Origin of the sequence: Paenibacillus radicibacter, from assembly GCF_024721995.1 — a bacterium.
Lineage (GTDB): Bacteria > Bacillota > Bacilli > Paenibacillales > NBRC-103111 > Paenibacillus_AM > Paenibacillus_AM radicibacter.
In genome coordinates this window covers 173,014-230,684 of sequence record NZ_JANQBC010000007.1, presented here as the reverse complement: position 1 = coordinate 230,684, position 57,671 = coordinate 173,014, and the positions used below count along the sequence as shown (strand labels likewise).

At 42.7% G+C, this 57,671-nt stretch carries 60 protein-coding genes, 1 tRNA gene and 1 riboswitch (2 of these 62 only partly in view); of the genes, 29 read left to right on the top strand and 32 right to left on the bottom strand.

The features are described 5' to 3' along the window. The 3 genes in view from NV379_RS14565 to NV379_RS14555 are tightly spaced (at most 17 nt apart) and all read left to right on the top strand, a layout consistent with a single transcriptional unit that may run on beyond the window. A protein-coding gene (locus NV379_RS14565) for a cation:proton antiporter regulatory subunit (protein ID WP_258208043.1) crosses the window boundary here: on the top strand, positions 1-202 show its 3' end. Its footprint begins 293 nt before the window's first position; only the last 202 of its 495 coding nucleotides appear in the window; its start codon lies off the left edge, out of view; its stop codon occupies positions 200-202. A 3-nt stretch (positions 203-205) separates the two neighbouring features. Continuing rightward, on the top strand, positions 206-1,447 hold the full coding sequence (locus tag NV379_RS14560; protein WP_258208042.1) for a cation:proton antiporter: 1,242 nt from the start codon (positions 206-208) through the stop codon (positions 1,445-1,447). A 17-nt stretch (positions 1,448-1,464) separates the two neighbouring features. Beyond that, complete coding sequence (locus tag NV379_RS14555) at positions 1,465-2,274, top strand: YitT family protein (RefSeq protein ID WP_258208041.1); 810 nt, start codon at positions 1,465-1,467, stop codon at positions 2,272-2,274. A 52-nt stretch (positions 2,275-2,326) separates the two neighbouring features. On the opposite strand, the gene NV379_RS14550 is transcribed toward NV379_RS14555, so the two are convergent. The 3 genes from NV379_RS14550 to NV379_RS14540 are packed head-to-tail and all read right to left on the bottom strand — an operon-like array spanning position 2,327 to position 5,028. Next, complete coding sequence (locus tag NV379_RS14550; RefSeq protein WP_258208040.1) at positions 2,327-3,157, bottom strand: DUF92 domain-containing protein; 831 nt, start codon at positions 3,155-3,157, stop codon at positions 2,327-2,329. Between the two features lie 33 nt (positions 3,158-3,190). Continuing rightward, positions 3,191-4,375, bottom strand: a complete 1,185-nt coding sequence (locus NV379_RS14545) for a CapA family protein (protein ID WP_258208039.1) — start codon at positions 4,373-4,375, stop codon at positions 3,191-3,193. 23 nt (positions 4,376-4,398) lie between these two features. Further along, the gene (locus NV379_RS14540; RefSeq protein WP_258208038.1) at positions 4,399-5,028 is read right to left on the bottom strand and encodes a fumarylacetoacetate hydrolase family protein; all 630 of its coding nucleotides are present in this window, start codon (positions 5,026-5,028) and stop codon (positions 4,399-4,401) included. 214 nt (positions 5,029-5,242) lie between these two features. On the opposite strand from NV379_RS14540, the gene NV379_RS14535 reads away from it, so the two are divergent. Continuing rightward, positions 5,243-6,454 carry an MFS transporter gene (locus tag NV379_RS14535; RefSeq protein ID WP_258208037.1) on the top strand — a complete coding sequence of 404 codons (1,212 nt, stop codon included), beginning with the start codon at positions 5,243-5,245 and terminating at the stop codon, positions 6,452-6,454. Here the strand turns inward: NV379_RS14535 and NV379_RS14530 are convergent. After that, complete coding sequence (locus tag NV379_RS14530; RefSeq protein ID WP_258208036.1) at positions 6,435-7,088, bottom strand: O-methyltransferase; 654 nt, start codon at positions 7,086-7,088, stop codon at positions 6,435-6,437. The two genes, NV379_RS14535 and NV379_RS14530, sit on opposite strands and share 20 nt — an antisense overlap. 162 nt (positions 7,089-7,250) lie before the next feature. Here NV379_RS14530 and NV379_RS14525 point away from each other — a divergent pair, with 162 nt between their 5' ends. Further along, positions 7,251-8,393 carry a THUMP domain-containing class I SAM-dependent RNA methyltransferase gene (locus NV379_RS14525; protein ID WP_258208035.1) on the top strand — a complete coding sequence of 381 codons (1,143 nt, stop codon included), beginning with the start codon at positions 7,251-7,253 and terminating at the stop codon, positions 8,391-8,393. A gap of 222 nt (positions 8,394-8,615) precedes the next feature. Next, positions 8,616-11,324, top strand: a complete 2,709-nt coding sequence (locus tag NV379_RS14520) for an Ig-like domain repeat protein (RefSeq protein WP_258208034.1) — start codon at positions 8,616-8,618, stop codon at positions 11,322-11,324. Positions 11,325-11,415: 91 nt separating this feature from the next. Here NV379_RS14520 and NV379_RS14515 read toward each other — a convergent pair whose 3' ends face one another. From NV379_RS14515 to NV379_RS14505, 3 genes are all read right to left on the bottom strand, one after another. After that, positions 11,416-12,852 carry an NAD(P)/FAD-dependent oxidoreductase gene (locus NV379_RS14515; RefSeq protein ID WP_258208033.1) on the bottom strand — a complete coding sequence of 479 codons (1,437 nt, stop codon included), beginning with the start codon at positions 12,850-12,852 and terminating at the stop codon, positions 11,416-11,418. Positions 12,853-12,938: 86 nt separating this feature from the next. Next, positions 12,939-13,037, bottom strand: a riboswitch (purine riboswitch). A 225-nt stretch (positions 13,038-13,262) separates the two neighbouring features. Further along, positions 13,263-14,507 carry an MDR family MFS transporter gene (locus tag NV379_RS14510; protein ID WP_258208032.1) on the bottom strand — a complete coding sequence of 415 codons (1,245 nt, stop codon included), beginning with the start codon at positions 14,505-14,507 and terminating at the stop codon, positions 13,263-13,265. A gap of 94 nt (positions 14,508-14,601) precedes the next feature. Then, positions 14,602-15,720 (bottom strand): UCP032817 domain-containing protein, encoded by a 1,119-nt coding sequence (locus NV379_RS14505; RefSeq protein WP_258208031.1) that lies wholly within the window; start codon positions 15,718-15,720, stop codon positions 14,602-14,604. 86 nt (positions 15,721-15,806) lie between these two features. Between NV379_RS14505 and NV379_RS14500 the strand changes: the two genes are divergently transcribed. Both NV379_RS14500 and NV379_RS14495 read left to right on the top strand, forming a co-directional pair. After that, positions 15,807-16,715: a TIGR01777 family oxidoreductase gene (locus tag NV379_RS14500; RefSeq protein ID WP_258208030.1), complete on the top strand. Its 909-nt coding sequence runs from the start codon at positions 15,807-15,809 to the stop codon at positions 16,713-16,715. A gap of 6 nt (positions 16,716-16,721) precedes the next feature. Then, positions 16,722-17,177, top strand: a complete 456-nt coding sequence (locus NV379_RS14495; protein ID WP_258208029.1) for a GNAT family N-acetyltransferase — start codon at positions 16,722-16,724, stop codon at positions 17,175-17,177. A gap of 79 nt (positions 17,178-17,256) precedes the next feature. On the opposite strand, the gene NV379_RS14490 is transcribed toward NV379_RS14495, so the two are convergent. The 4 genes from NV379_RS14490 to NV379_RS14475 form a co-directional block, all read right to left on the bottom strand. Next, a complete protein-coding gene (locus tag NV379_RS14490; protein WP_258208028.1) occupies positions 17,257-17,694 on the bottom strand; it encodes a DUF6773 family protein in 438 nt (145 codons plus the stop codon). Between the two features lie 2 nt (positions 17,695-17,696). Beyond that, positions 17,697-17,900, bottom strand: a complete 204-nt coding sequence (locus tag NV379_RS14485; RefSeq protein ID WP_258208027.1) for a helix-turn-helix transcriptional regulator — start codon at positions 17,898-17,900, stop codon at positions 17,697-17,699. Positions 17,901-18,018: 118 nt separating this feature from the next. Further along, positions 18,019-18,243, bottom strand: coding sequence for a YuzB family protein (locus NV379_RS14480; RefSeq protein ID WP_258208026.1), 225 nt, complete (start codon positions 18,241-18,243; stop codon positions 18,019-18,021). Continuing rightward, entirely contained in the window at positions 18,243-18,545 is a 303-nt protein-coding gene (locus tag NV379_RS14475) for an iron-sulfur cluster assembly accessory protein (RefSeq protein WP_258208025.1), read from the bottom strand. Before NV379_RS14475 ends, NV379_RS14480 begins: the two co-directional genes overlap by 1 nt. Positions 18,546-18,780: 235 nt before the next feature. On the opposite strand from NV379_RS14475, the gene map reads away from it, so the two are divergent. From map to NV379_RS14460, 3 genes are all read left to right on the top strand, one after another. Further along, the gene (map, locus tag NV379_RS14470; protein ID WP_258208024.1) at positions 18,781-19,527 is read left to right on the top strand and encodes a type I methionyl aminopeptidase; all 747 of its coding nucleotides are present in this window, start codon (positions 18,781-18,783) and stop codon (positions 19,525-19,527) included. Between the two features lie 16 nt (positions 19,528-19,543). Then, positions 19,544-20,689 (top strand): sporulation integral membrane protein YtvI, encoded by a 1,146-nt coding sequence (gene ytvI / locus NV379_RS14465; protein ID WP_258208023.1) that lies wholly within the window; start codon positions 19,544-19,546, stop codon positions 20,687-20,689. A 106-nt stretch (positions 20,690-20,795) separates the two neighbouring features. Then, the gene (locus NV379_RS14460) at positions 20,796-20,972 is read left to right on the top strand and encodes a hypothetical protein (protein ID WP_258208022.1); all 177 of its coding nucleotides are present in this window, start codon (positions 20,796-20,798) and stop codon (positions 20,970-20,972) included. 49 nt (positions 20,973-21,021) lie between these two features. On the opposite strand, the gene NV379_RS14455 is transcribed toward NV379_RS14460, so the two are convergent. The 7 genes from NV379_RS14455 to NV379_RS14425 all read right to left on the bottom strand — a co-directional run bounded on the left by NV379_RS14455 (position 21,022) and on the right by NV379_RS14425 (position 28,300). After that, complete coding sequence (locus tag NV379_RS14455) at positions 21,022-21,303, bottom strand: hypothetical protein (RefSeq protein WP_373426116.1); 282 nt, start codon at positions 21,301-21,303, stop codon at positions 21,022-21,024. A gap of 34 nt (positions 21,304-21,337) precedes the next feature. Continuing rightward, on the bottom strand, positions 21,338-22,228 hold the full coding sequence (locus NV379_RS14450) for a M14 family metallopeptidase (protein WP_258208021.1): 891 nt from the start codon (positions 22,226-22,228) through the stop codon (positions 21,338-21,340). 110 nt (positions 22,229-22,338) lie between these two features. Beyond that, positions 22,339-23,043: an MgtC/SapB family protein gene (locus tag NV379_RS14445; protein WP_258208020.1), complete on the bottom strand. Its 705-nt coding sequence runs from the start codon at positions 23,041-23,043 to the stop codon at positions 22,339-22,341. A gap of 28 nt (positions 23,044-23,071) precedes the next feature. Further along, the gene (locus NV379_RS14440; RefSeq protein ID WP_258208019.1) at positions 23,072-23,683 is read right to left on the bottom strand and encodes a glycerol-3-phosphate responsive antiterminator; all 612 of its coding nucleotides are present in this window, start codon (positions 23,681-23,683) and stop codon (positions 23,072-23,074) included. A 40-nt stretch (positions 23,684-23,723) separates the two neighbouring features. Next, the gene (locus tag NV379_RS14435; protein ID WP_258208018.1) at positions 23,724-24,524 is read right to left on the bottom strand and encodes an HAD-IIA family hydrolase; all 801 of its coding nucleotides are present in this window, start codon (positions 24,522-24,524) and stop codon (positions 23,724-23,726) included. A 12-nt stretch (positions 24,525-24,536) separates the two neighbouring features. Continuing rightward, positions 24,537-26,195, bottom strand: coding sequence for a glycerol-3-phosphate dehydrogenase/oxidase (locus NV379_RS14430; RefSeq protein ID WP_258208017.1), 1,659 nt, complete (start codon positions 26,193-26,195; stop codon positions 24,537-24,539). 203 nt (positions 26,196-26,398) lie between these two features. Beyond that, positions 26,399-28,300 (bottom strand): lamin tail domain-containing protein, encoded by a 1,902-nt coding sequence (locus tag NV379_RS14425; RefSeq protein ID WP_258208016.1) that lies wholly within the window; start codon positions 28,298-28,300, stop codon positions 26,399-26,401. Between the two features lie 598 nt (positions 28,301-28,898). Between NV379_RS14425 and NV379_RS14420 the strand changes: the two genes are divergently transcribed. From NV379_RS14420 to NV379_RS14400, 5 genes are all read left to right on the top strand, one after another. Beyond that, complete coding sequence (locus NV379_RS14420; RefSeq protein ID WP_258208015.1) at positions 28,899-30,200, top strand: ABC transporter substrate-binding protein; 1,302 nt, start codon at positions 28,899-28,901, stop codon at positions 30,198-30,200. A 77-nt stretch (positions 30,201-30,277) separates the two neighbouring features. Then, a complete protein-coding gene (locus NV379_RS14415) occupies positions 30,278-31,213 on the top strand; it encodes a carbohydrate ABC transporter permease (RefSeq protein ID WP_258208014.1) in 936 nt (311 codons plus the stop codon). Between the two features lie 9 nt (positions 31,214-31,222). Then, positions 31,223-32,053: a carbohydrate ABC transporter permease gene (locus NV379_RS14410; RefSeq protein ID WP_258208013.1), complete on the top strand. Its 831-nt coding sequence runs from the start codon at positions 31,223-31,225 to the stop codon at positions 32,051-32,053. A gap of 16 nt (positions 32,054-32,069) precedes the next feature. Further along, positions 32,070-32,804 (top strand): glycerophosphodiester phosphodiesterase, encoded by a 735-nt coding sequence (locus NV379_RS14405; RefSeq protein ID WP_258208012.1) that lies wholly within the window; start codon positions 32,070-32,072, stop codon positions 32,802-32,804. Between the two features lie 29 nt (positions 32,805-32,833). Further along, on the top strand, positions 32,834-33,961 hold the full coding sequence (locus tag NV379_RS14400; RefSeq protein ID WP_258208011.1) for a hypothetical protein: 1,128 nt from the start codon (positions 32,834-32,836) through the stop codon (positions 33,959-33,961). A 44-nt stretch (positions 33,962-34,005) separates the two neighbouring features. Here the strand turns inward: NV379_RS14400 and racE are convergent, their stop codons facing one another. Further along, entirely contained in the window at positions 34,006-34,815 is an 810-nt protein-coding gene (racE, locus tag NV379_RS14395; protein ID WP_308860292.1) for a glutamate racemase, read from the bottom strand. A gap of 104 nt (positions 34,816-34,919) precedes the next feature. Further along, complete coding sequence (locus tag NV379_RS14390; protein WP_258208009.1) at positions 34,920-35,360, bottom strand: disulfide oxidoreductase; 441 nt, start codon at positions 35,358-35,360, stop codon at positions 34,920-34,922. A 154-nt stretch (positions 35,361-35,514) separates the two neighbouring features. Between NV379_RS14390 and NV379_RS14385 the strand changes: the two genes are divergently transcribed. Continuing rightward, on the top strand, positions 35,515-36,654 hold the full coding sequence (locus NV379_RS14385) for a phosphodiester glycosidase family protein (RefSeq protein WP_258208008.1): 1,140 nt from the start codon (positions 35,515-35,517) through the stop codon (positions 36,652-36,654). Between the two features lie 61 nt (positions 36,655-36,715). On the opposite strand, the gene NV379_RS14380 is transcribed toward NV379_RS14385, so the two are convergent. The 5 genes from NV379_RS14380 to selD all read right to left on the bottom strand — a co-directional run bounded on the left by NV379_RS14380 (position 36,716) and on the right by selD (position 40,803). Continuing rightward, on the bottom strand, positions 36,716-37,105 hold the full coding sequence (locus NV379_RS14380; protein WP_258208007.1) for a YtxH domain-containing protein: 390 nt from the start codon (positions 37,103-37,105) through the stop codon (positions 36,716-36,718). A gap of 5 nt (positions 37,106-37,110) precedes the next feature. Then, complete coding sequence (locus NV379_RS14375) at positions 37,111-37,593, bottom strand: DUF948 domain-containing protein (protein WP_258208006.1); 483 nt, start codon at positions 37,591-37,593, stop codon at positions 37,111-37,113. 160 nt (positions 37,594-37,753) lie between these two features. Continuing rightward, positions 37,754-38,575: a sugar nucleotide-binding protein gene (locus NV379_RS14370; RefSeq protein WP_258208005.1), complete on the bottom strand. Its 822-nt coding sequence runs from the start codon at positions 38,573-38,575 to the stop codon at positions 37,754-37,756. A gap of 100 nt (positions 38,576-38,675) precedes the next feature. Further along, a complete protein-coding gene (gene mnmH / locus NV379_RS14365) occupies positions 38,676-39,704 on the bottom strand; it encodes a tRNA 2-selenouridine(34) synthase MnmH (protein ID WP_258208004.1) in 1,029 nt (342 codons plus the stop codon). Positions 39,705-39,723: 19 nt separating this feature from the next. Continuing rightward, positions 39,724-40,803 (bottom strand): selenide, water dikinase SelD, encoded by a 1,080-nt coding sequence (selD, locus tag NV379_RS14360; RefSeq protein ID WP_258208003.1) that lies wholly within the window; start codon positions 40,801-40,803, stop codon positions 39,724-39,726. A gap of 99 nt (positions 40,804-40,902) precedes the next feature. On the opposite strand from selD, the gene NV379_RS14355 reads away from it, so the two are divergent. Next, positions 40,903-41,547, top strand: a complete 645-nt coding sequence (locus NV379_RS14355; RefSeq protein WP_258208002.1) for a bifunctional 4-hydroxy-2-oxoglutarate aldolase/2-dehydro-3-deoxy-phosphogluconate aldolase — start codon at positions 40,903-40,905, stop codon at positions 41,545-41,547. Positions 41,548-41,610: 63 nt separating this feature from the next. On the opposite strand, the gene NV379_RS14350 is transcribed toward NV379_RS14355, so the two are convergent. The 3 genes from NV379_RS14350 to NV379_RS14340 form a co-directional block, all read right to left on the bottom strand. Beyond that, positions 41,611-42,033 carry a DUF86 domain-containing protein gene (locus tag NV379_RS14350; protein WP_258208001.1) on the bottom strand — a complete coding sequence of 141 codons (423 nt, stop codon included), beginning with the start codon at positions 42,031-42,033 and terminating at the stop codon, positions 41,611-41,613. A gap of 2 nt (positions 42,034-42,035) precedes the next feature. Next, positions 42,036-42,164 carry a hypothetical protein gene (locus NV379_RS14345; RefSeq protein WP_258208000.1) on the bottom strand — a complete coding sequence of 43 codons (129 nt, stop codon included), beginning with the start codon at positions 42,162-42,164 and terminating at the stop codon, positions 42,036-42,038. A 118-nt stretch (positions 42,165-42,282) separates the two neighbouring features. Further along, positions 42,283-42,948, bottom strand: coding sequence for a tetratricopeptide repeat protein (locus tag NV379_RS14340; protein ID WP_258207999.1), 666 nt, complete (start codon positions 42,946-42,948; stop codon positions 42,283-42,285). Positions 42,949-43,104: 156 nt separating this feature from the next. Here NV379_RS14340 and NV379_RS14335 point away from each other — a divergent pair, with 156 nt between their 5' ends. Continuing rightward, positions 43,105-43,371 carry a hypothetical protein gene (locus NV379_RS14335; RefSeq protein WP_258207998.1) on the top strand — a complete coding sequence of 89 codons (267 nt, stop codon included), beginning with the start codon at positions 43,105-43,107 and terminating at the stop codon, positions 43,369-43,371. 35 nt (positions 43,372-43,406) lie between these two features. Here NV379_RS14335 and NV379_RS14330 read toward each other — a convergent pair whose 3' ends face one another. Continuing rightward, positions 43,407-43,922 (bottom strand): VanZ family protein, encoded by a 516-nt coding sequence (locus tag NV379_RS14330; RefSeq protein WP_258207997.1) that lies wholly within the window; start codon positions 43,920-43,922, stop codon positions 43,407-43,409. Between the two features lie 5 nt (positions 43,923-43,927). Then, positions 43,928-44,290 carry a hypothetical protein gene (locus tag NV379_RS14325; protein WP_258207996.1) on the bottom strand — a complete coding sequence of 121 codons (363 nt, stop codon included), beginning with the start codon at positions 44,288-44,290 and terminating at the stop codon, positions 43,928-43,930. Positions 44,291-44,399: 109 nt separating this feature from the next. Here NV379_RS14325 and NV379_RS14320 point away from each other — a divergent pair. Then, positions 44,400-44,470: transfer RNA gene (locus tag NV379_RS14320), tRNA-Ala, on the top strand. A 102-nt stretch (positions 44,471-44,572) separates the two neighbouring features. Beyond that, positions 44,573-45,604 carry a leucine-rich repeat domain-containing protein gene (locus tag NV379_RS14315; RefSeq protein ID WP_258207995.1) on the top strand — a complete coding sequence of 344 codons (1,032 nt, stop codon included), beginning with the start codon at positions 44,573-44,575 and terminating at the stop codon, positions 45,602-45,604. 127 nt (positions 45,605-45,731) lie between these two features. Here NV379_RS14315 and NV379_RS14310 read toward each other — a convergent pair whose 3' ends face one another. After that, a complete protein-coding gene (locus NV379_RS14310; RefSeq protein WP_258207994.1) occupies positions 45,732-47,192 on the bottom strand; it encodes a DHA2 family efflux MFS transporter permease subunit in 1,461 nt (486 codons plus the stop codon). Between the two features lie 159 nt (positions 47,193-47,351). On the opposite strand from NV379_RS14310, the gene NV379_RS14305 reads away from it, so the two are divergent. Next, complete coding sequence (locus tag NV379_RS14305; RefSeq protein WP_258207993.1) at positions 47,352-48,065, top strand: TetR/AcrR family transcriptional regulator; 714 nt, start codon at positions 47,352-47,354, stop codon at positions 48,063-48,065. Positions 48,066-48,246: 181 nt separating this feature from the next. Here the strand turns inward: NV379_RS14305 and NV379_RS14300 are convergent, their stop codons facing one another. Beyond that, the gene (locus tag NV379_RS14300; RefSeq protein WP_258207992.1) at positions 48,247-49,197 is read right to left on the bottom strand and encodes a toxin Cry1Ac domain D-VI-related protein; all 951 of its coding nucleotides are present in this window, start codon (positions 49,195-49,197) and stop codon (positions 48,247-48,249) included. Between the two features lie 319 nt (positions 49,198-49,516). On the opposite strand from NV379_RS14300, the gene NV379_RS14295 reads away from it, so the two are divergent. From NV379_RS14295 to NV379_RS14265, 7 genes are all read left to right on the top strand, one after another. Beyond that, complete coding sequence (locus NV379_RS14295) at positions 49,517-50,659, top strand: sensor histidine kinase (protein WP_258207991.1); 1,143 nt, start codon at positions 49,517-49,519, stop codon at positions 50,657-50,659. Then, complete coding sequence (locus tag NV379_RS14290; RefSeq protein WP_258207990.1) at positions 50,656-51,288, top strand: response regulator; 633 nt, start codon at positions 50,656-50,658, stop codon at positions 51,286-51,288. The genes NV379_RS14295 and NV379_RS14290 overlap by 4 nt, the downstream gene beginning before the upstream one ends. A gap of 138 nt (positions 51,289-51,426) precedes the next feature. Further along, a complete protein-coding gene (locus NV379_RS14285) occupies positions 51,427-52,359 on the top strand; it encodes an ABC transporter ATP-binding protein (protein ID WP_258207989.1) in 933 nt (310 codons plus the stop codon). Between the two features lie 12 nt (positions 52,360-52,371). Beyond that, a complete protein-coding gene (locus NV379_RS14280; RefSeq protein ID WP_258207988.1) occupies positions 52,372-53,646 on the top strand; it encodes an ABC transporter permease in 1,275 nt (424 codons plus the stop codon). Then, a complete protein-coding gene (locus NV379_RS14275) occupies positions 53,647-54,750 on the top strand; it encodes an ABC transporter permease (protein ID WP_258207987.1) in 1,104 nt (367 codons plus the stop codon). 155 nt (positions 54,751-54,905) lie between these two features. Continuing rightward, on the top strand, positions 54,906-56,522 hold the full coding sequence (locus NV379_RS14270) for a DUF5050 domain-containing protein (RefSeq protein WP_258207986.1): 1,617 nt from the start codon (positions 54,906-54,908) through the stop codon (positions 56,520-56,522). 310 nt (positions 56,523-56,832) lie between these two features. Continuing rightward, positions 56,833-57,671, top strand: partial view of an ATP-binding cassette domain-containing protein gene (locus NV379_RS14265; RefSeq protein WP_258207985.1) — the 5' portion only. 169 nt of this gene lie beyond the right edge of the window; only the first 839 of its 1,008 coding nucleotides appear in the window; it begins with the start codon at positions 56,833-56,835; its stop codon lies beyond the right edge, outside the window.

Sequence of the window (57,671 nt, the reverse complement as noted above, 5' to 3'; positions counted from 1 at the left end):
GTGTATCGGCAAGTCTATTGGTCAGCTTGATGTTCGTCAGACGACTGGGGGAACGATTATAGCTGTCATTGAGAAGAACAGCGATAAACAGATTAGTCCTGGTCCGGATAGTATCCTCCATGCTGAGTCCACTGTTATTGTTCTTGGCGAGAGACAGCACCATAAGATGATTAAACAGATTTTATTGAATGGAAGTGGTTAATAGATGAATGAATTGATCTTTGAAGTTGGTCTTGCCATCGCATTAATTGCAATTGCAGGTCTCATATCACAAAAATTACGTTTTTCCGTTATCCCTTTTTATATCATTGTCGGTATGGCTGTTGGACCCCATGCACTGGACTTTGGGTTCTTTGATTTGAAGTTTATCCACAGCACTCCCTTTATTGAGTTCATGGGTCGAATCGGAATCATATTCCTTCTGTTCTACCTTGGACTTGAGTTCTCAGTAGGAAGACTGATGAAATCAGGTCGTTCCATCGTTATTGGTGGTACCATTTATATCATGATCAACTTTACAATGGGCTTCCTGTTCGGTTGGTTGTCTGGCTTTCCGCTCGCTGAAACATTAATTATTGCAGGTGTAACCACAAGTTCATCGACTGCAATTGTAGCGAAGGTTCTGGTTGACCTTAAACGAACAGCGAATCGTGAAACTGAGATGATCCTTGGAATCATTATGTTTGAGGATGTATTCCTTGCTGTTTACATCTCAATTCTATCCGGTCTTGTACTAAGTGGATCAACGAGCTTTGGTGGAATTGCATTATCGGCATTAACCGCATTTGCATTCATGATTATCATGTTAATAATAGGACGAAAAGCAGCTCCCCTACTCAATAAATTGTTCAATATTCGCTCCACCGAGTTGTTTATTCTGGTTGTGTTCGGATTTCTATTCCTTGTTGCAGGATTCTCAGAAACCATTCATGTCGCTGAAGCGATCGGTGCTCTACTTGCCGGACTTGTACTTGCTGAGACTTCTCATATGAAAAGAATCGAACAGCTCATTCTGCCATTCCGAGATTTCTTCGGCGCAATATTCTTCTTCAGCTTCGGTCTTACGATTAATCCACTAGAGCTTGGAGGAGCAGTCTGGTTATCACTGATCGCAGTAGTTATCACGCTAATTGGCAATTTTACCGCTGGCATGTTAGCCGGTAAAGTGGTCGGATTAACACCTAAAGCTTCTTCCAACATCGGGCTTACGATTATGGCTAGAGGAGAGTTCTCCATTATTATTGCGAACATTGCCAAAGCTGGAGCACTCATGGCTATTATTCAGCCATTCTCAGCTCTATATGTACTGATATTAGCCATATTAGGTCCTTTGTTAACAAAGGAATCCAAGTATGTTTATATGATGCTAGATAAAGTTTTTAAATTTGAACAACGAAAGCGAGTTAAGGAACAGAAGCTGATCGTACAAGAAAACAGCGAAGTCTAGAGGAAGGGGGATTGTACTTGACACCTTTCAAAAATCTATCTATCGTGAGACTCCTACTTATCATCTTAGGTGCTGTACTCGCTGCTATTGGTCTTGAATTATTCCTCATCCCGCATGCCATTATTGTTGGCGGTGCAACAGGACTCTCAGCCTTACTAGCCTACTGGACTGATATGAGAATTGGCTTTGTTCTGTTTATGATCAATTTGCCGTTTATCCTATTATCCTACCGAAAAATAAGCAGACCGTTCGTAAGCATTACGATAATTAGTTTATTTGTTTTTGCGCTAAGTGCAATTGTTCTTCACCCCTATCCGTCTTTGATCGAAGACGCTGCCATCGCCGCTATTTGCGGCGGAATTTCCCTTGGCGCTGGAATTGGTCTTGTCGTTCGATTCGGTGGATCTTTGGATGCCACGGAGAATACGATACGTTCAACATCTCCCGCCATGCTTGCTTCTGGACCAAGAATTAAGTTTATGAACACGATCATTCTGCTAAGTGCTGGCTTCCTATTTGGCTGGACACAAGCATTATATTCAACAGTTGCTTATTTACTTGCTGTTGAGATGGTTAGTTTCGTACTCAATAAGCTCAGTCTCCAACGAACGATATGGATTCAAAGCAGATATACTGAAGATATTTGTAAAGCACTACAATCGCGACTTAATATGAAGCTAAGTTATATGCCCGACATGCCTTCTAATCCGTATAGTAATGAGAAGCTTTTATCCGCCACGATTCATGTATTCGAGGTCTCAAGAATGAAAGCCATCGTCATGGGACTAGATCCAGATGCATCGTTTCATACGAAATTGATCAAATAACAAATACGGCCAAAGTTCAATCTCTACTGAACTTTGGCCGTATTTTATCTAATTAAAGAAAGTGTAGGAACATGACTATTGCGGTGGCGAAGAGGCCACCGATGATGGAAGCAAGCAGGTTGACCCAATCGTTGTTCATCCACTTTATACCGCGGATGGGATATGTGGAGGCACCACAATGGGTGCGCTTCTCGACTTCTTTGCCACACACTTGGCAGCGATACATAACTTGGAGTAAGGCTCCAATGGTAGAATCAGCAAGCGAACCTAGCAAACCTGCGAGGGCACCTATTGCTGTTATCCCAATGAGCGACACATCCAGCTGTTGCAAATCGGATGTAGGTTGGTATGAGAATAGACCCGCTACTAATCCAACGAACAGACCACCTAACAGCGATGCAGCAAGACCAAGTAATGTAACCCCACCCGATGTGCCGGTTGGTACGACTTTCCAAGTAAGAATCGATCTCGGTTTCTTGCTGCTCATACCCCCGATCTCGGTTGCCCATGTATCTGCTGTCACAGCTGCCATGACACCCACATATGCGATCCACCATAGTGGATTTGGGCTAAGCACATTGAATAAGCACAATATCAAGCCAAGTCCACCATTTGCAGCAACCTGCCATACATCTCGGTTCCCCGACTTCTCATAGCCGCTTTCAGCTTCTTCCTTACGGCGATGCTTCACTTTAGACAATGCACTTGATGAAATGAAGAAAGCAATTAACGTTCCATACCACGCTAATGAACCTAGTGCAAACAGGCAGGTACCCAATACAATCGCAGCAATAGTACCACTTGTTGTTAACGAGCGCTTCCTATAGGCGGACCAAGCGATCAATAGGCTGCCTGCAAAACCTAGACACCAAGATAATAACATCAACAAACACCCCTATTTTACCCACACATACATCTATTTCGCGGTTACTTTGTAACCATCCATACGAACTCCGTAAGAGATCGATTCTAAGTAATTAAGCTGTTTGCGCTCATAATCGTCATCTCTCTTAATAATTTGATTCGCTTGAATGAAATACGGTTTAAATTCCATGGCAACTTTACCATCTTGCAAGTTCAGATGCAAGATACCCGTATCTGCATTATCCCCTTTTACATAGTCAGGGAATAGGAAGTTACCGATCGAATAGGCAATTGGTTTCCCTTTATAAAATTCGAATCCTTGAAGCACGTGCACATGGCTGCTTACAATCGCATCAGCACCAGCATCTAGGATTTTGTGCGCATATGTACGCTGCCAAGCTTCCGGTTTATTCGTTTTCTCTACACCCCAATGCATGTAAACGAGAAGATAATCTGCCCCTTTGCGCTCACGTTCAATAACAGGAAGGACACTTTTCTCATTATACGCTTCTGCAATACCTGGACGATTCTTCTGAGCAAACCAATAGGTTTGTGGAATAAAGCGAGAGAAAGCTAGAAACTTGATCTTCTTCCCTTTGATCTCAACGGTCTGTGCTTTGTACGCCTCTTCCGCGTTACGACCGCCACCTACATATTTAAGACCAGCATCGGTCAAATGCTTCAGTGTATCAAGAAATCCGGGTTCCTTAAAATCCAGTACATGATTATTTGCGATTGACACTATGTCAAAGCCCGCATTTTTCAAACCTTGCAAAGCGATCGGATCGGACTTGAAATTGTAGATTTGATTCGTATCTTTTTCATTATGATTCGTGATTGCCGTCTCTAAATTGACGAAAGCATAGTCGGCAGCTGAAACTTCCTTTTTAACAAATTGAAATGGAAAATCAGGTCCATTCTTCTTAATTGCTTCCTTAACCGACCAATCCATCAAGGCATCACCAGCAAATACGATATGAATCGGATCCGATTGACCTGTTGTTGTCGATGGTGTTTGAGTTGGGGTTGGACTTGGAGTAACCTTGGGACTCGCAGTAGGCGAAGGCGTGATCGTTACGACAATAGGCGAGGGCGATCCCGCATTATACGGTTCAACTGACTTCTCTCTCTCTCCGAGTTGTCCCCACACAAACACACCTGCCCCAACAAGTAAAAATACAAACGTCGCTAGTATCCAGCCCTTAGCTGTATTTTTCTTTCTACGAGTGGATCTCAAAATTCCAACACCCCTTTATTTAATTAATTCATAGTAATGGTTGAACTCGCTAGCTCATCTGATCCCCAGTTAAGCGCAAGTTTATCTCCATCTTGTACAGGACCAACACCTGCAGGTGTACCTGTGTAAATAATATCGCCTTCAGCTAGTCCATAGTATTGGCCAAGGTAATCAATGATAGTTTGCAAGTTGAATAACATTTCACTGGCGGTACCTTCTTGCTTCACAATCCCATTTTGTACCAAGGAGAACGAAATTTCAGTGATTTTCTCGACACCTGGGAACGCTTGGAATGGTGCAACTAAACCTGAATTACGGAAGCCTTTAGCCTTCAGCCACGGCTGACCCTTCTTCTTCAAATCGCTTTGCACATCACGCAGTGTAAAATCGATCCCTAAAGTAAATGCATCTACAATGCCATCCACTTGCATACCGGGTTTGTATTCTTTTCCAATATGTAATACAAGCTCTCCTTCATAATGTACCTCGCCAAGTGTACCCGGCAATTGCACAGTCTCCCCTGTCATATACGTAATGGCATGAGTTGGTTTGGAGAAAATAAGCGGCTCATCTGGAATAGGATTCCCCAATTCTGCTGCATGCATGACATAATTTCTTCCTACACAAAATACATTTCGAATGTTCTTGATCATGTTGATCCACCCTTTTTCCTATAAATTGATAATAATAGTAAAATCTATTACAGTCGTTACAAAACAATTAACAAGAAAATTATAATAAATGAGACTACTGTTTACAATTATCGATTCAAAATCGTTTAGAGCTAAAAAATTATGGTATAATCATAAAGTTCATTAATTGTACACTATCATTTATTGCAAACAGCAGGAAAAGAGGCGGTAACATATGGTACGTTGGAAAGTTAATCTAACCGTGCTATGGTTCGGACAATTTATGGTAATGAGCGGAATGACTATGATTATCCCTTTCCTGCCTTTATATTTGCAAAAAGATCTTGGCATGACGGACTTACATCAAGTCGCAACTTGGTCAGGCATAATTTTTGCAGGAAACTTCGTCACCTCTTTCATCTTCCAACCCATCTGGGGTGGGCTTGCCGATCGGTACGGCAGAAAAGTAATGCTCATTCGATCAGGTCTTGGGATGGCAATCGTCATCACTTTAATGGGCTTTGCTCATTCGGCATGGATGCTGTTACTCTTGCGGATGGCAAATGGCGTTATATCCGGATATGCACCTGCCGCGGTATCACTCATGTCTGCGAATACGCCTCGTGAACGCATCGGTGTCGCAATGGGATTCTTACAATCGGGTGCAGTTGCAGGCTCGATTCTCGGTCCATTTATCGGTGGACTACTCGCTGATTGGCTCGGCAGCTTCCGAATGATTTTCTACATAACTGGAACACTCTTATCACTCGCAACGTTACTCACATGGCTATTTGTTAAAGAATCATTCAATGCCAAAGAAGCCGCAGCTAAACCCAAAATTTCAATTCGAGAAGGTTGGTCAAAGCTCCAGCATGTTCAGCAGCTACCTGCCCTTTATACGGTGACTTTCATTATTCAATTCGCGATGCTTAGCTCGCAGCCACTAATGGCACTGTTCGTTGGTGAATTGCATGGTCAGGGAGAGAATCTCGCTTTCTATGCAGGACTAGTTACCTCAATTACTGGATTTTCGAACATGTTCTCTGCACCATTACTTGGTAAGCTATCCGATCGAATCGGTTCAGAAAAAATCTTATTTTTCTGCCTAATAGGCGCTGGCATTATGTTTATCCCGCAAGCTCTTGTACAGAATGTGTGGCAGCTGTTCACAGCAAGGTTCTTCTTAGGAATTTTTATAGGTGGTTTATTGCCAACGGTGAATGCACTCATTCGTAAACATACACCTACAGGCATGGAAAGCCGATCCTATTCCTTTAATACGAGCGCACTCGCACTTGGTAACATGATCGGCCCTGTTGTTGGGGGAGCGTTATCCGGTCTGATAAATATTCAAGGAATTTTCATCATGACTTCTGTCTTGCTTCTGATTAATGCAGGTTGGGTGTGGAAATCACTATTTCAAGGATCTAAAGCACGCGCGCAATAGCAAGTCCATCAAAAGCAGGTAATGTCGTACTTTCTAGACGTGGATCCGTAGCAATTTGTCGGTTGAAGGCGCGCATTGCCTCAACCGATTTTTTTGTAATCGAAGAGTCATTCGTTCTTCCATGCATCAAGATGTTATCTCCGACAATAATGGCACCTGGATTCGCAAGTTCAATCGCATGCTCCAAGTAGTTCGGGTAGTTCACTTTATCCGCATCAATGAAGAAGAAATCGAATGTTCTTCCCTCTTCTTTAAGCTTCGCAAGGCTGTCTAGTGCTTCACCAATGCGATATTCCACGTGCTGTCCAAACCCTAACTTCTGCAAATTGCTATGTGCAAGTTCAGCGAATTCAGGGCGAATTTCTAGCGAAACAAGTCGTCCATCTTCTGGTAATCCACGACATAAGCACGCACCGCTATATCCACCAAGTGCACCGATTTCTAGTACGTCCTTGGCTTGGATCATTTTGATGAACATCGTTAATAATCTGCCATAGGCAGGAGCTACTGAGATTGAGGGCATATTGTTTGCTACAATATTAGCTTGAATCATTAGTAAGTCTTGATCCGGTGCATAAAGCTCGCTCAAATACGCTTCCGGGGATTGGATGGATTGTTCATTTAGCTCTGACATGTATAATGTCCTCCTTCAATTGCGTGGGGATTTGTAACCTATCGTACTTTCCCCTATACTTGTTAATTGTATGGTTTTTGTGAGGTCTGCACAACTCATGCCGAAATGATGACATAATAGCATTTAAGAATCAGTTCATATAAGGAAGGAACGATTTAACAGATGGCACAGCTAGAATTAATAGCAACCACCGCAATGGGGCTTGAAGCGCTCGTTGCAAGAGAGGTACGAGATCTCGGTTACAATGATGTTACCGTAGAAAATGGACGTGTGACGTTCATCGGTGACGAAATGGCAATTTGCCGCGCTAACCTATGGCTGCGTACAGCTGACCGTATTTTGGTCAAGATGGGATCATTCCCGGCAACGACTTTTGATGAGTTGTTTGAAGGTACGAAGGCACTTGATTGGCCGTCTTGGATTCCTGAAGATGCTGAGTTCCCTGTTCAAGGTCGCTCCCATAAATCTCAACTTTCTTCTGTACCTGCTTGTCAGGGTATCGCGAAGAAGGCGATTGTTGAAAAGTTAAAGCTCAGCTATGGCAATGAGTGGTTCGATGAGACAGGACCTCGCTTCGTAATTGAGGTTGCTCTATTGAACGACATTGCAACACTTACCATTGATACAACAGGGCCAAGCTTGCATAAGCGCGGCTATAGAAAGCTCGTTACTGAGGCTCCAATTAAGGAAACGATGGCAGCGGCGATGGTTATTCTATCACGCTGGCGTGCTGATCGTCCGCTATACGATCCGTTCTGCGGAAGCGGAACGATTGCAATTGAAGCGGCGATGATTGCATGGAACATCGCACCTGGCCTGCGCCGCAGATTCTCTGCGGAAGAATGGGACGAGATTACACCTCCGTCCATGTGGGATGAAGCGCGCGACGAAGCCTACGACGCGCTGCGTGACGATGTGCCACTGAACATCGTCGCATCTGACATCGATCCGGATGCGATCGATGTGGCACTTGCTGCCGCTAAGGCAGCTGGACTCGCGAAAGAGCTCCAATTTCGCGTGGAGTCTGTCAATAAAGCACGTCCGCGTGGCGACTATGGTTGCTTGATCACCAATCCGCCGTACGGCGAGCGGCTTGGTGATACAGGAGATGCCGAGCGTGCGCAGAAGCAGCTCGGTCAGTTGATGCAGTCGATGCCGACGTGGAGCTCGTTCGTGATTAGCCCGACTCCACGATTTGAGACGCTTGTTGACCGTAAAGCGGATAAGAAGCGTAAGCTGTTCAACGGACGGATTGAGTGTCAGTTGTATCAATATTTAGGTCCATTGCCACCGCGTAAGAAATAAGTTGTATATAGATAAACCCGAGGATAAATGTCCTCGGGTTTTTGCTTGTTACTTAACGATATAAAGTATAGATTTTATTGGAGATATAACCCAGCGTATATGGTACAATATAGGTAAATATTGACTTGATACGCAGTGAAAGGAGGGAATTTTCACACGACGAATTTCCGCTTCACATTGATAAGCAGCAGGAATTAATTTATTGAGGAAAGGACTTGCTTAATGAAACCAATTAAATATGTATTTGTCATTTTAACATCATTAACGCTAGTGTTTAGTAGTTTGTTCGGGGTTAGTGGGGTGGCGATGGCGGCTGGGGATACCACGCCAACACCAACGGTAATGAAAGATAGTACTATTAAAATCAATCTTACATCTATAACCACTCCGTCTATTGAACTCAAAGCAAGTGTTTCTGGAGCTGATAATGGTAAACCAACCGGTTCAGTCACACTGTATATCGACGATAAAGAACGCCTTACTAAAACATTAGGAACAGGTGAAACTGAAGTAACTTTCCTAGTTGAGAGCTTAACACCCAAAAACAATAAATTAAGTCTATCTTATAATGGTGATGTCAACTACATTCGAAGCGTTGCTGATGTTCCAATTACAATTAAATCAAGCTCATCAACAACAGTAAAGAGTAGCCTTTCAAACGCACCATTTGGACAATGGGTTAAATTTACTGCAACGGTTGATGTAACAGATGGGGTAAAACCTACTGGTACAGTACAATTTTTAAATAATGGAAAAGATATTGGAACTGCAACACTCTCAAATAGTGGTGAAGCAGAGCTTGAAATCAGCTCACTCCCAGCAGGAACTCATTTAATAAGTGCCAGATATAGTGGAGATGGAAAAGTTAGTTCAAGTACTTCGCCAGCAATAACACAATCAATTGGTCAAGGAAATATTAGCGTTGTACTTTCTAGCTCCAATTCAAACTCCATTTACAGTAATGAAATTATTTTCACAGCTACAGTTACAGGTGCAGGTACTAATCCAAAAGGCACTGTTACATTTCGCAATGGATCTGCAACACTCGGTACTAGTGCAAGCACAGTAGGTACAGGTGGAATCGCTACCCTTCGAATTAGCACTTTACCAATAGGCTCTCATAACATTACAGCTACATATTCAGATGGATCAGCAAATATCATAGTACCTTCTAATACAATCGTACAGAACGTTAGCTCAACAAACACAAGCTCTACAACACTTTCTAGCTCTAACACGAATTCGAGTGTCGGTCAAAACGTAACTTTCACTGCTTACGTATCTGGTTCTGGCGGTGGTACACCAACAGGATCGGTTACATTCAAGGATGGCAGTACCACACTCGGAACCAGTAACTTAAGTTCAAGTGGATATGCAACACTTTCTACAAGTAACTTAAGTAGTGGCACACATTACATTACCGCTACATATAACGGCAACAGCTATTATCGTACCAGTACTTCAAGCAGCTTAACGCAGTATGTAGGGGGCACCAACTCGAATAGCTGGGTTTCTTTATCTAGTTCCAAATCTTCCGCATCTTATGGGGAGTGGGTTACATTTACTGCAAAAGTAAGTGGATACGGTAATGGTACACCATCCGGTCGTGTTACATTCATGGAAGGCAGCACGACACTAGGTTATGAAAATCTCAATAGTTACGGGGAATCAACATTCAATACAAGCAGCTTAAGCTATGGCACACACTACATTAAAGCTGTGTACCAAGGCAATGGCTACTACAGCTCAAGCACATCAAGTGAGATTACCCAAACAATCGGCACGAATCGTGAAACATCCGTTTCCTTAACTAGTTCTTCGCAAAACGCTAATCCAGGGCAATGGGTAACTTTCACTGCTACGGTTAGTGGTTACGGCAATGGAACACCAACTGGAAGCGTTACGTTAAAAGACGGAAACACACATCTAAGCACAACGAATCTAGATTCCAGTGGTCGAGCAACTTATACGACAAGCAGTCTTAGCAATGGAAGTCATTCGATTACAGCTGTCTACAACGGAAACAGTTATTACAGCACAAGTTCATCAAGCACCCTGACACAGCTCGTAGGCAACTACCAAAGCACGTATACATCACTCACGCAGTCGATGCCGTCCTCTAATTCAGAACAATTGGTGACGTTTACTGCTACAGTTAGCCGTTCCGGCGGATTGGTAACATCGGGTACGGTTACGTTTAAAGACGGTTCCACTACGCTCGGTTCGGTTAGTGTAGATGGTTATGGTAAAGCTACTTACAATACAGGCAGCTTATCTGTCGGCTCTCACTCCATCACAGCCGTATATACGGGTAATAGCGACTATAGCAGTTCAACTTCTAGCGCGGCTACTCATACGGTGTATCAAGGCACTGGTGGGAATACTAGCTCCTGTCAGTTCAATGATATTAATGCACATTGGGCTTCAAGTCAGATTTGTAGTGCAGCTTCATCTGGTTTAGTAAAAGGAGTCTCGAACTACCAGTTCAATCCAGATGAGCCCATCACTCGCGCAGAATTTATTACGATGTTAGGCAGAGTAATGAAGGCTTCGAACAATGAATCAACATCAATTCGGGTAAAAGACAGTGATGATATCCCATCTTGGGCGAAGTCATCCATTAATTACGCACTCAATAAAGGCATTATCAAAGGTTCAACAGACGGAAATGTGTATCCGAACGAGAACATCACACGTGGTGAGATGGCTGTAGTTGTCGCCAAAGCAATGAAATGGGGAATCGATTATACGGTACTCACATCATTCGCTGACGATTACTACATCCCAAACTGGGCTAAACCTTTCATCGCTGCTAGTGTCAAGAACAATGTCCTACGAGGACGCGAAAACAACATGTTTATGTCAAATGCAGATATGACACGTGCAGAGGCTACTGTCGTCATTCTTCAATTGAATCGCTTACTGAACTAATTCATATCTTACTTTATGAAAAAAGATCGCCAGTAGCTGCTTGTATAGCAGACGCTTGGCGATCTTCTCTTTTATATAAATGATCTAACAATTATTTAGCTTGCTTATTAAGAATACTTCTAGCAACCCAGACACCAGCTGCACCCGCTTGTGCAAGACCACGAGTAATACCCGCGCCATCTCCACCACAGAACAAACCTTTAATTTCCGTCTCAAATTCTTCAGTAAGCTTCGGTCTTGCGGAGTAGAACTTCGCTTCTACACCATAGAACAATGTGTGCTCGGACGCGATACCTGGTGTTACTTTATCTAAAGCTTCGATCATCTCGATCAAGCTCTTCATTGTGATATAAGGAAGTACAAGACCTAAGTCACCTGGAACAGCTTCTTTAAGTGTTGGCTCTAGGAAACCTTCCTTGATTCGATTTGCTGTAGAGCGTCTGCCACGAAGGATATCGCCATACTTCTGAACGATAACACCACCAGAGGATAGATCGTTCGCACGTTGACAAATCTCTCTTGCATACTCATTCGGCTTATCGAATGGCTCTGTAAATTTATGAGAAACAAGTAGTGCAAAGTTCGTGTTCTTAGAACCAAGCGCTGGATCTTTATAGGAGTGACCATTGGCAGCCATTACGCCACTGTGGTTTTCAACGACAACGTGACCAGATGGATTGCTGCAGAACGTACGAACTCGCGTACCAACGGACGTATTGTAAATAAATTTACCCTCGTAAAGATGCTTATTAATTTCTTGCATCACCACATCAGAAGTTTCCACACGTACACCAACGTCAACTTGGTTGTTGTACATCTTGAGTCTTCTCTTCTTCAATATCTCAGTAAACCAAGCAGAGCCGTCACGACCAGGAGCAACGACAACGTGCGGCGCACGATACTCATCGCCATTCTTCATCACAATCCCTTGAACGGTGTGTACACCCTCTTCTTTTACTGTGATGATATCTTGCACTTCTGCTTTATACATCATGTCGATGCGTGTTTTCAAATATTCATAGATAGATTTGAGAATTTCAATATTCTGCTCCGTACCTAAGTGTCTCACCTGTGCACGAAGCAGCTTAAGTCCAGCTGCAAACCCACGATGCTCAATATCCTTAATTATATCCGTTGTCGGATCCGTAATCGACGTTGTTGCACCATGTTGAAGATTAATATCATCGACATATTGAATCAGATCCATGACTTGCGAAGGTTGTAGGTAATCCGTCATCCAACCGCCGAATTCTGTTGTAATGTTAAACTTGCCATCACTATACGCACCCGCACCGCCAAATCCAGCTGTAATGGAACAAGCAGGTAAGCAACCCGCAAATTCTTTCTTCGCAGTTGCAGGCGGACATAGTGTAATTTTATTTTCTAAGATTGGACAGCGTCTGTGGTAGATGTCGTGCCCTTTGTCCACGAGCAATACTTTAAGGTGTGGTGCTTTCAAAGTCATCTCATAGCAAGTAAAAATCCCGGCAGGTCCCGCTCCAACAACAATCACATCATACTGATTCATTATGTCCTCCTTGAGTGACAACGTTATTTTTAGAATTTTTCATAACATATAATCTCAAAATAAAAATTCCTGACGTCAAAATGGGTATGCATTAGCATCCCATTCGTAGCCAGGAATTAATCGGTTCCTTGTAGAGACCCTCAACCCTATATTGAGGATATACGAATAGTAAATTGATCTTATTTGGTTGACTTAACAATACGTATATTAACGATAATTTACGAACATGTCAATGGTTATTACCCCTATAATTCGTGTTTTCGTTATTTTCGAGCAGAAATAAGAGTCTATTAACATATTTTTATACTAAAAAGACGAATATATAATTTCACTAACTCTTAAGTTCCATCGCATCCTTAAACACAAAAAAGCCCACTACACAAAGCGTAGTGGACATACATTTCTTCTATTTACAAATTCCCGCTCACACCATCATTCGATTGCACATTTACTTGTTTTTTCGTATCAAAAATTCGCTGTGCTGTTGAATAAAACACGCTTGCTGATAGCGCAATCGCAGCCATAATCGTGAATAAAGTTCCTCCGCCAGTATATGTGAGTATCAATCCACCTAGCCACGGTCCTATGAAATGACCCAATGATCCGAACGATTGTGCTCCAAAATATGTACCTCGTAAATGTTCGGGTGCAAGTCGATCCATCAGCATACTGCCAGAAGGATAATTCAGGATTTCTCCAATTGTAAAAATAATCATCGAGATAATCCACCCTGTCCATGAATCTGACATTGCAAATCCAACAAAGCCTAAAGCAAAGAATACGTTCCCCAAATGAATACCGAGTGTAGGAGAGCGTCCTTCCATCAATCTAGAACATAACATCTGAAGCGCAATAACGGTTATCGCGTTCGAAGTCATTAGTACCGCAAACAGCTGAACACCATCTACAAAATTATCTTTTAAATACTGTGAAAGTGTAACCGTATGCTGGGAATATCCAATTGCTACAACCATCGCGCCTAGCAGCACATATCGCAGTGCTACGTCCTGACGAACGACTTTCCAAGCTGCTGCAATCGTCGTTCGAGAATCTTTCTTCGCATCTTCAATGTCTTTGATGCCAAAATGATTCAGCAGTACGACCAACACAATCGCGTAAACTAGATAGATACCCCCTGTGATCAAGAATACGGATGAACCGCCGCTTAATCCAAAGAATGCTCCGATCATCGGTCCAATTGCAACCCCTACATTCGCTGCAAAATACCGCATGGAGAACACTTTATACCGCCGCTCTGGTTCTGTTAAATCCGCCATTAAAGCTTGGGATACCGGCTCGAAAAATGATCGGCAAAGCCCATTTAACATATTAAGAACCATGAACAATATCGGATGTTCTGCGACGGCAAAGAGCACAAATACTGCGCTCCATGTAAACAAAGAGATAAACATAATAATTCTTCGTCCGAAACGATCTGATAAATTTCCCCCAATAAAGCCGCCTACCGTGGACGCGAGTGACCCCATTCCGATCACGAGTCCAATCATCATAGCCGACATTCCCGTGGTACTCCCTAAATAAATCGCAAGAAAAGGCATACTCATGGATGTCGCGATGCGGGCTAGTGCTACACCGAAAACGAGCGTATACACGATCGGATGGAATGCTGTAAAATAATTGTTAAACCTTCGCATGTATGCATTGCCCCCCATTCGCTTAAATATTCGATAAATTATACACCATATCTATCGAATGAGGATACAGAAAATTTGAACTACTCGAAGCTTACTAGCTGCCGCTGCTGCAAGACGAGCCTGATGAACAACTTGAACTGCTGCTACATGATGAACTGGAAGAGCAACTGGAGTTGCTACTGCACGAAGACCCCGAATCCGAAGAACAGCTTGATTGATTATTATCCGAATCATCATTGGATGATGAACATGAACTGCAACTGGTCGTTGACGAATAGCTGGAATCCACTTGATTATTCACTTTCTCTTTCAACTCTTCGGGTACAGCTTGATCCATGCTTGTTGTAAAATGATCCGTATCCATTAGCGAATAGAACATCATCGCTCCTGCGACCATCATTCCAGTCTGCATAGCGCCACTCGCTGCCCAACTCGTATCTTGATAGCGGGAATGACTTGATGCATGATCAATCTGAAATTTGGCCGTATGAATCAAGTTCACTATCACTTCGCGAATTTCTGGATAACGTCTAGCTGCTTCTTGGTTGAACCATCTAAACGAAAGTTCATCTTGATTGAAGTCTGAAATCGTAGCCAATCGCTCTCTATCCAGTGGCGTACGGAAGAAATCACGCCAGATTACTGCTGAGAAAGGTGTAAATTCAAATAGATGCGCATACACCCAATCAAACCATGCTCGTTCATCTGGAATTTGTACTTTACCACCGCCACTATGTGGAGCATGATGAATCATATCCCCAGCAAATGACTGACAGAACGTCGAATAGTCTTTGGTAAACATCAACATTTCGTGCCATATATCATCGACATCATCTGAGAACATCGGCGTGTTCTTCATAATGAGTGACATTAGAAAATAACGTTTTAACTCAAAAAAAGTACATTCGTACTTGGCCTTACTCCAATCGGGCTTAAGCCTCATCACACGAGCGCGTAGCTGATCTTGAAAGTCTGGAGTTAAAGCTTCTTCCAAGCGTCTAACCGCGCTCTCTAAACCTAGCCCAGGCAGCATCCCTAACTGAGACGGAATATCACTTTCACTATATACATAAGACTTAGGTACTGTCCGTAAACTTGAGACCCTCATAGGTCTAGATGTTGATTGGGTTCTAGAACGCGCTGAGCTGCGTCCAAACATTTTGGCAAAAACAACAATGATAATAATAATTAGCGCAAAAAGAAATAAGTTCATGCTTCTTCCTCCAGTTCAATTTACCGTCTGCCGTTCTATTCTATTATCAATATATCATGAGAACCTTTACGAAGGAGATGATTTTGTTGAAAATTGCTATAACAGGTGCCACTGGGTTTATTGGAACACATTTAACGCAACATTTGATCATGCAAGGTCATGATGTCATATGGATCTCACGTCATCATCCGAAGTCAGACCTTAGCATTCCAACCTATACATGGACGCAATTACGCGATTCTCCAGAGCTATTAGAAGGAACAGAAGCAATCGTAAATTTAGCCGGTGAGTCTATTAATCAACGTTGGAATGATGCTGCTAAGAAACGAATCGTCCAATCTCGTCTCGCAGCTGCTGAGGCCCTCTCAGAGGTCATTAATCGATTATCCACCCCGCCTCGTGTAGTCATTCAAGCATCCGGAATGTCAATCTACGGGATTTCAGAAACCGAGACATTCGACGAACGTTCTCCTGCTACTATATGTGATTTCCTCTCCAGTGTTGTGGAGAAGTGGGAGCAAGGGGCAGATTTGTTCACGAATACTCGAGTAGTTAAAGTTCGGGTCGGTATTGTTCTGGGAATGGATGGCGGCGCTTTTCCGAAGATGCTTATGCCTTATCGACTGTTTGTAGGGGGTAAAATCGGCACTGGTAGACAGTGGCTGTCATGGATTCACATCGAAGATATGGTGCGACTCATTGAACACTGTATGCTTGACGAACGTATTCAAGGTCCTGTAAACGCAACAGCACCGAATCCGATGACCAATCAAGATTTTGGCAAGTGTATTGCCAAAGTGCTACATCGACCGAATCTATTCCCTGTGCCTTCGATTATGTTCAAACTTATGTTTGGCGAATTATCAACGTTGTTACTTGATGGTCAGCGTGTGTTGCCTTATCAACTAGAGCAGCATGGCTTTATTTTTAAATATCCAGAATTGGAGCAAGCTCTTCAAGATCTGCTAGCTCCCGCTACTCGAAAGGAAGCTTAATCGACAATGATCAGACTTATTGATGTAACCAACATTCAAGATGCAAGTGAAATCATACGTGTACAAGTTCCTGCGTACAAGATTGAAGCAGCTATTATCGGATTCTCAGACATTCCACCACTCAAAGAAACGTTGGACGAGATCATCCAGTGTAAGGAACAATTTTATGGCTACTATGTTGATGATGAACTAGCGGGCGCGATCTCCTATCAACTGGAGGGTAACACGCTCGATATTTGCCGCCTAGTCGTTCACCCGGATCATTTTCGCAAAGGAATCGCGTCTGAACTACTAGACTTCTTACTAGCACTTGAGCTACCTTATAAACGGGTAATCGTCTCAACAGGAACACTGAACACGCCAGCAATTTCACTGTACAAGCGATTCGGCTTCCAAGAAGCCGGTCAGATCCAGATCAATGAGCAACTATCTTTAATCAATCTTGAGAAGAATAAATCATGACTTCATCCTCATGTAAAAAGAGAGCGATCACACCCAACCATTCGCGGGCGATTCACTCTCTTCTTTTTCCAAACATATATTAATCATCTAAATCTTGATCTTGCATACGCTTCTTCTTCCGATAGGCAATTGTGAATGGGATTAAGAAGCATACGGAGAATATCGTACTAGATAGCACCACTTCCCATAGGATGGGTTCAGTTGTTAAGATCCAATTCAATACTCCGAATACAATAGCAAGTATGACACACATCCCTATAAGGTTAGGATAGGAGTCAAGGAATGACTTCTTCTTATTCGTGGATTCATAATCAATGGAAACACCTATATTCTTAAACGTAAATACAGCATTAGATATAATCATAACGAAGAATAGCGGACTTGTGAATACATCCGTACCTACTTCCGTAAATTGCTTCACAAGTATAAGAAGGACACCGAGCATCAAAACGATATAAGCAACTCGAATGTTCTTCAGTGTTTGTAATTCCAGACGTTCATCTTTCATTCTCTTCATCATCAACCATCCTTCCTCTCTTCCCAAAAGACTGCATCTAGCGTCTTATTCACAGCATGGCAAATATCCAAACATAGCCTTAAGGTCGGGTTATAATTCCCTTTTTCAATCAAACTGATCGTCTGGCGGGTCACCCCTACTAAGTCGGCTAGTTGTTGCTGAGTCAGGTCCATTTGAATGCGGGACAGCTTCACATTATTATTCAACCCTATCATCACCTCATGACCATATTGTAACATATATATTACTTTATGCAAGATATACATTACATTATGTAAGACATACATTGCATAACGGACAAAAAAAAGCCCGCCTAAGCGGGAATTATTTCTTCACATATTTACGTGCTTTCTCTATTGCTTCATCTTCTGTCTTGCCAGTTACGTATCGACCATTAATAAAAATGAAAGCAAAACGCGAACATGGGCCACAATAAGATTTACATCCAACTTTTACTTCTGCATCAGGAGCAATCGCCTTGATCTTAGGTAGTATGGATTTCATCGACATATGTTTACACTTGTCGCAAACCCGAATATCGTTAGCCATTAGTGATCCCCATGGTTTCCTTTGCTCGGATTCGTAATCATAAATCCTTCTTGCGGCAAGTAGAAATAATCAATAACAACGCCATCAAGTAGTGCAACATCTTTTTCTAACAAAACATCAATGCCTTTGTCAGTTGAAACAACTGTATCATTCTCAGTCTGTGTATCTAATCCAAGCTCATAATGAGCATGATCTCCGTGCATTTGAGCAACGGCAACACGTACCACTAAACCTTTGTTTTCTTCTTTATCAAGTTCCATCTGTAGAACTTTAGCAGCTTTACGAGTAATTTTGCAATTCATTCTAACATCTCCTGATTCATAAGTTATCAATGTCTATTGTAAAGAATGCGGCTGACAAAATCAATCGAACTTCCCAAATTACTGACAACTATTGTCGAATTAGCGCACCAACATGCCTATTTAACGGCATACATGCAGCCAAATATTGCTTATTCCCCCTGCTTTTATTAGTATGAAACGTAAGAGATGATGCTTCCGTAGTATTTGCTATCATCAATTTTGAGGTGATGAGAAGATGGCTAAAGTAAAAACACAAGCTCAGATTAAACTGATGCTTGAAGCTGGCAAAATATTAGCAGCCTGCCACCGCGAACTGCTTAAGAAAATTGTACCTGGTGTCACAACAATGGAAATCGACCGTTTTGTCGAACAATTCATACGTGATCATGGTGCTACACCTGAGCAGAAGGGGTTCCATGGCTATCCTTATGCAACTTGCGCTTGTGTCAACGATGTGATGTGTCATGGTTTCCCCACAGATACCCCGCTTCGTAGTGGCGATTGTGTCACTATAGATATGGTCGTGAATTTAAATGGATGGCTCGCCGACTCTGCTTGGTCGTATACCGTAGGTGAAGTATCCCAAGAGGTCACTGATTTACTCCGTGTTACGAAAGAATGTCTCTATATTGGTATTGAACAAGCTGTCATTGGGAATCGTGTAGGTGATATCTCCCATGCCGTTGAGAAACATGCTCAAGATAACGGTTACTCCATCGTTCGTGAGTTTACAGGTCATGGCATCGGTCAGAAAATGCATGAAACCCCACACATCCCACACTATGGGCCAAAAGGGCTTGGACCACTCATTCGCGCAGGTTCGGTATTCACAATAGAACCCATCCTCACCACAGGTAAGCGACATGTATTCATTGATTCAGACGGATGGACAGCTCGCACTGTCGATGGATCTTTGTCTGCGCAATACGAACATACAATTGCTGTTACGACGAAAGGAACCCTTATTTTAACTGATCAATAATTATGGAGGGCCGTACATGATCCCATTCTACAAAAAATATTATAAGACGATTATCGACATAGCACTCATCTTACTCACCGTGTACTTGTTCATGTTGCTCTTCAGCTTCCTGTATAAAATTGCCGCGCCGATCTTCTGGGCTTTCGCGATCTTCCTGATTATCGAACCGTTCGCTAAATTCATGAATAAGCGCGGCGTTAAGAAAATGGTTGCAACCACAATTTCTACAATCTTGTTCCTTGTAATCTTGCTCGGCGTCATTACGGGGCTAGGATTGATCGTCACGAATCAAATCTTACACTTTAGTGAAAAAGTACCTGAATATACCCAGACGCTTCAAAATAGCATCGTCCTCATAACCGAGCAAGTGCAATCTTCCATTAACGCACTCAGCCCGGATACTGTTCAGAAAATAACGGAATACGCATCAGGACTGACGGCGAATGCATCCAAAATTATGGTTGGTACGTTGAAATTCCTTGGTACATCGTTATCCTCTGTCTCCTCATTCATGATCAGCTTCGGTGTCAACTTTGGAGTAGGGCTTATTCTTGCCTTCTTCCTATCCATCGAATTTGAGAGTTGGAAACGAGTTGCACGCGAGAAGACACCTGCTACATTCAAGAAAGTATTCGAGTTTTTAAGTGAAAACGTTATTAAAGGGATCGTTACATACATTTCCGCACAAGCGAAGCTGATCTCCATTACGTTCGTGATCGTGCTTATATCGTTATTTGCACTAGGCATTAAGAATGCCTTCACGATGGCGTTACTTGCTGGATTTTTCGATGTGCTGCCGCTGCTAGGCGTGTCCACCTTGTTTATCCCTTGGATCATCTATCTGTTTATCGTGGGTCAAACTAGCCTAGCAATCTGGTTAACTGTCATTTGGTTAGTCGTTGTAGTCGCAAGACAGCTACTGGAGCCGAAAATTACGGGCGATTCACTTGGTGTCTCTGCCTTTACGATGCTGAGTTTTATGATTATCTCGCTATCGCTCTTCGGATTTATCGGATTAATTGTATCGCCTGTGCTCATTATTTTACTTAAAGCCTTACATGAACAAGGCTATTTAAAAAGGTGGATTCGCACACCTGAAGAGGAATTTCCAGCTGAACAAACCGATGATAAACCCGCAGTTGCTGAAATTAATCAAACCTAATTCATCATGGATAATATTTGAAAAATATGACATCATATGTTATATTGAAATGGTAATACATCAAGGAATTCTCGCACTTTTGAATGAAAAGTAAGGAGTGACGGACATGAATTCTAATGTTGAAATTCCACAAGGTGAAAGTACCATTCTCGTGGAAATGACGGTCAAGGAAGCACTTAGTTTAACTGGGGTTAAATTTCTGGGCGATCGTGAACTAGAGTACCGCGCAGTGAAGAAGTTAAAACAAAGCTTAGAAGACCGTTTATTTACCAAAACCGAATAAACAACAAAAACTGTCGATCATATGATCGGCAGTTCTTTTTTTAAGATTATTATTTTACTGGTCTGCGCGTCAAAATACATGGAACCCCATGACCCATTGCACCGGGTTCACTCATTTTCTCCAAGTAGTCCATACCGCGTTTACAAGGTGTTTTGCATACGGCACAAGTGGAGGATTCTACGAGTCGCATTGTATATTGAACTCTGCCGTTTGTCAGTTCTTTTTTCTTCTTCTTGGTTGTTTTACCTCCGCCGCCCTTACTGCTCTTACCTGCCATACCTATCCCTCTTCTCCATGCTTCACGCAGGATTGCCCCGCTTCTCAACAACATTATATGAGCAAGGCGTAAAAGGGTTCTTGCCTAGTTAGGTGATCAGTCCTTGCAAAAGCAGCGGCGCAACTTCTTCATAAATTTGAGAAAACTCAGCAATCGGCAGCGGGTTCACTCCATACCCCACTTCAATCGTAAAACCCGGTCTGCGAAAATCTTGAATGAACCAATCCTTGTATCCCGCATCACTCCCCGTAAGCTTTACTGCTTCATAACCACTTGCTTGTGCTAAACATTGTGCCAATGACTCCGCGTAGTCTGGCTCAAAGTCCCGATAATTCCAATAGATCTCTCTGCCTTGCGAGTGAAGTGCCATCACTAGATCGAACTGCTGTTTCTGTGTAAAATGCGCTATAGCAGCTGCCTCAGGCTCTGTTAAGGGCGCTTCACCTGTATAATCACGTGGGCCAGGACCCGGAACATCTCTTCTCTCTCGTTCTACATCCCAATGCGCCGGAAATTGATCGTTTAAATCTACACCTCGAATGTTCGCTTTCCAATTGTTAAAATCATGAGAACCACCGTTCCAATGCACAATTTGATCATACACAGACTCACAAGAGTCGGCTCCATGCAACACAAGCTCTACACCATCTGGATTTACCATGGGTACAACCCAAAGTGTGTTTAATTCGTAAACAGACCTGGCATCAATCCCGTACAAGTTCTCACCGCATGCTACAGCCTCTGCATACTGCCTTACAAACGTCATAAGCAGCGGAGTTGTAATCCACTCATTAGCATGAAACGAAGCATTGTAATGCACTTTATGAGCGCCTACACCGATACGCAGCGCAAGAAGCGGCCTTTCGAGTACGCTGTGACCGATAGTAGTAAGCTCGATCCATGGATATTGGGCTACTAACTCCTCTGCCTCACGCACCAATGTACAGTAGTCATAACTGTTCGAATCGCTTGTTCGCATTTACCACACCCCTCTCATCTGATCAAAATGCTACAAAATATATGCTGTACACACCCCTCTTAGAACAAAAAAAGTCCACCCATTGGGGCGGACTCACAAGCTTTTATTCGCTATTCTTTCCAATCCATGTTCACTTCTTTAATTCCATCAATCATCCAGATGTGTTCGAATAAATCGAGCATCCCTTTGCGTTTTGATGTGTGAATACGGAACTCCATAAATACAAGATGGTTATCCTCTTGCATCTCCCGCTTAACCGCCATTTGTTCAACCGTTATTTTTTCCTTTTGCAATAAGGAATTAATTACTTCCACACCTTGCGGTTGATTGGACATAACTACTTTCAAGCTGCCATACTTCTTAAACAAGATCAGCTTACTCTCTAGTTTGTTAATAATCATAATAATGAACATGATGATTAGAATGGTTACAACAGCCGGCCAATAAAATCCTGCTCCAACGCTTAGACCGATTGCCGCAACAACCCAGAGTGTCGCTGCAGTCGTTAAGCCTGAGATGACATTATTGGATCTTCTTAGGATCGCTCCAGCCCCCAAGAAACCTATCCCGCTAACAACTTGTGCAGCAAGCCTTGCCGGATCAAATCTAGCATTCGGATGATCAAGCAAATCATTGCCGAATCCATAAATAGAGGTCAACATAATAAGTGATGAACCAACCGCAACGAGCAGATGTGTTTTTAGACCAGCTTGCTTATTCTTACGCTCTCGCTCCCAGCCAATTATGCCGCCTAGAACTGCCGCTAGCAATAACCGAAACACCATCGTCTCCGGCGTTAATTCAATCGTCACCATAAACATATGACCTCCAATAACATTCACTCTACACTAACGCTACATGGGAGTCTTGCCAATTCCATAATTCTTTACTTGAAGTTGAAATGCCGATGACTCCGCTTTCCAAAGCTGACTCCAAATCAGTCAAATCCGTCATTAATCCTCCTGCAATCACAGGTATTCTCAGTTCTTCTCGAATGCGTTTCATAATTCTTGTACATACCATGCCAGGCAGCACTTCAATCGCATCTGGCTGTGAGGACTGTGTAATTTTGATACCATTATCAAGCGACACGGAATCGAATACGAACAACCGCTGAATCGTCATCAGACCATGCTTCTTACCTTCAGCTATAATCGAACTCTTTGTCGTGACTATTCCATCAATTCCGATTTTTTCAGCCATGTAGGCAACACCCATCTTGTCTTTACCTATTCCATCAATCAAATCAAAATGAATAAAAGATAATTTCCCTGCATCTCTTATTTGTTCCACGATATGTTCAATTGAGAAAATATCAGCCTTTAGAACAAATACAATATTGGATGTTGACTGTAGAATGGCTGGCAATTCTTCTTTATTGACCAAAGAAGTGATTACTGGCTTTCGTTTCAGACAATACGCAAGTCGATCATAGCTCTCTGACTTTCCCTTCATTCTCATCACCCCGCGAACGATTTACCGTCATAAATCCACATTATTCAGCAGTATCATACACGACGGATAATTTAAGAATATCATAAACGGAATCTAACAGATAAGTTGGTTCTATGTCAGATGCATTCGCTTCTGCTCGACTTGTTATTCCTGTTAGGACAAGCCCAGTGCCCATTCCAGCGTCAATTCCCATCTTCATATCAGTCTCTAGTCGATCTCCTACCATTAAGCATTCATCAGCAGTAAGTCCCAATATGGATAGTGCCGTTTGAACCGTCAGAGTAGACGGTTTCCCCATGATCATCTCAATCTTCTGTCCCGTCGTTCCTTCTATTGCGCCAATCATCCCTCCACAATCAGGCACATCTCCTTCAGGCATTGGACAAGTACGATCCGGATGTGTTGCAATGGCAATGGCTCCATTTTTAATAGATTGATAGGCAAAATCCAGATGATCATAATGAAAATTACGGTCCCAAGACACGACTACGACATCTGTTTCCGTTGGTGATTGCGCAAATACAATACCGTGTTCAAGCATCTCTTGTTTGAGAATATCTTCACCAATAACATAAACTTTAGCGTCTGGATGCTGTACCTTCAGATAGTGTATGGTGACCTGTGCAGGATTTAGAAGGTTATCTAGTTCAACTCGTATACCGAGTTTATTCAATTTATCCACATACTTCACTCTGGAGTCGATCGTCTTATTAGTTAAGAAAAGGATCTTCTTGTTATGTTCTTGTAAGAATGCAATCGTTTCTTTGGCCCCTGGAATAAGTTCATCCCCTAAATAAATCGTGCCGTCCAGATCAAATATATAACCGGAATAGTGAATCATTTGTATGCCTCCTTATTGCCCCACAGCAAGCTGGAGCTGCTTCTCAACTTCTAAGCGCTGTTTGTTCGTCTCGTTCTGATCCCACTCCAGCAGCTGCCCCATTAGTCGAAGAACAGCATTTAGGACACGCTCTGCCTTCGATCGATCGAATAAGATCCAGCCCGTTCTTCTCAGCAAAAAATCACAAGCCATAGCAGCCATTTCATACTCAACCGCATACCTAATTTCTGCTGTAAGCACTTGATCTGCAAGTGATTGCCTAGAGGTGGATTCTTGTTGTAAGGTCGATACATATTCATAAATGTGCTCAACGTTCGTTCCATAACGTGTAAGCAAATCAAGCACTTGACTCTCCGTCATTCCATACGTTTTACCTGCCCCAATCATCCTAGCTCTGTTCTGTTCAAAAGTTTCACTTCCTTGGGCAATGCCCCCACTAATGCATTCACGATCTGTCGTACATGGCGGGAAGATTCGTCCCTCCTCATCTCGCAATTGAGATGAAACCAGGTTTACAACCTTCTCTGCCATTTTGCGAAATCCAGTTAATTTGCCACCCGCAATGGTAATGAGCCCACGCTCCGAGATGAACATCTCATCCTTACGGGAAACTTCTGATGGACTTTTCCCTTCCTCATGAACGAGGGGACGCAAACCCGACCAACCGGATTCAATATCGGAAACTGTCAAGTTCACAGAAGGAAATGCCTCATTCACTGCATCGATTACATACTGACGATCTTCCGTGCTAATATGTGGTTCTTCGGGGTTCCCTTTGTAGACCGTATCTGTCGTACCAATGTAGGTTTTCGTTCCACGAGGAATCGCAAAGATCATTCGGCCATCCGGCACATCGAAGTAAGCAGCTTGATTAATCGGCAGTCGCTTAGCATCTACGACGAGATGAATGCCTTTCGTTAACAACAGGTGCTTACCTTGGAGTGAATGGTCTATTTTTCTTAATTCATCCACCCATGGTCCAGCTGCATTCACTATTTTTTTGGCATAAATTTCAAATTGCTCTCCGCTTAGACGATCTTCAACTCTGACACCCACAATTCTATTTTCTCGATATATAAAATCGGTCACCTTCGCATAATTAGAAACGATTGACCCACTCTTCACTGCACTCTTCATAATTTCAACGGTCAGACGCGCATCATCTGTACGGTATTCATAATAGTATCCCGACCCCTTAAGACCATCCGTTTTGAATAATGGTTCAAGTAGCATCGTCTGTGTACGACCGTACATCTTGCGACGCTCACTTCTCTTGACTCCTGCAAGCCAGTCATAAACATACAAACCAATCATACTGGCGAAGTACCCATATGTGCCCTTCTTATAAATCGGCAACATCATCGGAATGGGATCGACTAAATACGGTGTACTCTTGTGAAGCAATGCCCGCTCTCTGCCTACTTCCTGCACGAGTCTAATCTCCCCTTGCTTTAAGTAACGAAGTCCGCCATGAATTAACTTTGTGGAGCGACTACTTGTGCCGGATGCGAAGTCATTCATATCGACAAGACCTACCTTCATACCACGCACACTAGCATCCCATGCTATTCCAGCGCCTGTAATACCGCCTCCAATGACAAATAAATCAAGCTGCTGTTTTGCCATTTTACGCAAGTAATTGATGCGTTCGTTCACAGATAAAAGTTCCATAAATGCGCCTCCAAGTTTAGTAAATACGGTTTTATGAGCACACAAAAAGACCCTTTCGCAACGAAATACACACACCAAGTGCGTATTGTGCAAAAGGGTCTTCTTTGTCTCCGCCCAATTACTCATTTAAGATTATGCATTATTATATGCCCTGCTTCTCCAATTGTCTAGACAGAAATATCAGAAATTAGCATTAACCAAAATTAGGGCTGATCCAATTGGTTCAGATCGATCTTCAGCATACGATCCAACACATAGGTCGTGGTATATCGGTACTTATTAGCACCTGATTCTAGAATAACATAGAGCTTATCACCAAGATCCATGATACCCTCCGCTAACGGTACAATTGTAAACTTGCCGTTGGTAGTCTTGGCTGATACATCATCTAGGAACCAACCAGGAACCTGAGCATTACCAATCTGAGCTGTAAAATGCGGCGATTCACCTAACGGATTATTGTATCTGTACAAATCACTGTCTTTGTTCCTACCGTATGAGGTACTCAGTATGATGGAGTCGTTCCTAACCGCTACGCTTTGCACTTTCTCTGTAGCAGACAGCACATAATCAGGTACAGCCTTATTGGTCGTACCGCCTACTAACTGGCTGTTCGAATCGGTAACTGGATCAAGGTTATAACCAACAATCCAGGAGTAATTCTTACCTCCCAAGCGAGTAGTCTGTTGATGAGTTGGATCCGTTGGATACGAGGTAGACTCATAAAATTCACCGACCCATAGTACCCCATCCGCAAATGTAGTAAAGGATGCATTGACAGGTACATAAATCCGATCTATGAATGTCACTTCATCCTTATCAGCTGCCTGCACAAGATCAGCCAAATTAAATTTGAATACAGATGAACCTGAAGAAATCCATCCGTATTGGCTGCTCACTGCAATGCCACCTGCATGACCTGTATACGGTTCACCGTTAGACTGATTTAAGACGACTGACTTCACGAGTCCGCCTGACGTCGCATCGAGTACAGACAATGTTGTCGGCCTTCCATCTGTCATGTACGATACAACGAGCATCCAGTTCTGTGGCTGATAATATGCAACTGCTTGCGGCACCAGATCCTGCACCAGTCCCGGAATGATAGGACCTTCCTCGCTTATATTCCATAGCGCCTGATACTTGCTGTCCATCGGATTTACGGCGCGCTGTATTTGCGAAATTTGCTGATGGCTAGGAATTACCGTCTGCAAAACCGATTTATCCGATTCGTTATCGGATGTATCTACTGCTGTTACCTCGAAGGTATAGGGCTTATTGCCGGTCAAACCATATATCGTGACTTGCTGCTGATTCGCAGGAACGGTCAATTCCAGCACTCCATTCTTGTAAATACGGTACTGCTCCATATCCGATTCCGTATTCAACGTCCAATGCACAACAGCCGTACCACTTCCAGAAGTGGCGTTCACTCCACTTGGTGCTTGCGGCTTCACGTTGTCTTGCTTGATCTTCTCGGGCACTTGACCTAGGATGACTGTTCCTGGTGTCGGTTCTTGGCTTCCTCCAAGCTTGCGCATATCCGTACTGCCATTTAACGGATAACCAAAATTAACGCTTTTATTCAAAGTCACGTCTGCTTTCGCATAAACCGCTTTACTTACTACAGCGCCACTGGGACTCTTGAGGATTACCGTACCGCCACCATTGACTAAGCCACCAACATCATGAATAATTGCCATCTTACTGTCCGATATATATTTGCTGAAGTAAGAATCGTAATAATAGCTATTAAAAGCTTCTAGCGTAATAGGTGCAATTTCAGCTCTTCTCGTCCATAAGAGTGCCGTATCACCTGGCTTTAAGACAATCGATTTATTAATCGTCTGTTCCCAGCCTGAATTGACCTTGTAGCCATTCAGATCAATGATGTGATTACTTGCGTTATACAGTTCGATATACTCGAAGGCATCATAGCCTTCATAGTTGTCCGTATCTGCCATTAGTTCTGTGATCAATAGTTCAGGGATACTTGCTGCATGAGCTGTTGAAACCGATCCATACGCGTTAAAAGTTAAAGCTCCACAAAGGAATGTTGCAGTTAAAGCATGAGTTAATTTCTTTCGCCATGGTTGACTTTTCATGATTCTCCTCCTAACGAATAAAACCCCATGCATAACCGTACCTCCTGGATTCAGGAAGAACGCATCATGCATGGGGTTATCTTAATCTCTACCCAGCAGTTCTACAGTCACAATATAACATCCATTCTAGTTCTACAACAAGTGATGTTATTGTAAACCAACCCTGTCCATATATAATAATAATTATTATTATATATTCCGGAAAAATTAACATCCAAACATTGACAACGCTGTTGACGTCATTCATCTTCATAAATTATACTTAATATAAGTAAACGCTTTCAACAAATTCCATAACATGCTCCGGGTGGAGAATATGAGAAAACCCAGAGAACTTAAGCCTTTTCTTTGTGCTGTTAACAAAGATACGGAATAAGCTCCTGAGTTTTTTTGTTTATTTACATCAAAATAATTGAAATGAGGTGATCAGAAAACTTGATTCCTTTACAATATCTTCACATAGGTTAGGGTTCAATTTTACAAATGAATTTTATATTGTAGATGGATATTTTGCAAAATTCGATTATTTGCGATATGACATTGCACGATGTCCATCTTGAAAAATGCATCAAAAATTTGATTAAAAGGGGTTACGTACATGAAGAAGTTCATCTCGTTATTAGCAATCGCCACGGTTCTTCTAACATCCGGTTGTTCCGGAACCAACACGGCAAGCAATGACTCTCCAGCAGCAACACAACCGCCAGAAGACACAACACCTGTCAAAATTCAATACTGGCATGCACACGCTGAAAACCAAATGGGCGGCGTGAAATATATGATTGAGCAATTCCAGAACAAGTATCCTCACATTACGGTTGAACCTGTATTCCAAGGCGGCTATTCCGATCTGCAACAAAAGCTGCAAGCTGCAATCGCCGCTAAAGATGTACCTGCTGTAACGAACATTGAAGTATCTGCGATCCCGAGTTTCTCCGAAAGCGGTGCGCTTGCCGACCTCGGTCCTTACATCAAACGTGACAAAGTAGATACGGCTGACTTCTCCAAAGGGATGCTGGATGCCTATGCATTCAAAGGCAAGCAAGTCGGATTCCCACTAATAGTAAGTACGAGTGTAATGGTCTACAACAAAACTTTACTTGACAAATTAGGCGTAAAACCACCGCAAACTTGGAGTGAAATCGAGGCTTACAATCAGAAAGTGACGCTTAAGGAAGGAGATAAAACAACACGTTATGCTCTCGCTGTTCCAGGTTGGGATATCTGGTACCACGATCCTTGGATTCTTAATGGCGGCGGTACAATTCTAAGCAAAGATGAAACCAAAGCAACTGTCGATTCACCGGAAAGTTTACGTTACCTTAATAATTTCAAGAAATGGTTTGATGACGGTTCCCTGCAAATTGGCGTAGGTAAAGGTGCTTCCGATACGATGCGTCAAATGTTCTTGGATGAAAAAATAGGTATGGTACAGCACTCTTCTGCTATCATCAAAACTTATGTGGAAAATGCAAAATTTGAAGTTGGCGTATCTTTTGTTCCTGGAGACAAGACTCGCATCTCGAATATCGGTGGTGCAGGAATTGTGATGATGTCAGGTGTGAAGGACAACCAAAAAGAAGCGGCTTGGAAGTTTATCAATTTCATGACTTCTGCAGAGCACAATATCAAATGGGCAGAAGCAGTCGGTTACTTACCAACTCATAAATCCTCTGTAAAAACGGATGAAGGCAAGAAATATCAAGAGAAATGGCCGCAATATAAGGCCGTTCTAGAGAACTTTGACAATGTGACACCTCGTTACCAGCATACCGCTTATACCGAATTCAGCAACTTGTATAAAGATGCCATTAATAAAATGGTTCTTGAAAAAGGCGATCCACAGAAGGTAATGCAAGAAGCTGTCGTAAAGATGAACAAAGTGTTAGCAGATCAATAATCAAACAAAGGTCAATAACTGTAGGTGCGAACGTTATATTCGCACCTACAATTCTTATGATGAAACGGGGTAAGAGGATGGAACCATCAAAAGATGTGAAATTGCACACCACACCAATCAAACCTAAACGATCGTACTATCAATTATTCGAAAAATGGAAAGACTTCGCATTCGCTGCTCCTGCACTTATTTTTCTAGGTATATTCGTGTATTATCCGCTTCTATATTCTCTATTCTTAAGCTTTACGAATTGGAACATGGCGAAGCCTGCGTGGAAAATGATCGGTACTGAGAACTATGAGAAGCTTCTAGTAAGCGAAGAATTCTATAAAGTCTTAGGCATTACATTCAAATATACCCTTATCGATGTTGTGCTGACACTTGTGCTTGGTCTACTCCTGGCACTGCTTCTGAATTCGACTCGCAAAATATACAGCTTCATGCGCATGATCGTATTTATGCCCTACTACATCTCAATGGTTATTGCTGCCATGATCTTCGTCTGGATTTTCAACACACAATATGGAATTGCCAATATGGTCATCGGTTGGTTCGGTTATGATGCCGTAAACTGGCTTAATAACCCCAATACAGCTTTATGGTCACTCATTATCGTTTCACTATGGAAAAGTGTTGGCTTTGCTATGCTTATCTTCATTGCGGGTCTTCGCGGAATTCCAGTGGAATATTACGAGGCTTCAAGTATTGATGGGGCATCCAAGGTTAAACAATTCATTCGGATCACGCTTCCCCTTCTATCGCCTATTACACTTTTCCTTGTAGTGACGAATTTCATCTCCTCCATGCAAGTATTCCAGTCCATTAATGTCATGACTTTAGGTGGACCACTCGACTCCACAAAAGCGATGGTGTATTGGATTTATGAGATGGCTTTCAAAGAGTTCAAGACTGGCAGAGCATCTGCCCTCGTCATTATTTTCTTCGTCATTATCATCATTTTCACAATCATACAGTTTGTCGTTTCTAAGAAACGAGTTCATTATGAAGGGTAGGTCAAATTGATGGCAATTCGAATTTCCAAAACAATTCAATTACTTATAGCGATTGTTGTCACACTGATCATGTTCTTCCCCATCTATTGGCTATTTGTTACATCCCTAAAGTCCACTGCCGAATTGCGTAGTGCAATACCTTCTTTCTGGCCAGAAATGTTCAACTGGTCTAACTATGCAGCTGCATTTAAGAAAGCACCTTTTGACCGTTTCTTTGTGAACACAGTTATCCAAACAGTCGGCATTCTCGTCTTGCAGATTAATATTGCGATTATGACGGCGTATGCTTTTGCTAAAGGAAACTTCTGGGGTAGAGACAAAATTTTCTTACTCATTCTTGCAGCCTTAATCATTCCTGATCAAGTCACATTCGTACCGGTATATGTCATGCTTGCCAAGTTAGGATGGTTAAACTCATTTGCTGCGCTAATCGTCCCCCATGCAGCATCTGCATATGCCATTTTCCTATTGCGACAAGCTTTTAAGTCGATTAACAATGATGTGATTGAAGCAGCGCGTGTAGATGGTGCAAGTCGGTTACATATTTTGTATAGAATCTTGGTCCCTATGGCTAAACCTACGATCAGCACACTGATTGTACTTACATTTATTTCAAGTTGGAATTCCTACTTCTGGCCACTCATTATGACGAATACAGATAGCATGCGCGTACTGACAGTCGGTATCGCATTCATGAGAGAGGCAATTGCCGGGGATGAAGCACTCAACTTCCACTTTATCAGTGCTGCAAGTATTATGGTCATTCTGCCGATTGTACTTGTGTTTGTATTTGCACAAAAGCATATAGTTGCGGCAATGGCGAACTCCACATTTAAATAAGAGAAGGTGAATTCGTATGACAAATTCTGAATTCTTAATTATGGCACATCGAGGCAGTATGGGGCATGCACCCGAGAACACATTAGCTGCATTCCAATTAGGAGTTGAACAAGGTTGTAATGCCATTGAACTCGATATTCATCTATCCAAAGACGGTGAGATTGTTGTCATCCATGATGAAACGCTAGAACGCACTACGAACCTTACGGGGTATGTCAATGATTATACGGCTGCGGAGCTAAAGCAAGCAGATGCTGGCAGTTGGTTCCATGAAAAGTATGCTGCTGAGTGTATTCCACTTCTTGAGGAAGTTCTAGATCTTGTTTCGACGGATTTCTTACTAAATATAGAAATTAAACATTCTTATAACGGACAGCTTGAACCTACATTAATTGAATTGCTTAAACGCAAGAATCGTATGGAATCTGTCGTTCTGTCTTCTTTTAACCTCAAAAGTCTTAAAGCTATTAAACTGGCTGAACCCGACATCAGAATCGGAATTATATACAACGTCAACGTCGTTCAACATCGGGAATTTGCTAATTTAATGGGAGTTCCCGTCTACTCCCTGCACCCTAACTTTCACAACATTGATCCAGAAGATGTCCTAGATGCTGTATCGAGTGGAATTCAAGTATTTCCTTACACCATTAACGACGCGGAGCACATGAAACTCGCCATCTCTTGCGGTGTATCAGGTATCATCACGAACTATCCTGATCGCTTGCGCTCCATCTTATCAGGCGAATAATAGCTGTGGGAAGACATCCGGAGGATAATATGAAGCAGTTTAAGCATGTATGTATGATGACCCTGTTCATTTGGATCGTTCTTGCAGGTTGTTCCACTTCTGAGAAACCTATACCAAGTGCTGCAACATCGATTCCAACATCTAGTTCTGTAACAACACCTGCACCCGTTCCTAACAATGATCCGTTAAAAGTAACACAAGAGGATACGAATATTAAGTATCGCATTAACAAACCTGAATTCATGCCATTTATTGAAAAAGCGAAGCCTGGCCCAATCGTTCCCGGCCTACTCCAAGACTATATCCCGCAAGGTATCGCTTATATGCAAGAACAAGACTGGATCCTCGTCTCCTATTATCGTGAAGATGAGAATCCAAGCTTGCTCGTTGTAATTGATGCCCAAACCGGCAAACACTTAAAGTCGCTCCAATTATTCCAAGCAAACAAGGAGCCTTACAAAGAGCATGCTGGCGGTGTAACGGTCAGTAAAAAATACGTATGGATCTCTTCAAACAGTAATATGTATTATTTGAAAAAAGAAGATTTGGTTCAAGCTGAGCCAATCGGCAAGCTGTATATGGCAGGACACTTCAAAACTGACGTTAGAGCTTCATTCACAACGTACTCTGATGGAGTCCTATGGGCAGGTGAATTTGCCAATGGCACAGCAGATTACCCTACAGATCTGTCTCACCATATCACAAGTGATCGCGATCAAACCACCTATCTCGCATGGGCAGAGGGCTTTCAGCTGGATGAACAAACCGACCTTCCAACTAATCAAGCAAGTAGCGCAGGTATTACCGTTCCGAGCTACGCTCTTGCGATTCCAAATCGTATCCAAGGAATGACAGTACGTCATGATCAATTGATCTTAAGTGAATCCTTTGGTCGCAATACAGAAGGTTCGCTCATTATTCATAAGAACATTCTTCGTGAAAAACCACATAAAGAAGTAGATTTCAGCGGGAATAAAGTGCCCCTATGGTTTCTTGACAGCAGCAATCGAGTCACAACCATCTCAGGTCCTCCCATGACGGAAGGAATTGTAGATAATAAGAATACACTCTATGTATTGTTTGAATCAGGTGCTAATAAATTTAGGAGTTCGGGCAGCTATCCCTTGGACCGCATTTATACGTTAGAGTTAGAATGAAAAAGGTACGACCGTCTCTTAACCGGTCGTACCTTTTACTATTACTACCTAAAATTCGGTACTTGCCACACGACTGGCGTATCTTGTATTTGTTCTTTTAACCAATTCGTCGTGATCTTCTTAAACAGAGCCGGTTCGCCCGAACAGAAAAACCGGTGTACAGGTGTTTCATCATTCTTCGCCAAGTATCGCCGATGATTCAGAACCGTCGATATTTCACTCGCAGTCTCATCCGCAGACGAAATTAATAACACCTTCTTGCCCATGACTTTACGGATTTGTTCGGACAAAAATGGATAGTGCGTACAACCAAGCACCAAACAATCTATCGGTTTATTCCTCAGTTCTTGCAGGGAATCTTTCACAATCTGTAGGGTTGCAGGTCCTTCGAAGTGACCACTCTCAACAATTGGAACAAGCTGTGGGCATGCATGGGAATACACAGTTGTCCCTGGAGCAATGGATTTCAGCGCCCGCTCGTAAGCACCGCTTCGAATCGTTCCAACCGTACCAATGATTCCAATCGTTCCACTGCGAGTTGCCTTAATCGCTGCCCGCGCACCCGGACCAATTACACCAAGTACAGGGATAGAGACTCGTTTACGAATATCATCCAGCGCGACTGCTGTCGCCGTATTGCAAGCAATCACAATCATTTTTGGTGAGAATCGCATCAGATAGTCCACAATTTGAGTCGTAAATAATTTTACTTCTTCAGGTTGTCTCGGGCCATATGGAGCACGAGCCGTATCGCCGAAATAGATGATTTTCTCTTGCGGAAGCTGCCTCATCACTTCTTTTACAACGGTTAATCCTCCAACACCAGAGTCCAATATGGCTATCGCTTGCTGCACAAAAACACGCTTCCTTTTCCAATAAAATCTTGCAACATGCATATCGTTAGGATATGTGATAGGAAGTCAAAAGGTACCACATGCATGTGCCAAGAATTATGGGTTTAGCGATTGCCACGAGCCGCTTTCATCACACAAATTTGCAAAATAATAATAAGTGCGAATGCAATCCATGCTAGCACTGGAATTGTAATGAAACCAAACCAGTTGATATAGTCCGTGTCACAAGGAACTATTCCGCACTTCGCGCTGACATTCTTCAGCCAATCTGTCTTTTGTAATAAAACATGATAGGTAGAGAAGCAAATACCAACAATTGCAACTGGCAATATGTATACATATTGTTTAATATCTTTGCGTACGGCTGCAATCGCAATCATAATAACAAGCGGGTACATGAGAATGCGCTGAAACCAGCACAGCTTACAAGGTTCATAGTATAGAATCTCTGAAAAATATAAACTACCCAGCGTAGCAATGAGCGCAATTGCCCACGACATAAACATCCCGTTATCCAATATAAATTTTTGTGTAGATTTATTCATGTTGTAGATTCCTCCTCTACTTTTTTTCATTCTTTTTCAAGATACCTTATAATGTGATTTTAGGGTAGTGAAAATTGATGAAACCTTTTGAAAGCCCATGCGTCTATATGTTTGTTGTCTTGCTGATCTTACACATATTGGAGGTACTTCCTAAATGCCCTCTAGCAACCAGAATCCTAACTTAAGAGCTCGTCCAGCTAACGCTGCACCACCGCGTCCTAGGCGTAAACGTAAAAAGAAAAAAAGAGGTGGAATTCTATTACCTTTCTTCCTCATTCTACTTGGCATCGGTATTCTCAGCTCAGCTTGGTTCTTCTTAACACCATCAGGCTCGAACCTACGGTATATGCTTGCAGATACGCTCATCACAACCCAGCATCGAGAATGGGCGAAATACATTATCGGTAAAGACGAACTAGATAAACGTGTCGCTGACTATTTGAATCAATTCGAAGAAATGGGTAAGGTTAAAGAGAAGCCCGAGCTCGTGAAGCCGAATAAAGGCACCACAACTGCCGCAGGCAAGAAGCCCAAGGATGCTGTAACCATTGAGCCCATCGAAGGTAAAGGCTTCAAAGGCCAACTGCTTACGATCCGTGATCCGAAGATGCTGCGTCTAGTCGTCACCCAGAACCCGAACAAAGGCGAAACAGTCTCCTCCATGGTGAAACGTACAGGCGCAATTGCTGGCGTGAATGCAGGTGGATTCCATGATCCCGAGTGGAAGGGTAACGGCTTTCAACCAGAAGGTATCGTTATCTCCAATGGAAAACTCATCTACAATGATGGCAACATGAACTCTTCTTTTCATATCGTTGGGATCGATAAAGAAGGACGCTTAGTAGCTGGTAGATTTAAAGTTTCAGAGATTATGCAGATGAATATTCAAGAAGGTGTTTCATTCCCTTCTAAATTTATTGCCAACGGCAAGGGGCTAATCAAAAGTCAAAAAGAAGGTTGGGGAATCGCCCCTCGAACGAGTATGGCGCAAACGGCTGATGGCACGATTCTATTCGCGATTATCGACGGCAGACAAACACATAGCCTGGGTGCCAGCTTATATGATATTCAACAAATCTTCTTATCGCGTGGTGCGATTACAGCAGCTAATCTAGATGGTGGTTCATCGTCGGTACTTGTCCATAATAACAAGATCGTGAATAAACCTTCTAGTGAATATGGCGAACGTTATCTACCGACTGCATGGCTCGTATTTGATGATCCCGCGAAAGTGAATGTGAAGAACATCTGGGCAGGACTTGATCCTTCGAAGATTGACCCTTCTAAATGGTAGTGATAAATAACGAGAAACAGGAGCCAACCCCCTTATTGGCTCCTGTTTCTATAAGTCCTGCTTATTTGCGACCGATGAGTACGAACTCCTCTTCGAGCTGATCTTCAATAACTTCTACTTCTACTTCAAAGTCCGTAGCTTCCTCATTCTGCAATTCCTTGCGAAGCGCTCTACGATTACGAACCCCATCGGCAATGCCGCCAGCAACATCCTTCGCTACACCGACCCACTCCGAAGTATGGTCACCTACCACTCTAGCGATCTCTTGTGTTTTGTCACCAACTGCAACTGCGATCTCTTTTGTCTTCTCACTAACTGTATCGTATCCATCCGCAATATCTGCTCTTAATTCACGACCGGATTTCGGTGCCAACAGTAGAGCTGTAACAGCACCCACTGCACCGCCAACTAAAGACCCGATGACCCAATCCTTCACTCTTTGATTCGCCATGTCAATCACTCCTTGATATGTGTTTCGGCTTGTTCCTTACCCAGTGATTTAATCCGCAGTTCTCTGCATTTGCGATAAAGTTCGGTGCCAAGTGTGAACCAATCGACTGCCGCCTCCGCAGCAGTTGCCTTCATCTCCGCTTTCTTCTCTGCTTTAGCCGGTTCACCAACCTTAGATAACCAAGTACTTATACGACTCAGTGACTCCGTAAACTCTCGAACCACTTTTCCAAACCCGCTAATCGCTTCAACAACACCACGTAGCGATCGAGCATCCAGATAGATCTCTTCGGATAATCCACGCCATGATCGCATCAGTTGTCTGGAATGTTTCGCCGTTAAGTCGATTGTCTCTGATGCTTGAGATAGCGTTCTCTCCATATGTCGCAAGGTTCTCTTGGCTGCCCGTAGCGTAATAATCAGATACACGACGAGTACGATAAAAGCAACTGCTGCGCCGACTGCGCTCCATTCATATACATTCAACACTTGAACACCTCCTTATTCTGTATCCCTCAATCTGGGTATTCGCCTAGAAGATAATTACAGTATAGGTATCCGCCCAGCATTTGGTGACAGCTCCGCATGAAATATTTTTACAAAAAGAAAACCGTCCTCCTTAAGAGAACGGCTATCCATGCTTATTCAATTATTCATTTAACAAATAGGCAATCATCTGCTCAGACGTCGATCTCAGGAAATCCGGCATATCGCTTCGCTCTGTTATCAAACCAAAGTAATATCGATCCTGCGTGTCACCCACACGATTGTATTGCAACACTTCCAGATTGCCAGACAACTTGCTTATCAACTGCTCATACCACTGTGCATGCGTCATCATATCGGTAGAAGTCAAGTGGAAGACTCCTGTTAACGCATGATCGATTACATAACGCAATTGCTTGGCCAGATCCACATCTAGCAGATTATCGCATTCCAAATCTGCATAAACCACGATCGGTTCAATTGTCTTCATACTGCTGTAAATCGCGTCTAATCGAGGACAATGCTTACCCCAGATCGCTGGAATCCGAATGATGATCGCACGATCACCGAGTAAGCCTTGGAGCACCTGCTCGCACGTTATTTTAAATTTACCATAATCAGTTTGTGAAATTGGAATATCCGTCTCTGCATGATGACTCGAGTAATCCCCATCGAACACATTCGTCGTTGAAAAATAATACAACCTGCTGTTCGTCTCATTTAGCTGAAGGGCAAGATCACGATGGAATTCGAGCTGCTTCGTGTAGTCTCCACGCATACATGAAATGACGATATCAGGTTCAGTATTCCGAATCCATTCTAAGCAGTCCTCATATTGATTCACGTCAAGCTTACATTGCCTATGAGCTGGTAGCCCAGCTAATTTGGAATAATAAGTACCGTATACATCATAATCACCCTTACAAGCCTCTACGATCGCCGATCCAACCAAACCACTCGCTCCAAGTACTACGACTTTTTGCATGAATATTTCCCCCAATCACAAGTATATGCTCTACAGATATAAACGAATGAAGCTCATATTAAGATATGGTTGTGATATACAATTTCATGCTTATTGCAGTCTAAAGCAGTTTAATCTGAGAGATAACTTGACGTAACACCTCTTCGGTGTCAGATGCTTGTATGACAGTAGGAGCTTGCATATAATGCTCGCCAGCATGCTCATATCTTGGATCGTAGTAATGCTCAAGTAATAGCTCAATTGCTTGTGGATAACGACCTGTTAACAAGCTGCTTTCAATCGTTGCAGCAATAGGCGTATGAATCCGCTTTTGGATATGGGCAAATGCATCCATACAAGCTTCTTTATGCGCAGCAGGATCATAGTCTTTCATAATATTAAGGACACGTTCAGCGACTGGAATATCAATGAGAAGCTGAACACCTTGCTCTTTAGCATCCATTAGGAACTGTGGTATGACCACTTTACCTAGTCGCTTACTCTCGGCTTCAACAATTACATAAGGGGAATCTTGATGTTGAAGAAGCGCTTCCACAAGCAGTGCATCGAACACTTTCTGGTTATGAGGATGTAGGCCAATTGCACCGAAGATCGAGCCTCGATGTCCAGACAGCGCTTCCAGATTCAGAACCGGGTAACCCTCATCCTCCAACTGCTCTAATATTGCTGTTTTCCCTGTTCCTGTGTTCCCGCCAAGTACAACACACTTCGGCTTCATCTCATACGACTCTAGCGTCGATACCACCCATTGTCGATAGGAGCGAATGCCTCCTGCTAACCGGCTTACGTGAATATCCATCAATGATAGCAGCGTTGCAGTCGTCTTACTGCGCATGCCTCCACGCCAGCAGAATACGACTTTACGACCCGGAATCGCTGCAAATTGCTTAATAAACGAAGGCAACTTTGCTGAGATAATCTCAAGTCCTCGTTCTTTCGCCTTCTGAATAGACACCTGCTTGTAGATCGTCCCAATCTCTTTACGTTCTTCATCATCGAAAAATGGGATGTTGATCGCACCCGGAATTGTGAACTCTTCCCATTCACTACGTGATCTCACATCAATTAAAGTCATATCTTGTTTCTTCCGCTGTTCTAGTAACTCTTCTATTCGAATGTCTTGAAACATATTGTGTACACCCTGCAATCTATTTTTGGAATAAAATCGATTCTTCAACCATGATTTGGCCGTGATGGTCGTCTACTACTTCACCAATCATTTGTGCTTCTACACCCGCTGCAACGAGATCAGCTAACAATTGATCTGCACAATTCGACGCTGCTGCGATCAATAGACCCCCGCTCGTTACCGCATCACATAATACATATTGGCTCACTTGATCTAAGGATGACGCAAACGTAACCGACGGCTCTAAATGCGCGTAGTTGCTCTTCGTTCCACCTGGTACACAGCCGCCTGCGGCAATTTCATGCACGCGAGGTAACACAGGTACTTGAGCAGCGCCGATGCGAATACCAAGGTTACTTCCTTTTGCCATCTCAGATGTATGACCAAGTAGTCCAAAGCCTGTCACGTCTGTACAAGCATGAACGTCATAATCAGACATCACTTCAGCTGCAGTCTTGTTGAGTGTTGTCATCACTTTCGTTACACGTGCAATTTCCTCAGGACTTAACAGATCACGCTTAATTGCTGTCGTCAGGATGCCTACACCGATCGGCTTCGTCAGAATCAAGCGGTCTCCTACTTTCGCACCTGCATTCGTACGAACTTTATCAGGGTGAATTAGACCTGTTACCGCTAGACCGAATTTCGGCTCATTATCATCGATCGAGTGTCCGCCGACAAGCGTAGCTCCCGCTTCGCGTACTTTATCTCCTGCCCCGCGCAAGATTTCTCCCAAGATCGATTTATCTAATTTATGTATAGGAAAAGCTACAATATTGAGTACAGTAAGCGGCTTGCCACCCATCGCGTATACATCACTTAGCGCATTCGTCGCAGCGACTTGTCCAAATTCATACGGATCATCTACAATCGGCGTGAAGAAATCAACCGTCTGTACAAGCGCCATATCATCTGTTAAGCGATAGACCCCTGCATCATCACTCGTCTCAACACCGACAAGCAAGTTCGGATCACGTTCCGCCTTCGGCAATCCTGCTAGTACACTAGATAGCTCACCAGGGCCAATCTTGCAACCGCAACCACCTTTGGAAGAGTAAGAAGTTAGTTTCACAGCTTGTCCGCTTGATTGTTCATTCATCGTTATTCACATTCCTTCCCATACTATCAACGTTTTAATCTTGTCTCTATTGTAGTAAGCTAATAAGACAAAGTCCAATATGTGAAAAGGAGAACAACCATGAATAAAGAACAAGGATTGCAATTATTGGAACAGACTCGCGTGATCGCGATTGTTAGAGGTGTTGAACAGAAACATATATCCGCTGTTGCTGGAGCGCTGCTTGCTGGCGGCATTTCCGTGATGGAGGTTACTTTAAATACGCCAGGTGCAACGGATATGATCAAGGAACTTCAAGCTAATTATTCGGACAAAATGTTCATCGGCGCAGGTACAGTCTTAGACATGGACGATGCCAAACTTGCCCTTGATGCTGGCGCAGCCTTCTTCGTTACACCGAATACAGACGAGGACGTTATTCGCTTCGCGGCAGAGCATAGCATTCCCATCTATCCAGGTGCGATGACACCTACCGAAGTCGTTAAAGCTTGGAAAGCTGGAGCAACAGCTGTGAAGCTTTTCCCAACAGGTTCGCTTGGCTTGACTTATTTTAAAGACGTACAAGGTCCACTCTCCCACATTCCAATGCTAGCTGTAGGTGGTGTACGGACTGACAATATCGCAGACTACTTCGCTGCTGGCTGCTATGGGTTCGGTGTCGGCGGTTCGCTCTTCAACAAAGAGGATATAGCTGCTGGTCGTTATGAATCTGTAACGAATGAAGCACGTAAAGTAACCGATTGTGTACAAGCTTGTCTGAAGTAAATAAGATCGTATATCTAAATACAAAAAAGTGCCAAAACCTCTTGTAGGCTCGGCACTTTCTTCTTAATACATTTCTTTATGTATGAAACTTCTTACAGACGCTTCAAAATCAGGCAGTACAGTTGGCAGCTTCGCCGTCATCGGATGTAAGCCATCACGACTCCATGTTGTATATTCCTGAACAAGCGGCTTACGCAGCTTCACGAGCTCAATCAAATGCACGGCAACATCACTCGAGAATGCCTGCTCCCCACGCAATATTTCAACGATATCTTCATAAGACGATGCATCTCGCAGAATAAAGCCATCAATTAATAACGATCCAATATCCGTAACCGTCTCAATTGCTAAATGCAGCACACGCTCTTGTGCAAGTTGGTTAAGATGATTATTCATATCAACCTGCTCTAGCTCTTCGCATGCCTTAACAAGCTCAGGAATGAATTGCAATCTGGATTCGATTTGTTCTACGTTAATAAAATACATTGTTATTTCCGTCCTTTTCTCTTCTGCCATTTCGTCCATAGTAACATTCCAACAAAAAAGACAATAACAAGCACGACAAGCAGCATCGCTTGCGAGACATATTCCCAGCTTACTGTTTTTTCCCCACTCATGTGCGTCACCTTTCATGCCTAACCGATTTTTCAACTAATTCTCAGTTTAGCCCGCTCCTAGTAAAGCGTCAAGACAATCGGCGGCATGTTCAAGATTCGTACGCATTTGTAAAATCCACTACCCCTTCATTTTGGCCAAAATAACCCATTTACGCTGCTGACGCTTCGAATATTTAGGTAAACCTCGGTAAAGCATCGAAACCTCACGAAACGCTTGCTTCGCCTTCTCCTCCTGGCCCATCTGCTTATAGAGCTGGCCGAGGACATAATAGGCTTCACAAGAGGATGAATTCATATCTCGGAATAGATCCAAGAACTGCTTCGCTTTCTGTGCATCTGTATCTGCATATGCTTCCGCCAGTCTTAGGTAAGGTTCACCATACTGCACCCTTGGATTGAGCTCGAATGCACGTGTAATCATCGCTTCGCCTTCCTGAAGTGAACCGAGCTTAATCAAGCAAAGTCCAAGATCCGCATGAATATCTGCGGAATCTTCCATTCGTCCCTTGGATTCTACGAGCAACTGCCGCGCTTCTTCGTATTTCTTTTTGCCAATTAATAGTCTGGCTAGTTCAATCTTACCTGATGTGTAATGCGGATTCGATCTTAATTCATCCCGTAACTTGCGAATACGACTGCTTGCTTTAAGCGGCTTCAAGATACTCGGCATAAATCCAAAAAAACTACGATCTAGTACATATACAAGAATTAATAGTACGATTATCGCTAGAAACGGATTGCCTAATAGGTACCAGAGAAGACCAAAAATCGCGAATTTGGCCATGTTTCACCCTCCCATACTTCCCCATGTTTTCCAGGTCTATTTTACTATATCACAGGCGACTGAGAAACGTTCAGAAAACTGCCTTAAATGCGAAGTCGGGTTCAATGTATAATAAAGAGCAGGTATCATTATGGACGCCGGATAGGAGAATGAACAATGGATCACAAACAAGCAGAACGCTGGAAGAAAACACGTGCTATTGGACGCAACAAATATCTCCTTACATACGGTGTAATAGCATGGGGAATCATTCCTTCTGCGATCTTGAGCGTAGTTGAATTTATGAACAATGACGGGCAGATTAACCCGATGTATGTAGCCATGCGTGTCTTCGTCTTTGCAACGGTTGGTTTCTTCGTAAGCAGTGCGATGTGGAATAGTCGTGAGCGGAAGTTTAGTCAGGTAGCTGGTGGACGTAGTTAATTGTTTTTATAAAAGGATATAAAGAAGCAGCCTTCTCAGGAGAGAGAGGCTGCTTTTTTTGATTTGAACCATAAACAAAATCCATAAATTACAGTGACAAGTAGAACGCCAATCGCATCCATCCCCACGTCAACGACTAGACCGGATCGTCCTTCGACAAAGGTTTGATGCCATTCATCGGAAGCGGCGTAGCCAATGGCAAGGATCGCAGATAGGAACAATACAAAAAGTGTAGAACGATTGTTAAACAACAGAAGAAATAACTTAATAAAGATGTAGGTTAACAACGCATATTCGGAGATATGCCCTAGCTTACGAATGAAGAATTCCAGCATATCGTAAGGCTTCTTGTAGGTGACGATACCGTGATTATAGTAGAATTCAACCTTCGGCAAGATGTTATTAAGGGTACTTTCAGATACGTACTCCGCAAGCTTCGGTCTCATATCTTGTTCATGGTAAGGCTCAGCTGACTTGTAGAAGATAAAGCCCATCCAAACAATAGCGAGTACTAACCATATCTTAGTCCGATGCTTTCTATAGAATGTCATCGGCGTCACGCTTTACTCGAGGGAATTGCATCTACATCGTCATCCTCACGAATGTCATAGCGAGGCATCGCGGGGCGGCTTGGCCCGTTCCCTTTATTTTTCAAACTCATCAGAATGAACAAATCGAATACGAGCGCATTCACGAAGGCGATCCCATATACAATCACGCCGAATTTCACGGCAAAGAGTACATCATCTACTGTCCGTAGCCATAAAATCGAACCTACCGTGAACCCAATATTAAGGAGCGTCGATACACCTAATGCAAGACCGAACTTCTTCGTTCGCGACATCAATAGTACCCCAACACCAAGCGTTACTATAAAGTTAACGCCCATTAGAATCCAGTACAATAAACCATTAGACACTGCAATATCACTCCTGAACCTAGCATGTAATATATTAAGGTTAGCATGAAAAATTTCCCTTGTCGAACATGACATTTTTGTGTAAAATATTAAATGCTACTAACTATACGGGGCTATAGTTTAGGGGGAAAACAGGTCGCTGGCAGCGATCAGTCGGCGGTTCGATTCCGCCTAGCTCCATATCATAAAAAATACCTTATACATCGGGATTCCCGGTGTTTTTGTTTTTTTCGGAACATGAATGATTTAAAATCAAAAATGATAAGAATGGAGACTTGTGGGATGAGAATGTATACAGACCCTAAAGACAAAGCTTACGAACAGATAATTGATTTGGCGATAATAAATTCAGAATATTTTGTGCTTAGTGAGAAAAATTCAGCTGATATGGCACGGGGCAATTACGTAAGCGCATTGAAAATGTTGAATCCTTACCTAGAGAAGACAATCGTAATACAAGGCAATATCATGGATGAATTGAAACAAATAAGAAATACCTATCGTAGCCATGCCTTTTATACCGCAGGAACCTACTATTTATATAGATGCTGTGAAGAAAGTGGGAACCTACTGAAGCAAATGGCAAACCGCCTGTCGGATTGGATTTATCCAAACCTGCCGGAAGACTTGTGTTTCTTGAAAGAAGGTGGCGGAGACTATCTTTACTCCGTAGTTCATGAACATATGTATGGTATGGAAGTAACGGAGGAAGAAGCAATCGAGCTGATGGATCGGATTACAGGTCTATTCTTGGAATTGAAGGCTCACCAGAACTTCGATCGTCTGCTAGATGACGCTATTAAGCACAAAACCGACTGGTTATATATAAGTAGGCATGGGTTGACAGAGTTACCTGAGCGAATCCGGGAGCTGACAGAGCTGCGTGATCTAGAAGTTTTTGAGCAGGACCTTTATCGCCTACCCGAAGCGCTGTTCGAGTTAAATAAGCTTGAACGTCTTAGAATCATGACGGCAAATTTAGAGGCTATTCCAGCATCAATAGGCAAGCTGAAGAATCTAAGAGAGCTTAGCATCCATTGTGCGAGCTCTGATCGACCGACACTCGAGTGGCGAGCCAAGCCTAAAGAAGATATCAGCTTAAACTACATCCCCTCAGAGATTGGAGAACTGGAACAACTCGAGCAACTTACGATTCAATACACCTCGATCTATGAGCTACCGATCGAGTTAGAGAAGCTGAAGCAACTGCAAATTTTGGACTTAGGAATGTCTATGATCAATCAGAAACCTGATTTCCTAAAAGGTATGAAGCAACTGAAATTCATTAATGTGTCACAGGATTCGTTATGGTAACGATTGGGCTAGAGATATGATAGCACGTGATTCCTACCTATCAAATGCCGGGAGACAAAATAATCGCCATTCTCTAAATTTATGGAGAACAGCGATTATTTTTATTTGCTCATTAATATTGAGGTAATCATAGTTCGACCATTCCGACAGGAGCTTCTGCACGATCGGAAGTGGTGCGCTTGAGCGTTACGGCTAATAACAGGCTAACTGCTGCAAGCACAGCTAACACAATATAAGTATTATGATAGGCGTGCGTCATGGCATCAGGCATTGCTGTTTCGCCTTGGCTTACATAATGACTCGTACGGCTCACAATGAATGTAGTAAGTCCTGCCACCGAGAAAGAAGTAACAACCTGTTGAGCTGCACTCGTCAGAGATGTAACTCGGCCGACAAGTTCTCTTGGAGCATTCTGAATCAGATGGGTGTTCAAGGCAAGGAACGATATCCCCATTCCTAATCCGATCATGGCCCGGGGAACGAGGAACATCCAAGGACTGTTGCTAGGATCGATGAAGGAGAGAAGAAAAGCTCCGATTCCCGCAAACACCAACCCCGTAATAACCAGAGGTCTTGCTCCGATTCGGTCGTATAAGCGACCACCAATTGGCATCGCGATTCCCGCTGCAATAGCGTGCGGTAATGTCCATAAACCGGCTTCTAGAGCGCTCATCCCCATTAATTGTTGCATGAAATATGGTACAGCAAACACAATTCCGAACATCGTGAACTGCAAAGCCCATTGCAGCAGGATACCTCGTGTAAATTGGGAAGAACCGAAAACTCTCAATTCCAGCAAAGGTTCATTCTTACGGGTCAACTCAACAATGACAAATAAGATTAATGCTACAGCGCCAACAGAAAGACCGATGATCGTATTCGTAGATTGCCAACTTGTGCTTCCCTCGCTTATGCCGTAAGAAAGGCCGCCAAAAGCAAGAGGTGCAAGCACCATCCCAAACAAATCGAGCGGAGCCGAAGCCTTCTTCGCTAAGTTCGGAAGCGACGAAATACACATGAACACTCCAATGATGCCAATCGGAACATTAATCAGGAATATCCACTGCCAATTGACATAGTCGATCAAATAACCGGAAACAATCGGCCCGAATGCTGGCGCTAGTAGTACGGGAATTCCCATCATACCCATGATTCGACCGACTTTATCCGGAGGACTCAAACGATACGTCATTGAAAAGGCAATCGGCATTACCATGCCTCCGCCTAGCCCTTGCAAAACTCGGAAAAAGATGAGCTGTTCAGCTGAGATGGCAAACGCACATAAAACCGAACCAAGTGTGAACAAAATGATGGAAATAATAAAGATCAATTTAGCTCCAAATCGGTCCGACATCCAGCCGGCTAGTGGAATAACCGCCGCTTGCGCGAGCGCATATCCGGTAACTGTCCATTGAATGAGACTTAACGTGCTGTTGAAGTCTTTTGCGAGCACAGGAATGGCGACATTGACGGCCGTCGTATCCAGAATAACCATGAACATTCCGATAATTAAAGCGATCATCGGTACAATTAAAGATCGCATGGACAACGGTTGTTCGGAGCTAAGTGACTCGGAATTCATAGTCATAATGATCTCCTCCATATTTGTATTAATTTCATAAGAGTAATTTAGCACATCACTTATACGAAGTAAACAAAAAACGTTAAATTAGTTTATTTTGTTTAGGCGGTGTAAATAATTATGATTTACGTTATACTTGTTTACATAGGCAGGAGGCGGGAATACATGATGGATTGTGAAGGTCTCGATGAAGCAGAAGCTAAGAAACAAACAATTAAATTAAAGCATGTTATTAAAATATTGCCCTATATTCAAAAACATGGCTTCAATTCATTGAAAATGGATGATGCCGCCAAATGTATGGATATAAGTAAAGCAACCATGTATAAGTATTTTTCTTCTAAGGAAGAGATCATTGAATCATTGGTTCTTGAATCCATTAACTACATCGATCAACTGGTGCTGGAGGAAACACCTTCGAAATTAATGGCACAATCGGAACCTACCCATAAGGAATTGATGCTCTATGGTGAAACTTTTAACACAACTTTTAAAATATCAATAAAGCTGGCTTATTATTTAAGCAATGTCTTTCTTGATGATCTAAATAATACTTTTCCTGAATTAGCGACTAAGCTTGTGGAAGGATTAGAGCGTTGCCGAAAAAAGCTAATCTCTTATTTTGACAGCGGTATGGAGCTCGGTGTTTTTCATCAGTTAAATTCCAGAATGCTTCTTATCCAATTGGACGCCGTATTAAGAGAATTGTTGGATCCTAAGCTTCTCATGTTGCACAATGTGACATTAAAGCAAGCTTTGCTCGATTTCTATCAAGCGATGAAGCATCAGGTCTTTAGCGAACAATGGATCCATGAGGATCAGCCTGGGATTGAGCCGTTTATCCATGAGTTCATATTGAGAAAGCTTTCGAATGAATAAGCTTAGTTACACTTAACAAACCATTACACGCAACCTGACAGGGGTTGCGTTTTTTGATGTGATTATTTTACGAAGGCTACGATGCAACAACCATCATTGGTTCCGTAATAAAAACAAAAAGAACGTGGCCAAATGGTCATGTTCTTTTTGTTTCCCGGATTTCGAGATTATCTTGATACATTTATTTTTTTTCGGAAATATCATTAAAATAAACCACTTCTTCATTTGATATCATATCTATTAGTTGTGGAGACGCCCAATATTGACCATTGTATTTAACAACGTCTCCCGACGCCAGATACTTTAGTAATGTGGCTATATCCCCTGTGCTATATGGCACCCAACCTGTCAGATCTAAGTTGCCATTAGACTTCTTAGATGTAGAAGAAGCTTTTTTTTCTGCTACTTTAGCTTTTGCTTCTGATTCTGATTTCGCCTTTGCTTCGGCTTCAGCTTTTATCTTAGATTCCAAATATGTATCAGCTAGTTGAACAAATGAAAATAAACTTTCTTTTACTTTATCTTGTTTAACGTCGTTTATTTTTGCTTTAGCATTTTCAATTTCTGTTCGGGCAATGTTTTCTTTTACATTGGATTTTTCTGATGATGTAAATAAGGCATCAACCATCTTCGTTGCAGTTAAAATCTGTTCATTTTGAGTATCTGCATCATTAATTTTAGTCATCATTTCATTCACGAAGGAAGGCTTATCCGACTTAAGTGTATCTAACTGATCTTTGTAGGACTTAGTGTCACTTGATTCAACAATTGCCCCATTTTTATCAAAAAGTTTATCTATATTTTGTTTTATTGTGAACATCTTCTCCACATCACTTAAGTCTACTGAAGCTTGATTGAGTAATTTAGCAGCTTCTGACGAAAGTTCTTTATTATTCATATTAACAAATAAGTCACGCGTACTTTTTATCTTGTCATCGTTAACTTCAACTGCAAGATTCTTTTTTTGGTTGTCAGTATAAAGGGAGTTTACTTTCTCTTGGATCGTGTTAATCTCAGCTAATATAGCCATCTCTTTCTTCGCTTTATCATCATTAATCTTCCAAATAACGAACCCGGAAATACCTGCTACTAGTAATACAGCTACAATTGAAATGATTATTGTTTTTTTCATGCAAAATCTCCTTGGTTTTTAACATGGTTATAATACATGCCATTTTTATACAACATTAATAAATCAACTATGGAAAAGTGTTTTGCTGGCTGTTTCCTCAAAAATACATCTCCTCTTAATTGGTTAAATATACCTATACATTATAATACAATTACGAAAGATTAGAATAATAGTTTCATAGTATCTTTCTAATCAGAAACAACACTTACACATTGTGTGTTTTATTATTCTAACTTAATACACTAGCTACATTTGAAGAATATCCCATATTAAACTATAATCTACCTAACTATTCTGCTAGTTTGCAAGGAGGCTACTCATGCGTTCGTATTGGCTATGGCTGTTATTACTCATGGCGACGTGGCTGTTCGCATGGCTTAGTCTGCCTAACGAGTCAGCGATGATGCCATGGCGGCTTGTCGTGATCTCGATGTTCTTCGCTCTTTACTTTTATGCTGCTCTGCTTCGTAAACATCCCTATTCACTTGCCACTGTTCTAATCGCTGCATCCGTGATGATTACAATCGCGCTATGGCCACACAAAGTGGGTGAACCCGCAACCTATACACTTCTCCTCTACTCCCTAATTGCAGGTAAAGCCATTTACCGATTACCAATCCTACACGCTAGCTTCGTCATAGTTACAATCCCTGCTAATCTTGCAGCACCTTGGGTTTTAGGTTATCCTTCCTATCCACTGCCATTTGCTATTCTCTATACAGCTATCCTCGCTGCTGGTTTTGTCATGTACAGTACAACAAAAAGCAGACTCCAAGAGATCGATGTTCGAAATGCTGCCCTTCTAAGTGAATACCGCTCCTTAAAGCGGCGTATCGCATCGGACGAGGAAGCAGCCCGTCAGGAAGAACGCACTCAAATCGCAAGAGACATTCACGATTCAGTTGGTCACAAGCTAACTGCGCTTCTCATGCAGCTCGAAGTGTTTCGGATGCAATCAGGTGAAGAGCTATCTCCTCGGATTCAAGAGCTCAAGTCGTTAGCCAAAGATAGCCTCGAAGAAACGAGAAGCGCGGTTAAGTCGTTAAAAGAGCAAGAGATAGCGGGTCTGACTGCGATACTTAGTATGATCAGAAGGCTTGAAGCCGAGCATTTTATGCGTATCCATTTTACCGTGATGCATGGGGCGTTAACTGCACCTCTTAACACCACGCAATCGTTCGCTGTCTATCGAGCGGTGCAAGAAGCGCTGACGAATATCATGAAGCACAGCGAGACAAGAGAGGCTGCGATCACATTCGAAGCACCTGGTGGAAGCGTGTTCCGATTCGAAGTCATGAATCGTTTAAAGAATAAAAAATTCGTACGAGAAGGATTTGGACTGAAGTCGATGCGAGAACGAATGAAAGAAGCCGGTGGTACACTTGAAGTGTTCGCAAGTAAGGACTCTTTTGTAATCCGAGGTGTCATTCCTATTCTTAAAGAGAGAGGTGTTGCCGAATGATCAAGATCCTACTAGCCGAAGACCAAACGATGGTCAGACAAGGATTGAAAATGATGATTGAAACAGATAGGAGTATGCGAGTGACTGGCGAAGCTGCAAATGGTAAAGAAGCGGTGAAACTATGTGAGACGCATTCATTTGATATAGCAGTAATAGATATTCGTATGCCGGAGATGGATGGCTTGGAGGCAACTCGAATCATTCGATCTCGCTGGCCGAGCTGCAAAGTGCTGATCCTTACTACATTTAACGATGACGAATATGCCGTTAAAGCTCTGAAAAGCGGTGCAAGCGGTTATATGCTTAAAGATGCAGAACCGGCTATGCTCATCCGCTCCATTCGCAGCTGTTTATCTGGCGGTATGGCACTACAAGACGATGTTGCAGCTAAGGTCATTCCTCGCCTACTGAAGTCTGAAAAGAATAGCACCGTCAATGAGTCCATCACCCCACGGGAGCTAACTATTCTTCGTCTTATTGGTGAAGGTCGCAGCAATAAGGAGATTGCTGACCAACTTGGATTATCCGTTGGGACAGTTAAGAATCATGTCAGCCAGATCATGGATAAACTTGAGCTGAGAGACAGAACACAATTAGCCATTTACGCGATTCAGAATAATGTTGTCTGATCGACCATGACTGAAGTCATGGTTATACATAAAACGAATGACGGAAGGCAGTGTGAGCACTGTCTTTTTGTATATACACTGAACTCATGAACACAACAAGGTACCTTCTAAACGGTATCTGACAAGGAGGCATCATTCATGCTGGAAACAGTTGAGCTTAGCAAGAGCTTCAAGGGTAAAATGGTCGTGGATGGCGTAAGCTTGTATCTAGAAAAGGGAGAGTCTGTCGGACTCATTGGTCCAAACGGAGCAGGTAAATCAACAACAATCTCGATGATCTCTTCCCTGCTCGCACCTACACATGGGGATGTACGATTGAATGGAAAAAGTGTCATTCAGAATCCGCAGATTATTCGCAATGTACTCGGAGTTGTACCTCAGGAAATTGCGTTATATGGAGAGCTTAGTGCCTATGAGAATCTGATGTTCTTCGGACGTATCTACAAACTGTCCAAGAAAGAACTGGAGAGTAAAATCCAAGAAGTTCTTGAGATCGTAGGTTTGCGTGATCGGCAGAAAGAACTGATCAAGACATTCTCCGGTGGTATGAAAAGACGTATTAATATCGCCGCATCGCTGATTCACGATCCACAAATCGTCATTATGGATGAACCCACAGTTGGGATTGATCCACAATCGCGCAATCATATTCTGGACATCGTAAGAATTCTTAATCGTGAAAAAGGGACGACCGTCCTCTATACGAGCCATTACATGGAAGAAGTTGAGCAGCTATGCAATCGCATGTACATTATGGATCACGCTAAAGTGATCGCTTCTGGCACGAAGGAAGAACTTGGTCGCATTTTATCCAATGAAGATACGATCATACTCCAATTGGATGCCTATGATGATGCACTGATCCATGATATTCGTGAAATGGAGTCCGTGTTGCAAACAGAAAAAACCGACGAAGGACTTAAACTAATCGTGACCAAACAAAGCCGTATATTGAGCGATATCGTACAACGTGCTGAACAGCACAAGGTTCAACTGATCAACATGAATGTGCACAAACCGAGCCTGGAGGATGTATTTCTTCAGTTAACTGGTCGGACTTTGCGCGATTAAAGGAGGATGTGCATGAACATATTTTTTAAAAAGGATATGCTCCTTAACTGGCGAGATCGCAAAGAAAACATCATTTCACTCGTTATTTCAGTTGTCCTGATTACCGTTCTAGGATATATACTTCCAGGCTGGATTGAGAATCCGACGGCCAACCTTCATCTAAAAGCTGCTTATGTTGTAAGTGATGATGAGGCTGCTGGAATACAACAGTTTAAATCATCTTTGACAAGCTCGGGACTCGATAAAGAAGCCGCCACATCGTTAGCCGCAAAAGCTGAGCACATCAGTCCTGCCAAGCTGCTTCAAGCGTATCTAGCAAATAAACAAGTAACCAAGATGGTCGAATGGGTTCCACTCAAGAAAGAAGAAGCCGTGCAACAATTGAATGCTGGTGACGTGCAAGCTATCGTAACGATACCAGAAGGTTTCACCTTCCGCACATTAAACAAGATCCTGCTTGGTGAAGGCAACGGTATGCCACTACAACTTGTAGCTAATGATCCATCAATCAAAGTCGGTGCCCTTCAAGGCATCATTGACGGGTACGCGAAACAGTTCAATACAAACTCAAGTATTGCATTCGCTATAGCTCAAGCAGGATCATCTGCTAATTCTATGTCTATAGTCGTACCGACAATTGGCGGTTTGGAACAGATTGAAGGCCTTCGTGCGATCACTTCTTATCAGTACTTTACCCTCGCAATCGGAGTCATTTTTGCGATGTATGTAGCTGCAAATACAGCGAGCAAATCAGTCGTCGAGAAGCGCGAGCAAGTGTTTCAACGAATTTTACTTTCTGGAAGTAAATCAATTTCCTATTTAGGTGGTAAGTTCGGCTCGACCCTCATTATGTCCCTACTCAAATTTTCAATTGTTGTCGTTGTTTCACACTTCATCTTGAATCTATTTCCCGGCTATTCGTTGAATTTCTGGCTCGGGTTTATGTTGTTAACCTTGATGATGGGACTCTTCGTTGCAGCGATGGCCGGATTGTTCACAGCTGCGATGTATCGAATCCAACCAGATACGACCAATGCGATCATACAATCGTTACTGCTTGTGATTGGTGTGATTGGTGGTAACTTTGTTCCTGTCTTTATTTTACCAGACAGTATTCAAATGTTATGGGTGTGGACACCAAACGGACTTTGGCTATCGACGATGATCCAGTGGATTCAGCAGGAATCATGGTCTGTTATGACACATGGCGTAATCAACTTGGCGTTGTACACAGTTGTGATCATGGCAGTTAGTGTTTGGTTGTTTCCAAAAAGGGGGCAGATCTAGATGAAACCTATCTTTTGGGCGCAGTGGATGAAGGAAAAGCGTTCCCCGTATGCGGTTCTAATTTTTTGTGCGATTACGATCGTGGCGACTCTGCTATTCGGCTCTAGTTCAAATACGAAGCTTAAGATCGATGCATTCCTTGGAGAAGGTGTAACGACTGATGATACCAAACAATGGATCGAGCAACTTAATGAAAATGGAGCATTTCAATTCAAACTTCGAGGCGAAGAACAAGCTGTATCTGCTGTTCGGGAGGGACGCTCCAGCGTGGCAGTCAAGCTACTTAAAGACGATTACCGAATTATTGCGGCGTCAGATAACTTTAATGTAGATATGGTTCGACAGCATCTTCAGACGGTTTACACAGAGAAACTCAAAATCACTGCTGCTGCTTTACAAGTCAAAGATGAGTCAAAGTTCCATGAATCCATGTCCAGATTTTTAGAGCAACCCCCTCTCACACTCCATTCTTCTACGCCTTCTGGCGGTGTGCTCAGAGATTACGATATGGGGCTGCAGCTTATGTTCGGCTTCACTTTGTTTCTCGTCATGTTCACAGTCGGTTTCAAAGTTAACGCTGTGACATCGGAAAAAGTATCTGGCATCTGGAATCGTGTTATTTTATCACCAGTAACCAAGACTCAAATGTACTTGGGTCATCTAACATACAGCACATTGATCGGCATCATCCAAATTACGATTATTTTCTTGCTTTTTCATTACGGATTCGGTTATGACCTAGGTAATAACATTGGGATGCTTGCAGCTACTGGCGTACTCTATGTCATTACAATTGTAGCAATGAGCATGTTATTTACCGGTCTTGTCAAAACCCCCGAACAATTCATTACCATATTCACATCCATCGTACCGATCATGCCTCTAATCAGCGGAGTATACATGGCACCAGGAACGATCACGAACGATGTGCTACTATTCATTGCCCAGCTGACCCCGCTTCAACACGCGATGGATGCCTTGCTTGGGGCTGCATTCTATCATCACGGCTGGACAGAAATCTACTTACCTCTTGCCAAGCTACTGCTAATGGCTGTTATCTTCTTCGGGGTTGGGATTAATTTAGTGGAGCGCAGGCGAGCTTAGGTCATGTGGAAAAGCATTGCAGCCGTTGGTTGCAGTGCTTCTTCTTTATTCCTATTGATGGATAATAATTAAACATTTATTATGCCAGTTAGAAACTTTCATCTAAATTATTCGTCTAACGATTGGTTATCTATTACGAGGGGAGTGTTTCCGATATGAAAAAGAAATGGACCAGATCTGCTGCTGCTTTTGCAATATGTATAAGTTTACTTGCGCCAACGGGGATAAGTCATGCTGCCTCAACTGATGTGCAGGTGAAGTTGCCAAATTATAAAGTTACACTGAACGGTCATACGGTAAATAACCTGAATCGTAAGTATCCACTGATCGTATATAAGGACATTACTTATGTCCCCATGACTTGGTATGACTCACATCTGCTCGGGCTCAACATGAAGTGGTCGCTAGAGAAAGGGCTAGACATATCCAAAGGTCAAGTTAGTTCCTCTTATGCAACCTATCCATCTGAAAGTATAAATACGACATCTTACACAGCTGAAGCTCCCGCCTCCACGATTACAATCAATGGACAAACCATCGACAACTCGAAAGAAACTTACCCACTCCTCAGCTTCCGTGATGTCACCTACTTCCCGCTCACTTGGCGGTTCGCGCATGACGAATTTGGTTGGGCATACAATTGGGACAATGCTGAGGGGCTGAGTATACAGTCCAATAATCCGCAGATCTTAACTCCCGAATTACCTGCATATAAAACCGATCGTGATCTAGCTATGTATAAGGGATACTACTATTTTCTTGAAACATCGGGAGACGTTAATCAGATCTATCGAGCACCCCTTAATGATATTTCCAAAAAAGAATCCATATACACGTACGAACTTCGCCGAGACGATGATCAAAGTCCCTCCATACACTTCCATATTATTGAGGGTGACCTCTGGTTTTCCTACCATCTTGGCAGCAATTTAATGGGCATTAATCATAATGTAAAAGTGAATGATGTGGGCAAAGGTGAGCTTCAATTCAGTGACGGCGGATATTCCGAAATTATTAAGACGCCTTATGGGATCATAATTAATAGCTTAGGTCCTAATTCTTGGGATAATAATTTGTCATGGCTAGAACCTGAACATCAAAATCAACCTAGAAAAAAAATTGGCGATCCAAAGTTCATATACGGTCGGTACATTAATGATGAAAATCCCAGTTTCAAAGTCCGTGATATCGGTAACAGTGATACTGGGCAAGTTATAGGAGACCATCTTTATATCCGAGCAACTCCCCAATCCGCTTTAACAAATAATAGTGATCGAAATCAAATTTACAAACTCAACTTAACAACAAATAAGTCGGAGAAAATTATTACATCAGGAGTCAGCCAGTTCCGAGTAATCGGAGAAAACCTGTATTATGTCAAGGATACGGACTTTGCTTTGTACACATCGAAATTAGACGGTTCAAGCGAGCGAAAGTTATCCGAGAACTCGGTATCTTGGTTCGATGGCGTTAACGGCAACTTGTTCTACACAACTGCAATCCGTAACAAAGAAGAGAAATACCATCTTTATCAAGTAAACGAGAGCGGAGTAAATAAACAGCTCCTGAAAGAAAAACTTGACGGTGTTCAATTATTGAACGGAAAACTGATCTGCCAGCTCGACGCGAAGGAAGATTACGGTACGAAGGTGCTCGATAGTTCGGGCAACCTCATCTTGACACTAACCGACTCCATTTCGCGCTTACTCCCTTCCGACGATGCAATTCTGTTCACGACAGCTGGTGACTCTACAATTAAGGTCATTCGATAAACTTTTTTACCGAGATATGATCAAGGAGCTTATCATGAGCTGCTGACAAAAAAACACGTCTAGATAAAGACGTGTTTTCTTATTCGTGGAACATCCCACACATTGAGAAGAAATCGGGTACTACTTATCACGATGCATCTGAACAAAAGTACATGCTCCGCCTCAAGACCGATATCATTACCATTCCATAGCAGGTTTGAAGGTAACTATAAATTTTATACAATCCAATTATTGAGTTCATATTCAGTTCACAAATGAGACTTACAATCACAACATAATCAATTCAAGCGAGAATTTAGGGGGAATTAACATGTATCCAATAAACAATGAATGGGCTGTTGAAGCAAACGGTCTCGTCAAAGTATTCGGCGAAAATCGTGCAGTAGATGGCGTGGATTTAAAAGTTAAAGCAGGTTCAATCTATGGGGTTCTAGGTCCGAATGGTGCGGGAAAGACGACTACAATCAGCATGCTTGCGACTTTACTTCGTCCGGATAGCGGTTCTGCAAAAATCTTCGGGCATGATGTGGTAAAAGAATCCCATATTGTTCGCCAGTTAATTGGCGTCACAGGTCAATATGCATCTGTAGATGAATCGCTAAGCGCAACAGAGAATCTAATCATCTTCTCTCGTCTGCTTGGACTCAGCCGTGCAGAATCGAAGAAGAAAGCAGCCGATCTTCTCGAAGAGTTCGGATTAACAGATGCGGCGAAGCGACCACTGAAGAATTTCTCAGGCGGTATGCGCCGCAGACTCGACTTAGCGGCAAGCTTGATCGCGCAGCCACCGCTTATTTTCCTAGATGAACCTACGACTGGACTGGATCCACGGACTCGCGCCCAAATGTGGGAGACGATTCGCAGACTCGTGAAAACAGGCTCCACGGTACTGCTAACAACACAATACTTGGACGAAGCTGATCAACTCGCTGATCGAGTAGCTGTGATTGACCGCGGACACGTCGTGGCTGAAGGTACAGTAGATGAACTGAAAAGTTCCATCGGCACTTCTTCGCTGCAACTGCGCGTCCAAGATACCCAAGATATCGTGCGTACTCGTCGTATGATCGAGCAAGTGCTCAAAGTGCCAACGAATTTATCTTCCGAAGCAGGTAAAATTACAACGCCGCTGGCTAATCCTGACCTTGT

What these genes read in the sequence shown, in the direction of transcription:
- NV379_RS14315 (WP_258207995.1), top strand. Translation starts at nt 44,573, where the DNA reads ATGAGAATGTATACAGACCCTAAAGACAAAGCTTACGAACAGATAATT.
- NV379_RS14440 (WP_258208019.1), bottom strand. Translation starts at nt 23,683, where the DNA reads ATGAAGGGAAAGTCAGAGAGCTATGATCGACTTGCGTATTGTCTGAAA.
- NV379_RS14405 (WP_258208012.1), top strand. Translation starts at nt 32,070, where the DNA reads ATGACAAATTCTGAATTCTTAATTATGGCACATCGAGGCAGTATGGGG.
- NV379_RS14390 (WP_258208009.1), bottom strand. Translation starts at nt 35,360, where the DNA reads ATGAATAAATCTACACAAAAATTTATATTGGATAACGGGATGTTTATG.
- NV379_RS14420 (WP_258208015.1), top strand. Translation starts at nt 28,899, where the DNA reads ATGAAGAAGTTCATCTCGTTATTAGCAATCGCCACGGTTCTTCTAACA.
- map (WP_258208024.1), top strand. Translation starts at nt 18,781, where the DNA reads ATGGCTAAAGTAAAAACACAAGCTCAGATTAAACTGATGCTTGAAGCT.
- NV379_RS14450 (WP_258208021.1), bottom strand. Translation starts at nt 22,228, where the DNA reads ATGCGAACAAGCGATTCGAACAGTTATGACTACTGTACATTGGTGCGT.
- NV379_RS14275 (WP_258207987.1), top strand. Translation starts at nt 53,647, where the DNA reads ATGAAACCTATCTTTTGGGCGCAGTGGATGAAGGAAAAGCGTTCCCCG.
- NV379_RS14550 (WP_258208040.1), bottom strand. Translation starts at nt 3,157, where the DNA reads ATGTTATTATCTTGGTGTCTAGGTTTTGCAGGCAGCCTATTGATCGCT.
- NV379_RS14530 (WP_258208036.1), bottom strand. Translation starts at nt 7,088, where the DNA reads ATGTCAGAGCTAAATGAACAATCCATCCAATCCCCGGAAGCGTATTTG.
- NV379_RS14270 (WP_258207986.1), top strand. Translation starts at nt 54,906, where the DNA reads ATGAAAAAGAAATGGACCAGATCTGCTGCTGCTTTTGCAATATGTATA.
- NV379_RS14300 (WP_258207992.1), bottom strand. Translation starts at nt 49,197, where the DNA reads ATGAAAAAAACAATAATCATTTCAATTGTAGCTGTATTACTAGTAGCA.
- NV379_RS14460 (WP_258208022.1), top strand. Translation starts at nt 20,796, where the DNA reads ATGAATTCTAATGTTGAAATTCCACAAGGTGAAAGTACCATTCTCGTG.
- NV379_RS14495 (WP_258208029.1), top strand. Translation starts at nt 16,722, where the DNA reads ATGATCAGACTTATTGATGTAACCAACATTCAAGATGCAAGTGAAATC.
- NV379_RS14350 (WP_258208001.1), bottom strand. Translation starts at nt 42,033, where the DNA reads ATGTATTTTATTAACGTAGAACAAATCGAATCCAGATTGCAATTCATT.
- NV379_RS14520 (WP_258208034.1), top strand. Translation starts at nt 8,616, where the DNA reads ATGAAACCAATTAAATATGTATTTGTCATTTTAACATCATTAACGCTA.
- NV379_RS14445 (WP_258208020.1), bottom strand. Translation starts at nt 23,043, where the DNA reads ATGGTGACGATTGAATTAACGCCGGAGACGATGGTGTTTCGGTTATTG.
- NV379_RS14510 (WP_258208032.1), bottom strand. Translation starts at nt 14,507, where the DNA reads ATGCGAAGGTTTAACAATTATTTTACAGCATTCCATCCGATCGTGTAT.
- NV379_RS14280 (WP_258207988.1), top strand. Translation starts at nt 52,372, where the DNA reads ATGAACATATTTTTTAAAAAGGATATGCTCCTTAACTGGCGAGATCGC.
- NV379_RS14535 (WP_258208037.1), top strand. Translation starts at nt 5,243, where the DNA reads ATGGTACGTTGGAAAGTTAATCTAACCGTGCTATGGTTCGGACAATTT.
- NV379_RS14330 (WP_258207997.1), bottom strand. Translation starts at nt 43,922, where the DNA reads ATGACATTCTATAGAAAGCATCGGACTAAGATATGGTTAGTACTCGCT.
- NV379_RS14515 (WP_258208033.1), bottom strand. Translation starts at nt 12,852, where the DNA reads ATGAATCAGTATGATGTGATTGTTGTTGGAGCGGGACCTGCCGGGATT.
- NV379_RS14455 (WP_373426116.1), bottom strand. Translation starts at nt 21,303, where the DNA reads ATGTTGTTGAGAAGCGGGGCAATCCTGCGTGAAGCATGGAGAAGAGGG.
- NV379_RS14560 (WP_258208042.1), top strand. Translation starts at nt 206, where the DNA reads ATGAATGAATTGATCTTTGAAGTTGGTCTTGCCATCGCATTAATTGCA.
- NV379_RS14345 (WP_258208000.1), bottom strand. Translation starts at nt 42,164, where the DNA reads ATGAGTGGGGAAAAAACAGTAAGCTGGGAATATGTCTCGCAAGCGATG.
- NV379_RS14335 (WP_258207998.1), top strand. Translation starts at nt 43,105, where the DNA reads ATGGATCACAAACAAGCAGAACGCTGGAAGAAAACACGTGCTATTGGA.
- NV379_RS14355 (WP_258208002.1), top strand. Translation starts at nt 40,903, where the DNA reads ATGAATAAAGAACAAGGATTGCAATTATTGGAACAGACTCGCGTGATC.
- NV379_RS14400 (WP_258208011.1), top strand. Translation starts at nt 32,834, where the DNA reads ATGAAGCAGTTTAAGCATGTATGTATGATGACCCTGTTCATTTGGATC.
- NV379_RS14385 (WP_258208008.1), top strand. Translation starts at nt 35,515, where the DNA reads ATGCCCTCTAGCAACCAGAATCCTAACTTAAGAGCTCGTCCAGCTAAC.
- NV379_RS14525 (WP_258208035.1), top strand. Translation starts at nt 7,251, where the DNA reads ATGGCACAGCTAGAATTAATAGCAACCACCGCAATGGGGCTTGAAGCG.
- mnmH (WP_258208004.1), bottom strand. Translation starts at nt 39,704, where the DNA reads ATGTTTCAAGACATTCGAATAGAAGAGTTACTAGAACAGCGGAAGAAA.
- NV379_RS14415 (WP_258208014.1), top strand. Translation starts at nt 30,278, where the DNA reads ATGGAACCATCAAAAGATGTGAAATTGCACACCACACCAATCAAACCT.
- NV379_RS14380 (WP_258208007.1), bottom strand. Translation starts at nt 37,105, where the DNA reads ATGGCGAATCAAAGAGTGAAGGATTGGGTCATCGGGTCTTTAGTTGGC.
- NV379_RS14295 (WP_258207991.1), top strand. Translation starts at nt 49,517, where the DNA reads ATGCGTTCGTATTGGCTATGGCTGTTATTACTCATGGCGACGTGGCTG.
- NV379_RS14310 (WP_258207994.1), bottom strand. Translation starts at nt 47,192, where the DNA reads ATGACTATGAATTCCGAGTCACTTAGCTCCGAACAACCGTTGTCCATG.
- NV379_RS14475 (WP_258208025.1), bottom strand. Translation starts at nt 18,545, where the DNA reads ATGAATTGCAAAATTACTCGTAAAGCTGCTAAAGTTCTACAGATGGAA.
- NV379_RS14505 (WP_258208031.1), bottom strand. Translation starts at nt 15,720, where the DNA reads ATGAACTTATTTCTTTTTGCGCTAATTATTATTATCATTGTTGTTTTT.
- NV379_RS14340 (WP_258207999.1), bottom strand. Translation starts at nt 42,948, where the DNA reads ATGGCCAAATTCGCGATTTTTGGTCTTCTCTGGTACCTATTAGGCAAT.
- ytvI (WP_258208023.1), top strand. Translation starts at nt 19,544, where the DNA reads ATGATCCCATTCTACAAAAAATATTATAAGACGATTATCGACATAGCA.
- NV379_RS14410 (WP_258208013.1), top strand. Translation starts at nt 31,223, where the DNA reads ATGGCAATTCGAATTTCCAAAACAATTCAATTACTTATAGCGATTGTT.
- NV379_RS14290 (WP_258207990.1), top strand. Translation starts at nt 50,656, where the DNA reads ATGATCAAGATCCTACTAGCCGAAGACCAAACGATGGTCAGACAAGGA.
- NV379_RS14305 (WP_258207993.1), top strand. Translation starts at nt 47,352, where the DNA reads ATGATGGATTGTGAAGGTCTCGATGAAGCAGAAGCTAAGAAACAAACA.
- NV379_RS14425 (WP_258208016.1), bottom strand. Translation starts at nt 28,300, where the DNA reads ATGAAAAGTCAACCATGGCGAAAGAAATTAACTCATGCTTTAACTGCA.
- NV379_RS14370 (WP_258208005.1), bottom strand. Translation starts at nt 38,575, where the DNA reads ATGCAAAAAGTCGTAGTACTTGGAGCGAGTGGTTTGGTTGGATCGGCG.
- NV379_RS14480 (WP_258208026.1), bottom strand. Translation starts at nt 18,243, where the DNA reads ATGGCTAACGATATTCGGGTTTGCGACAAGTGTAAACATATGTCGATG.
- NV379_RS14540 (WP_258208038.1), bottom strand. Translation starts at nt 5,028, where the DNA reads ATGATCAAGAACATTCGAAATGTATTTTGTGTAGGAAGAAATTATGTC.
- selD (WP_258208003.1), bottom strand. Translation starts at nt 40,803, where the DNA reads ATGAATGAACAATCAAGCGGACAAGCTGTGAAACTAACTTCTTACTCT.
- NV379_RS14435 (WP_258208018.1), bottom strand. Translation starts at nt 24,524, where the DNA reads ATGATTCACTATTCCGGTTATATATTTGATCTGGACGGCACGATTTAT.
- NV379_RS14490 (WP_258208028.1), bottom strand. Translation starts at nt 17,694, where the DNA reads ATGAAGAGAATGAAAGATGAACGTCTGGAATTACAAACACTGAAGAAC.
- NV379_RS14430 (WP_258208017.1), bottom strand. Translation starts at nt 26,195, where the DNA reads ATGGAACTTTTATCTGTGAACGAACGCATCAATTACTTGCGTAAAATG.
- NV379_RS14285 (WP_258207989.1), top strand. Translation starts at nt 51,427, where the DNA reads ATGCTGGAAACAGTTGAGCTTAGCAAGAGCTTCAAGGGTAAAATGGTC.